Origin of the sequence: Saccharothrix sp. CCNWYY140, assembly GCF_037401995.1 — a bacterium.
Taxonomy (GTDB): domain Bacteria; phylum Actinomycetota; class Actinomycetes; order Mycobacteriales; family Pseudonocardiaceae; genus Actinosynnema.
In genome coordinates this window covers 1-41948 of sequence record NZ_JBBEGC010000064.1, presented here as the reverse complement: position 1 = coordinate 41948, position 41948 = coordinate 1, and the positions used below count along the sequence as shown (strand labels likewise).

General features: G+C 71.5%; 22 protein-coding genes. 9 read left to right on the top strand and 13 right to left on the bottom strand.

Features of this window, described 5'->3' with window-relative positions; translation table 11 throughout:
- Positions 1-129: 129 nt before the first annotated feature.
- The 3 genes from WBN91_RS25070 to WBN91_RS25060 are packed head-to-tail and all read right to left on the bottom strand — an operon-like array spanning position 130 to position 3712.
- Positions 130-1098 (bottom strand): FecCD family ABC transporter permease, encoded by a 969-nt coding sequence (locus tag WBN91_RS25070; protein ID WP_337726834.1) that lies wholly within the window; start codon positions 1096-1098, stop codon positions 130-132.
- Positions 1095-2114 carry a FecCD family ABC transporter permease gene (locus tag WBN91_RS25065; RefSeq protein WP_337726833.1) on the bottom strand — a complete coding sequence of 340 codons (1020 nt, stop codon included), beginning with the start codon at positions 2112-2114 and terminating at the stop codon, positions 1095-1097. Before WBN91_RS25065 ends, WBN91_RS25070 begins: the two co-directional genes overlap by 4 nt.
- The gene (locus WBN91_RS25060; RefSeq protein ID WP_337726832.1) at positions 2111-3712 is read right to left on the bottom strand and encodes a (2,3-dihydroxybenzoyl)adenylate synthase; all 1602 of its coding nucleotides are present in this window, start codon (positions 3710-3712) and stop codon (positions 2111-2113) included. Before WBN91_RS25060 ends, WBN91_RS25065 begins: the two co-directional genes overlap by 4 nt.
- Positions 3713-3779: 67 nt before the next feature.
- Between WBN91_RS25060 and entS the strand changes: the two genes are divergently transcribed.
- From entS to WBN91_RS25025, 7 genes are read left to right on the top strand one after another with little or no spacing between them, the layout of a single operon-like run.
- Positions 3780-5045 (top strand): enterobactin transporter EntS, encoded by a 1266-nt coding sequence (gene entS / locus WBN91_RS25055; protein WP_337726831.1) that lies wholly within the window; start codon positions 3780-3782, stop codon positions 5043-5045.
- Positions 5018-5821 carry an alpha/beta fold hydrolase gene (locus tag WBN91_RS25050; RefSeq protein WP_337726830.1) on the top strand — a complete coding sequence of 268 codons (804 nt, stop codon included), beginning with the start codon at positions 5018-5020 and terminating at the stop codon, positions 5819-5821. The genes entS and WBN91_RS25050 overlap by 28 nt, the downstream gene beginning before the upstream one ends.
- A gap of 52 nt (positions 5822-5873) precedes the next feature.
- Positions 5874-6080 (top strand): MbtH family protein, encoded by a 207-nt coding sequence (locus WBN91_RS25045; protein ID WP_121218549.1) that lies wholly within the window; start codon positions 5874-5876, stop codon positions 6078-6080.
- A 2-nt stretch (positions 6081-6082) separates the two neighbouring features.
- Positions 6083-14251 (top strand): amino acid adenylation domain-containing protein, encoded by an 8169-nt coding sequence (locus tag WBN91_RS25040; RefSeq protein WP_337729404.1) that lies wholly within the window; start codon positions 6083-6085, stop codon positions 14249-14251.
- Positions 14236-18615, top strand: a complete 4380-nt coding sequence (locus WBN91_RS25035; RefSeq protein ID WP_337726827.1) for an amino acid adenylation domain-containing protein — start codon at positions 14236-14238, stop codon at positions 18613-18615. The genes WBN91_RS25040 and WBN91_RS25035 overlap by 16 nt, the downstream gene beginning before the upstream one ends.
- Complete coding sequence (locus WBN91_RS25030) at positions 18608-25912, top strand: amino acid adenylation domain-containing protein (protein WP_337726826.1); 7305 nt, start codon at positions 18608-18610, stop codon at positions 25910-25912. Before WBN91_RS25035 ends, WBN91_RS25030 begins: the two co-directional genes overlap by 8 nt.
- Positions 25906-29286 carry a non-ribosomal peptide synthetase gene (locus tag WBN91_RS25025; RefSeq protein ID WP_337726824.1) on the top strand — a complete coding sequence of 1127 codons (3381 nt, stop codon included), beginning with the start codon at positions 25906-25908 and terminating at the stop codon, positions 29284-29286. The genes WBN91_RS25030 and WBN91_RS25025 overlap by 7 nt, the downstream gene beginning before the upstream one ends.
- Positions 29287-29701: 415 nt before the next feature.
- Here WBN91_RS25025 and WBN91_RS25020 read toward each other — a convergent pair whose 3' ends face one another.
- From WBN91_RS25020 to WBN91_RS24990, 7 genes are all read right to left on the bottom strand, one after another.
- A complete protein-coding gene (locus WBN91_RS25020) occupies positions 29702-30724 on the bottom strand; it encodes an ABC transporter substrate-binding protein (RefSeq protein ID WP_337726823.1) in 1023 nt (340 codons plus the stop codon).
- A gap of 102 nt (positions 30725-30826) precedes the next feature.
- Positions 30827-31519, bottom strand: a complete 693-nt coding sequence (locus tag WBN91_RS25015; protein WP_337726822.1) for a maleylpyruvate isomerase family mycothiol-dependent enzyme — start codon at positions 31517-31519, stop codon at positions 30827-30829.
- 49 nt (positions 31520-31568) lie between these two features.
- Positions 31569-32777: a DUF6239 family natural product biosynthesis protein gene (locus WBN91_RS25010; RefSeq protein ID WP_337726821.1), complete on the bottom strand. Its 1209-nt coding sequence runs from the start codon at positions 32775-32777 to the stop codon at positions 31569-31571.
- Positions 32778-32780: 3 nt separating this feature from the next.
- Positions 32781-33347, bottom strand: a complete 567-nt coding sequence (locus tag WBN91_RS25005) for a hypothetical protein (RefSeq protein ID WP_337726820.1) — start codon at positions 33345-33347, stop codon at positions 32781-32783.
- A 122-nt stretch (positions 33348-33469) separates the two neighbouring features.
- On the bottom strand, positions 33470-34153 hold the full coding sequence (locus tag WBN91_RS25000) for a winged helix-turn-helix transcriptional regulator (protein WP_337726819.1): 684 nt from the start codon (positions 34151-34153) through the stop codon (positions 33470-33472).
- A gap of 104 nt (positions 34154-34257) precedes the next feature.
- A complete protein-coding gene (locus tag WBN91_RS24995; RefSeq protein ID WP_337726818.1) occupies positions 34258-34560 on the bottom strand; it encodes a hypothetical protein in 303 nt (100 codons plus the stop codon).
- An 80-nt stretch (positions 34561-34640) separates the two neighbouring features.
- Complete coding sequence (locus tag WBN91_RS24990; protein ID WP_337726817.1) at positions 34641-36125, bottom strand: MFS transporter; 1485 nt, start codon at positions 36123-36125, stop codon at positions 34641-34643.
- 121 nt (positions 36126-36246) lie between these two features.
- Between WBN91_RS24990 and WBN91_RS24985 the strand changes: the two genes are divergently transcribed.
- On the top strand, positions 36247-36912 hold the full coding sequence (locus WBN91_RS24985) for a winged helix-turn-helix transcriptional regulator (RefSeq protein WP_337726816.1): 666 nt from the start codon (positions 36247-36249) through the stop codon (positions 36910-36912).
- A 26-nt stretch (positions 36913-36938) separates the two neighbouring features.
- Here the strand turns inward: WBN91_RS24985 and WBN91_RS24980 are convergent, their stop codons facing one another.
- The 3 genes from WBN91_RS24980 to WBN91_RS24970 form a co-directional block, all read right to left on the bottom strand.
- A complete protein-coding gene (locus WBN91_RS24980; protein WP_337726815.1) occupies positions 36939-37418 on the bottom strand; it encodes a nitroreductase/quinone reductase family protein in 480 nt (159 codons plus the stop codon).
- Positions 37394-38725, bottom strand: coding sequence for an FAD-dependent oxidoreductase (locus WBN91_RS24975; protein ID WP_443217796.1), 1332 nt, complete (start codon positions 38723-38725; stop codon positions 37394-37396). The genes WBN91_RS24980 and WBN91_RS24975 overlap by 25 nt, the downstream gene beginning before the upstream one ends.
- Before the next feature lie 120 nt (positions 38726-38845).
- A complete protein-coding gene (locus WBN91_RS24970) occupies positions 38846-40426 on the bottom strand; it encodes a GMC family oxidoreductase (protein ID WP_337726813.1) in 1581 nt (526 codons plus the stop codon).
- Between the two features lie 179 nt (positions 40427-40605).
- On the opposite strand from WBN91_RS24970, the gene WBN91_RS24965 reads away from it, so the two are divergent.
- Positions 40606-41772: an epoxide hydrolase family protein gene (locus tag WBN91_RS24965; protein ID WP_337726812.1), complete on the top strand. Its 1167-nt coding sequence runs from the start codon at positions 40606-40608 to the stop codon at positions 41770-41772.
- The last annotated feature ends 176 nt before the right edge of the window (positions 41773-41948 follow it).

Genomic DNA, 41948 nt, shown 5'->3' with positions numbered 1-41948 from the left:
CTTCGGGCAGGCCATACGGTGGGGGAACCGAGGCCCTCCACTTGTAGGTGACACCTACCGCGCGCTCCGCGCGCGAACCACCGCGCTGCGCGCGTTGAGAAGCGGCGTCGGGTCGGACTGGAGGGCGGTTCAGCGCCGCCGCCAGAGCAGCCAACCCAGGTACACCCCGCCCAAAGCCCCAGTCGCCACACCCACCGGCAGATTCCCCGCGAACCGCTGCGCCGTGAAATCCGCCGCCAGCACCAACAACGCCCCAGCCCAAGCCGCAGGCAACAACCCGGCCCCCGCCGACCGAGTCAGCCGCTTGGCCACCTGCGGCGCAACCAACGCCACGAACGCAATCGGCCCAGCCGCCGCCGTGGCCACCGCGCACGCCGCAGTCCCGACGATCAACAAATACACCCGACTGCCCTCAACCGGCACACCCAACGCCCGCGCAGTCTCGTCACCCATCTCCAGCATTTCCAGCCACCGCGCCCCGAACAACAGCGCCGGCACCAGCACCGCCAGAGCCACAACCGGCGGCCACAATTGGGGCCAACCCAAGTTGTTCAGGCTCCCCGTCAGCCACACAGTCGCCCGGGTCACATCCGCAACCCCGGCGTTGACGATCAGGTAGAAGTTGACCGCCTGCAAGATCGCGCTGATCCCGATCCCAACGAGCACCAACCGCAACCCGCGCACCCCCCGCTGCCACGCCAGCACATACACCAGCACAGCAGTCACCAGGCCGCCCAACAGCGCACCCAGGGACACTGAAGTGGCACTACCCCCGAACACCAGGATCACCAACAGGCCACCGGTAGCGGCGCCGTAGTTGAAGCCGATGATGTCCGGGCTGCCCAAAGCGTTGCGCGACAAACTCTGGAACACCGCGCCGCTCATGCCCAAAGCCGCGCCCACCGCCAACGCGATCAGCACACGCGGCAGACGCAGGTCCAGCACAGCAAAATTGGTGATGCGGCTGCCGTTGCCCAGCAAAGTCCGCACCACATCAAGCGGCGCGACGGGGATGGCTCCCGTGCCCAACGCCAGCACGCCGATAACGAAGATCACCGCCACCAGCACCGTGGAAACGGCGAACGAGCGCTGAGTCATGCCCGCGCCCTCCCACGCCGTACCAACCACAAGAACACCGGCGCGCCCAACAACGCCGTCACCACGCCGACGTCGATCTCCTCGCGCGCCATGACCCGCCCGAGCACGTCGGCCAGCAACAGCAGCACCGGGGCCAGCACCGCGCAATACAGCACAACCCACCGCTCATCCGGCCCGGTGAACGTCCGCACCATGTGCGGCACGGCCAACCCGACGAACACCAAAGGCCCCACGGCCGCCGTAGCCGCGCCGGCCAGCAGTGTGATCGACACCAACGTCAGCAACCGTGTCCGCCCCAGGTGCGCGCCCAAAGCCTTCCCGGCCTCGTCACCCAGTGACATCGCGTTCAACGGCCGACCCATAGCCAACGCGATCAGCAAACCGACCGCCAAGAACGGCAAGACCTCGACCAACGTGGTCCACCCGGCCCGCTCCAACGACCCGACGGTCCAAAACCGCATCTGGTCCAAAGCCTGCTGGTCAAGCAGGATCACCGCCTGCGTGATGCCGGTGAGCGCCGCCGAAACGGCCGCGCCGGCCAACGCCAACCGCACCGGCGAAGCGCCACCACGTCCGGCGATGGCGTACAGGGCGACGCCCGCGAGTGCCGCGCCGCCGAACGCGCACCACACGAACGCCCGCAGGTCGGTCAACCCGAACACGCTGATGGCCAGGGCAGCCGCAGTCGAGGCGCCCGCGTTCACGCCGAGCAGACCGGGATCGGCCAATGGGTTGCGCGTCAACGCCTGCATCAACGCCCCGGCCACCCCGAGAGAGGCGCCGACCGCAATGCCGATGAGCGTGCGCGGGACCCGCAGCTCCCACACCACGAATGCGGAGTCCGAGCCGTCCCGCTGGAACAGCACGTCCAGCACCGTCCCCAACGGGATCGACCGAGACCCGACGGCGATGCTCAGCAAAGCCACCGCAACCAGCGCGACCAGCCCGCACACCAGGCCGAAGGCACGGCGGTTCGGTGCGGAGACAAGTGCGGTGACGGGTGCGGTGACGCTCACCCGGCGGACCCGGTGAGCCGGCGCACCAGCTCGACCTTGCTGACCTTGCCGACCTTGGTCAGCGGGAAGGACTCCAGCGCCTCCAACCGGTCGGGCAGCTTGTAGGAGGCGACGCCGCGCTCCCGCAGGAACGCCGTGACCTGGCGCAGCGTCGGAGCTTCACCCTTGGGCACGATGAAAGCGCACGTCCGCTCGCCCATGACCTCGTCGGGCATCCCGACGACCGCCGCGTCGTGGACAGCCGGGTGTGCGAGCAGGTGGTTCTCCAGCTCCTCGGCGGGGATCTTCTCGCCACCCCGGTTGATCTGGTCCTTGCGCCGGCCCTCGACCACCAGGTGCCCGGACGGCAGCTGACGCACGACGTCCCCGCTGCGGTAGAAGCCGTCGTCGGTGAACGCGCGGGCGTTGTGCGCCTCGGCCTTGTAGTAGCCGCGCAGGGTGTACGGACCGCGCGTCAGGAGCTCGCCGCTCTCGCCGGGCGCGACCGGGGAGCCGTCCTCGTCGACGATCAGCACCTCGTCCGCCGGGCACAGGGGAGCGCCCTGGGTGGTGGTCTTCAGCTCGTCGGAGTCGTCCAGGCGGGTGAAGTTCAGCAGTCCCTCGGCCATGCCGAACACCTGCTGGAGGTCGCAGCCCAGGGTCTCCCGGACCCGGGAGGCGGGTTCGGCGTTGAACTTCGCGCCGCCGACCTGGAGCAACTCCAGCGACGACAGGTCGGCGTCCATGAACTCCACGACGTCCATCCACAGCAGCGCGATCGGCGGCACGACCGCCGTGACGGTGACCCGTTCGCGCTCGACCAGCTCGAACACGGTGTCCGCGCTGGGGTCGGGTGCGAGGACGACGGTGCCGCCGGTGGCCATCGCGCCCAGCAGGCCGGGGGAGGCCAGGGCGAAGTTGTGGGCGGCGGGCAGGGCGACCAGGTAGACGGTCCGCTCGCTGAACCCGGACACCTCGGCGCTCGCGCGCGCGTTGTAGAGGTAGTCGTTGTGGCTGCGGGGGATGAGCTTCGGGGTTCCGGTGGTGCCGCCGGAGAGCAGGAACAACGCCGGGGCCACCGGGTCGGGGGCGGGCAGCTCGACGGGCTCGGCCTCGGGCAAAGCATCGAACTCGGCCGGGTCGCCGACGACGAAGACGTGCCGCAAGGTCGGCACCGCCTTGCGCACGGTCCGCGCCAGCTCGCGGTAGTCGAAGTCGCCGTCGGAGTCGGCGATGAAGTACGCGACCGCGTCGCTCAGCTCGCACAGCGGCACGATCTCGCTCTCGCGGTGCGCGGGCAGGGCGAGCACGGGCAGCACGCCGACCCGCAGCAGCGCGAAGAACAGCGCCACGAACTCGGGGACGTTGGGGAGTTGCACCACAACGCGTTCCTGAGCCTCAAGGCCCAGGCCGTGGAGCCCGGAGGCGATGCGGTCGGCCCACGCGTCCAGCTCGGCGTAGGTCCAGCGGGTGCCGTCGGCGGCCACGAGCGCGGTCCGCTCGGGGTGCCGGTGCGCGCCGCCGCGCAGCAGCTCGTCCAGGGGCTGGTCGGTCCAGTACCCCTCCGCCCGGTAGCGCTCCACCAGCTCACTGGGCCAGGGCACACAGCCGTCCAGCATCGTCGACTCCCTAGATCGCCTCGCGAAAGTTAGGTTAGGCTAGCCGACATACTGGAGGGAAGGTGCCGTGCGCCTCGGCGAACTCGTGATCGACATCTCACCCCTGCGCACGGACCCCGCCTACCGGCTGGTCTTCGCCGCGCAGACGGTGACCGTGCTGACCACCGCGTTGACCAACGTCGCGATCAACCTGCACGTCTACCAAATCACCGGCTCCTCGGTCCAGGTGGGCCTGGTCGGCCTGGTGTTCGGCGCGGCGCTGCTGGTGGGGTTGCTCGCCGGGGGCGTGCTGGCCGACCGGGTGGACCGGCGCAAGCTCATCCTGGGCTCGCGCGGGGTCGTGGCGGTGGTGCTGGCCGGGTTGGCGGTGAACGCGGCGAGCCCGTCGCCTTCGCTGTGGTTCGTCTACCTGGCCGCGGCCCTCGCGGGCGCGGTCGCCGGGTTGGGCGGGTCGGCGCTGATGGCCGTGATCCCGACCTTGGTCTCGCCCGCGCACATCACCGCCGCCGGCGCGCTGATCACGTTGACCAGCCAGTTCGGCGCGATGGTCGGGCCGTCGATCGCGGGTGTCATCGCGTCGGGGCCGGGCGTGGCGGCGTGCTTCGCGATCGACGCCGTCGGGTACGTGGCGGCGGTGGCGTTGCTGTGGCGGTTGCCGGCGCTGCGCGCGGAGTCGGCGGACGAGGCGCAGCAGCACCCGTTGCGGTCGTTGGCCGAGGGCTGGAAGTTCGTGCGGGGCAACGCGGTCGTGCGCGGCCTGCTGGTGATCGACCTGTGGGCGATGGTCTTCGCGATGCCGTACGCGCTGTTCCCGCAGATGGCCGACGAGGTGCTGGGCGGCGGCGCGTACACCGTGGGCCTGCTGTTCACCGCGCCGGCCGTGGGCGCGTTCGTCGGCGGGTTGTTCAGCGGGTGGACCGGGCGGTTCCGGCACAGCGGGCGGGCGCTGATCGCGTCCGTCCTGCTGTGGGGCGTGTCGATCACCGCGTTCGGGCTGTCCGGGAACCTGTGGTTGGCGTTGCTGTGCCTGGTGGTCGCCGGTGTCGGTGACACGACCTCGGAGATCCTGCGACGCGCGTTGTTGCAGCACCACACCCCGGACCGCTTGCAGGGCCGGGTGAGCAGCCTGTGGCTGGCGCAGGCGACGTGCGGCCCGGCGGTGGGCAGCGCGGAGGCCGGTCTGGCGGCGCGGCTGCTCGGACCCGGGCTCGGGATCGCCGCCGGCGGTGTCGTGTGCATCCTCGGCGTGTGCCTGGTGGCCCTGACCATGCCCGGTCTGCGCCGGGCCGACCTGCGAGGGGAACCGTGGGCGTCGCAAGCCTCAACGGCCTGACGATCTCCTACGACGACACCGGTTCCGGCGAGCCGGTCGTGCTGGTGATGGGCACCGGCGCCACCGGCCGGGTGTGGCACCTGCACCAGGTGCCCGCGCTGGTCGAGGCCGGGTACCGGGCGATCACCTTCGACAACCGGGGGATCACGCCGTCCCCGCCCGGGTTCACCATCGACGACCTGGTCGCCGACACCGCCGCGTTGATCGAGCACCTGGACCTGGGGCCGTGCCGGCTGGTCGGGACGTCGATGGGCGCGCAGGTGGTCACCGAGCTGGCGCTGGCGCGGCCGGACCTGGTCTCGCAGGCGGTCATGATGGCCACGCGCGGGCGTCCGGACGTCATGCGCGCGGCGATGGGCGCGGCGGAGCGCGAGTTCCGGGACTCCTCGGTGGTGGTGCCGCCCCGGTACGAGGCGGTGAACCGGGCGCTGCGCAACCTGTCCCCGCGCACGCTCAACGACGACGAGGCCGTGCAGCAGTGGCTGGACCTGTTCGAGCTGTCGCCGATCCTGTGGACGCCGGGTCTGCGGGGCCAGCTCGACCTGGACATCACCGGCAACCGCCTGGACGCCTACCGGGAGATCCGCACGCCGTGCCTGGTGATCGGGTTCGCCGACGACGTCCGGCTGCCCGCGCACCTGGGCCGCGAGGTGGCCGACGCGATCCCGACGGCGGAGTTCGTGGTGCTGGAGGGCTGCGGGCACTACGGCTACTTGGAAAGACCCGACGAGGTCAACGCCGCGATTCTCACCTTCTTCGCCGCTGGACACCCTTAGTCTGACCTTACTAAGGTAAGCCTCAGTTAACTTCTCGCACTGGAGGCTTGCCGTGACGAACCCCTTCGACGACGACAGCGGGCGCTTCTACGCGCTGGTCAACGACGAGGGTCAGTACTCCCTGTGGCCCACCTTCGCCGAGGTGCCCGCCGGGTGGCGGGTCGTGTTCGGCGAGGACTCGCGGGAAGCGTGCCTGGCCCACATCGAGGCCAACTGGGTGGACATGCGACCGCGCAGCCTGGTCGAGAGCGAGCGCTGACGGTGTCGAAGAGCGTCGAGGACGTTCTCCCGCTCACCCCGCTCCAGCAGGGCATGGTCTTCCACGCCCTGCTCGGCGACCGGACCGACGTCTACACGGTGCAGACCGTGCTGCGGTTGGCCGGTCCGGTGGACGCCGAACGGCTCCACCGGGCCGTTTCCGCCCTCGTGGCCCGGCACGCGGTGCTGCGCGTCGCGTTCCGCACGCAGGCGTCGGGCCAGTTCGTGCAGGTCGTGCGGCGTGCGGTCGAGGTGCCGTGGCGGGTGGTGGACCAGCCGGCGGACTTCCGGGCCTTCCTGGACGCGGAGCGCGCGGAGCCGTTCGACCTGGGCCGGCCGCCGCTGGTCCGGTTCACCCTGGTCCGGTCGGGTGCCGAGCACGCGCTGGTGATCTCGTCCCACCACCTGCTGTGGGACGGCTGGTCGGCGCCGGTGCTGGTGCGCGAGCTGTTCGCCTTGTACGGCAACGAAGACCTGCCCCCGGTCCGCCCGTTCCGGGACTACTTGGCGTGGCTGTCCAAACAGGACAATGCTGCGGCGGTTGCCGCTTGGTCTTCGGCTTTGGCGGACCTCGACGGTCCGACGTTGGTCGGCTCGTCGGCGTCACCGGGTTCGCCTCGGCGCGCCGAGTACACCCTGTCCCCGGACGTCACCGCGGGCTTGACCCGCGTCGCCCGGGAGCACGGGCTGACCCTGAACTCCGTGGTCCAGTCGGCGTGGGCGCTGGTCCTGGCGTCCCTGACCGGCCGTGACGACGTCGTTTTCGGCGCCACGGTGTCCGGTCGGCACCCGGACGTGCCGGGTGTGGACACGATGGTCGGCCTGCTGATCAACACCGTGCCCACCCGCGTCCGCCTGCGCCCTGAGGAAACCCTTGCGGGCTTGGCCACGCGTGTGCAGGAAGAGCAGTCCCGCCTCCTGGACCACCAGCACCTGGGCCTGGCCGACATCCAGCAGGCCGCCGGCCGGTCGCCGCTGTTCGACACGCTCCTGGTGTTCGAGAGCTACCCCGGCACGGACCTGGCCCCGCCGCTGTCCGGCGTCGAGGTGCGCGACGCGACCCACTACCCGCTGGCGCTCCTCGTCGTGCCCGGCGACGCCCTGGTCCTGCGCCTCGACCACGATCCGTCCCGCTTCGACGGCGAGGCTGTGACCTCGGTGTTCGAGCGCGTACGGGACGTCCTGACCCGTTTCGCCACCGCGCCGACGCTTCCGGTGGCGCACCTGGAACTCCTCACGGCCGCCGAGCGTGAGCAGGTGGTCGTCGACGTCAACGCGACCGCCCACCCCGTCCCGTCGACGACCCTCACGGAGTTGTTGGCAGCACAGGCTTCCCGCACGCCGGACGCCCCCGCTGTCACCTTCGAGGGCGACACTCTGGCCTACTCCGAGCTGCACCGCCGCGCCGACGCTCTCGCCCGTGTCCTCGCGGGTCGGGGTGTGGGTCCCGGGGACGTTGTCGGTGTGCGCCTGGACCGTTCGCTGGACCTCGTCGTGGCCCTGCTGGCCGTGCTCCGGGCCGGGGCGGCTTACCTGCCGCTGGACCCGTCGTACCCGGCCGACCGGTTGGCCATGATGATCGAGGACGCAAGTCCCGCGGTCGTCCTGGAACCGGGACTGCGGTTGTCTGGCGAGCTCGCCGACCCCGTCTTGCCCACCCCGGCCGATGCTGCGTACGTCATCTACACGTCCGGTTCGACGGGTCGCCCCAAGGGTGTCGTCGTGGAACACCGTGCGATCGTCAACCGGCTCCTGTGGATGCAGGCCGAGTACGGCCTTGGCGTTGAGGACCGGGTCCTCCAAAAGACGCCGTCGAGCTTCGACGTGTCCGTGTGGGAGTTCTTCTGGCCCTTGATCACCGGCGCGACTCTCGTGGTCGCGAAGCCCGAGGGCCACAAGGACCCGGCGTACCTGGCCGACCTCATCGACCGCGAACGCGTGACAACCGTCCACTTCGTACCGTCGATGCTGAGGGCTTTCCTGGACTCGGGCGCACGCCCGACCACCCTGCGCCGGGTGATCTGTAGCGGCGAGGCCCTGCCCACGGACATCGCCACAACGCTTCCCCACACCCACAACCTCTACGGCCCCACCGAAGCCGCGGTGGACGTGACCTACTGGCCGGTGTCGGAGTCTGCGGGCCAGGGCACCGTCCCCATCGGCCGCCCGGTGTGGAACACCCAGGTCTACGTCCTGGACCGCCACCTGCGCCCGGTCCCGCCCGGGACTCCTGGTGAGCTGTACCTGGCCGGCGTCCAGCTGGCCCGCGGCTACCTGAACCGCCCGTCCCTGACCGCGAGCCGTTTCGTGGCCAACCCCTTCACCCCAGGCGACCGCCTGTACCGGACCGGCGACATCGTCCGCTGGACGGCCGGGGCGCTGGAGTACCTGGGCCGTTCGGACGACCAGGTGAAGCTGCGGGGCTTCCGGGTGGAACTGGGCGAGGTGGAAGCGGCCCTAGCCGCCCAACCAGGCGTCTCCGCAGCCGCCGCCGCTGTCCTGACCGACCGCCAGCAGCTGATCGGCTACGTCGTTCCCACAGCCCCTCGCGACCCCGAAATTGTCGGTACCCCGTGGGACAATGGAGACGGGGGCCGGAGGCCGGCGCTCGCGCCGGCACTCCCCGCAACTCCGCCGCTGGACCCGACGTCGCTCGATTCGGCAGCGCAGCCGGACCCGGACTCGCCGCTCGACCCGACGTCGCTCGACCCAGCCGCGCGGCAGGCCTCCGCCTCGCCGCTGGACTCAGCTTCGCTGCTGGACCCGCCGCCGCTCGGCCCGGGTGCGCGGCAGGCCTCCGCTTCGCCGCTCGGCCCGGCGTCGCCGCTCGGCCCGGCGTCGCCGCTCGGCCCGGCGTCGCCGCTCGGCCCGGCGTCGCCGCTCGGCCCGCCGCCGCTCGGCCCAGGTGCGCGGCCGGACTCGGCCTCGCGGCCCGGCCTGACCCCGCCGCTGGACCCGGTCGCGTTGCGGCGTGCGGTGGCGGAGTCGTTGCCCGAGCAGTTGGTGCCCTCGGCCATCGTCGTGCTGGACGCCCTGCCCCTCACCCCCAGCGGCAAGCTCGACCGCAAGGCCCTGCCCGTGCCGCAGGCCGCCGAAGCCCCCACCGACTCGGCAGCGCCCCGCGATCCGCGCGAGGAGATCCTGGCCGAGCTGTTCGCCGACGTCCTCGGCCTCGACCGGGTCGGCCGCGACGACGACTTCTTCGCCCACGGCGGCCACTCGCTGCTCGCCACCCGCCTGGTGAGCCGCATCCGCCGCACCCTCGGCGTCGACGTCCGGATCCGCGCGGTGTTCGACGCGCCGACCGTCGCCCGCCTCGCCCGGCACCTCGGCGGCACGACCACCCGACCCCCGCTGCACCCCCGGCAGCGCCCGGCCACCGTGCCGCTCTCGCCGGCCCAACGCAGCCTGTGGTTCCTCTACGAACTCGAGGGCCCGGACCCCGCGTACAACATCCCGCTCGCCGCGCACCTGACCGGTCCGCTCGACACCGACGCCCTCGACGCGGCGCTGACGGACGTCGTCGCCCGCCACGAGTCGCTGCGGACTCTGCTCAGCGCGGAGGGCCAGCACGTCCAGCCGCCGCAGGACGTCCGGTGCGCCCGGCACACCGACCGTGACGTGGACGAGTTCGTCGCGGAGGCCGCGCGGCGACCCTTCCGGCTGGACCGGGAGATCCCGTTCCGGGCGTCGCTGCTCGCCGTCGGTCCCGAGGAGCACGTGCTGGTCTTGGTGGTGCACCACTCTGCGGCCGACGAGTGGTCCGCCCGGCCGTTGTTGCGCGACCTGGCCACCGCTTACGCCGCGCGCCGGGCGAACCGCGTGCCGGAGTGGGCGCCGTTGCCGGTCCAGTATGCGGACTACACCTTGTGGCGGGAGGAGATCCCGGTCGAGGACCAGCGCGAGTTCTGGGTCCGGCGACTGGAGGACGTGCCCGAGGAACTCCCGCTCCCGACCGACCGGCCCCGGCCGCAGCGCCCGACCCGCGCGGCCGGCAGCGTGACCGTCGTGTTCCCGGACGGTCTCGCCGACCGGATGCGGGCGTTGGCGCGCAAGCAGGGCGTGACGGAACTGATGATCGGCCAGGCCGCGACCGCTGTCCTGCTGTCGGCCCTGGGCGCGGGCGAGGACGTCCCGCTGGGCACACCCGTCGCGGGCCGCACCGATGCCGCGCTGGACGACTTGGTGGGGTTCTTCGTCAATACGATCGTTTTGCGTACGATCGTTTCCGGAAACACCACTTTCCGCGAGCTGCTGGCCCGGGTGCGGGACACCGACTTGGACGCGTTCTCGCACCAGGACCTGCCGTTCGAGCGGGTGGTCGAGGTCGTGGCCCCGCCGCGCGCGCCGGGACGGCACCCGTTGTTCCAGGTGATGGTGTCGCACCGGGACGTCACCGCGACCGACCTGAGCCTGGAGGGGTTGACCGTCCGGCCGTTGGACGCGGGCGTGACCGGGGCGAAGTTCGACCTTGCGTTCCACTTCGGACCGGACGACTGCCAGATCACCTACGCGGCAGACCTGTTCGACCGGCCGACCGTCGACAGCTGGGCGCGCAGGCTCTGCCGACTGCTGACCGCACTGGTCGAGGCCCCGGACCGCCCGGTCGGCTTGGTGGACCTGCTCGACGACGAGGAACGCGCACAGCTGGCGTCCTTCAACGACACTGCGGAGGACCGCCCGGTCACCACGCTGCCCGCGATGGTCGAGGAGCAGGTGGCCCGCACGCCCGACGCTCCCGCGGTCGAGTTCCACGACGAGCGGTTGACCTACGCCGAGCTGAACACCCTCGCCGACGCGTTGGCCGATCGGTTGGTCGCGGTCGGGGTGGGGCCGGAGCGGACCGTCGGGATGCACTGGGAGCGGTCGCTGGAGTTGGTCGTCGGGCTGCTGGCGGTGGAGAAGGCGGGCGGCGCGTTCGTGCCGCTGGAGCCGTCGTGGCCGGCGCGGCGGATCGCGGAGGTCGCGGCGAGTGCCGGGCTGACGGCGGTGCTGAGCGGTGCCGGGCACGACGAGGCGGTGCGTGACCTGGGGATTCCGGTGGTGCACGTGGAGTTGGGCGGCCTCCGGCCCCCGTCTCCATTGTCCCACGGGGCACCGACAATTCCGGCGGGTGCTGCGGGTGCTGCGGGTGCTGCGGAAGCGGCGGGTGGCGCGAGTGTTGCGGATGCTGTGGGAGCGGCGGGTAACGCGGGAGCGGCGATCGCGGCGCGTTCCGAAGGGTTGGGGCTGGCGGCTTCTGCGACTGGCGGGGCGGGCGATGGCGAACCCAAGGTGGCGGCTGGCGCGGCGAGTGGTGGCGGGACTGCGGTTGCGGCGGGTGCCAGTGGGGCGGAGCTTGCGGTTGGTGTGGCGGGCGCTGGAGGAAAGCCTGGTGGGGGTGTTGAGCCTGAGGGGTTGGCGTATGTCATTTACACGTCTGGCTCTACCGGGGCGCCCAAGGGGGCGATGATTCGGCATCGGGCCATCACGCACCGGTTGTTGTGGCAGCGCGAGATGTTGGGGTTCGGGGCTGGGGATGCTGCCCTGTTCAAGGCGCCGCTCGGGTTCGACATCTCGATCAACGAGGTGTTCCTCCCGTTGGTCACCGGTGGCAAGGTGGTCATCGCCGAGCCCGGTGGTGAGCGGGACATCGAGTACATGCTCGGGCTGATCGAGCGGCACGGGGTGACGTTCACCTACCTGCCCTCCTCGATCCTCGACCTCCTGATCCAGGTGCCCGGGTTCGCCGAGCGTGCTCGGTCGTTGAAGCACGTCTGGTGTGGTGGCGAAGTCCTTACGCCCGAGTTGTTCCAGCGGTTCCGGGCGTTGAGCGGTGCGGTCATGTACCACGGGTACGGGCCTGCGGAAGCGACTATCGGGGTTAGTCACGTCGTGTACCGGGAACCGGATGCGATGCGGCGGGCGGTGTCGATCGGGCGGCCCAACGGGAACACGCGGCTGTACGTGCTGGACCGCCACCTTCGACAGGTGCCGGTGGACGTGCCGGGGGAGTTGTACGCGGGGGGCGTGTACCTGGGGCGTGGGTACATCAACGACCCCCGGCGCACGGCCGATCACTTTGTCGCCGATCCGTTCGGGCCGCCCGGGGAACGGCTCTACCGGACCGGGGACCTGGCGCGGTGGCGGGCCGATGGGACCTTGGAGTTCCTGGGGCGCGCGGACAACCAGATCAAGATCCGTGGCATGCGGGTCGAGCTGGAGGAGATCGAAGCGGTTCTGGAGCAGCACGGTGGCGTTCGGCGGGCCGTGGTGTTGTTGCGGGACAAGAAGTTGGTCGGGTACTGCCTGGGGACCGAGGTCGAAGGGCTTGGGGGCTGGTTGCGGACGCGGTTGCCTGATCACATGGTGCCGCAGCGGTTCGTGTTCCTGGACGAGTTCCCGTTGTTGCCCTCGGGCAAGGTCAACCGCAAGGCGCTGCCCGAACCCGCCCCCGAACCCGTGGGCGGCGGCCGGGACGCCGAGACCGAGGCCGAGAAGCTCCTGTGCGCGCTGATGGCCGAGGTCTTGCGGGTGCCGAAGGTGTCGCCGGAGGACAACTTCTTCTCGCTCGGCGGCGACAGCATCCAGTCCATCCAGTTCGTGGGCAAGGCGCGGGCGGCGGGGCTGCGGATCTCGCCGCGGCAGGTGTTCGAGTTCCAGAACGCCGCCGCGTTGGCCCGTGCGGTCGGCGAACCGCCGGTCCCGCACGACGAGGACCGTGCGCTGGGCGTGGGCGAGGTGCCGCTGACGCCGATCATGCGGTGGTGGGCCGAGTCCGGTGACCCGCGCATGGCGCAGGCGGCGTTGCTGCGCGTGCCGGCGGCGTCCGGGGCGCAGGTGTTCGAGGAGGCCGTGCAGGCGTTGCTCGACCACCACGACCTGCTGCGTGCCCGCCTGGTGGACGACGCACTCCACGTGCCGCCCGCCGGATCCGTGACCGCCGGCGTCGCCCACGTGCGGGTGAACGGCGATCTCGACGACCTTGTGCGCGCTGAGTACGAGCGGGCCGTCGCGGAACTCGACCCGGTGGGGGGTGTGCTGCTGCGGGCGGTGTGGTTCGACCTGGGGGAGAGCGAGCCCGGACGTCTGCTGCTCGTGCTGCACCACCTGGCGGTCGACGGTGTGTCGTGGCGCGTGCTCGCTGCGGACCTGGAGCAGGCCTTCACCGCGCGGCGGGAGGGGAATCCGGCGAAGCTCGACCCGGTTCCGACCTCTTTCCGCTGGTGGGCGCGCAATCTGCCGACGCCGGGGGAGGATGAGGCCGCCTGGTGGGAGCGCACGTTGCGTCCGGTTCGGCCTGTCGGCCGTGGGCCACGCCCCCCGGTATCCATTGTCCCACAGGGGTACGACAATTCCGCCGGTTCGGGCGAGGGGACGGCCGCGCCGGGAGAGCTGGAGACCGGCGTGGGGGAGCGCGGGGCCGGCACGGCGGTGGAGCGCGGGACCGATGCGCGCGTGGAGCGCGGGAGCGGTGCGAGTGTGGGGCGTCGGCCGGTGCTGACGGTGGGGCGGCGGACGGTTGAGATCGGTGGTGAGCAGGCGAAGGCGTTGTTGCGGGAGGTGCCGGCGGCGTTCCGGACTGGGACGCAAGAGGTGTTGTTGGCTGCCTTGGCGATCGCGTTGGGCACGCCTGAAACGGTTGCGCTTGAAGGGCACGGGCGGGAAGAGCATCTGGTGCCTGGTGCGGATCTGTCCCGGACGGTTGGATGGTTCACCACCGTCTATCCGGTTCGGCTCACACCGGCCACCACGCCGGGCGAAACGCTCAAGCAGGTCAAGGAAAGCCTGCGTGCTGTGCCTAACAACGGCATCGGGTACGGGCTGCTCGACAGCCGACCTGTGCCGGACCCGGAGATCAGTTTCAACTACCTGGGCCGGTTCGACGTCGGCGCTGTGGACGCCTTCTGGGTCCCGGCTCCCGAGAAGCTGCCCGAGCCGACCACCCAGCACCGGCCCCTGGAGCTGGACGTGGTCACCGAGGACCGGTCCGACGGGCCGGTCGTCAAGGCCACCTGGTCCTCCACGGGCCAGGTGCCGCACGACCTGATCACCCGGTGGCACGAGGCGTTGGACGCGCTGGTCGCCGAGGCCAGGACCGGGGTGTCCGGGCTGACGCCGTCGGACGTCCCGCTGGTGTCGCTCCGGCAGAACCAACTCGACAAGATCGCGGCGAAATGGCGGAAGAAGTGACCGACCCGACCGGCGACCACCCGACCGCCGACCACCCCAATGCCGACCCCATCGAGGACGTGCTGCCGCTGTCGCCGTTGCAGCAGGGCATGGTGTTCCACGCGGTGTACGACGAGGCCGCCGACGACGTCTACACGGTCCAGTTCGTGCTGGGCCTCACCGGCGACGTCGACCCGGACCGGCTGCGCGCCGCCGCCCAAGCCCTGCTGGACCGGCACGCCAACCTGCGTGCCGCGTTCGTGCACGAAGAGGTGGACGAGCCGGTCCAGGTGGTGTTGCGGGACGTCGAGTTGCCGTGGGAGTCGGTCGAGCTGACCGAGGACGAGTTCGCCGACTTCCTCGCGCGGGACCGCAACACCAAGTTCCAGCTCGACGACCCGCCGCTGCTGCGCATGACCCTGGTCAAGCTCGCACCCGGCGACTACCGGCTGGTGCTGAGCAACCACCACATCCTGCTCGACGGCTGGTCGCTGCCCCTGCTGGTCGGGGACCTCCTCGCCCTCTACCGGGGCACCCCGCCGCCCGCGCCCCGCCCCTTCCGGGACTACCTGGTGTGGCTGGCCAACCGCGACCGGGACGCCTCGACGGCAGCGTGGCTGGAGGCCCTGGGCGACCTCGAAGGCCCCACCCTGCTCGCCCCCGCGGCACCGAAGTCCCCCACCCGGCCGGACAAACTCCGCCTGGAGCTGCCGCAAGACCTGTCCGAACGCCTCTACGCCCGTGCCCGTGAGCACGGCCTGACCGTGAACACGGTCGTCCAAGGTCTGTGGGGCCTGCTGCTGGCCCGCCTGACCAACCGCGACGACGTCGTGTTCGGCGCGACGGTGTCCGGCCGCCCCGCCGACCTGCCGGGCGTGGAGGGCATGGTCGGCCTGTTCATCAACACGGTCCCGGTCCGCGTCCGCGCCCAGGGGACCCTGCTGGACGCCCTCGCCTCCGTGCAGGACGAGCAGGGCCGGCTGATCGAGCACCAGTACCTGGGCCTGACCGACGTGCAGCGCGCGGTCGGTCACGGTGACCTGTTCGACACGCTCGTGGTCTTCGAGAGCTACCCCGTCGACCGGGACGCCGTCGCGGCGGCCGAGCGGGACGCGGGCATCGCCATCAGCCGGGTCGAGGTCGAGGACTCCACGCACTACCCGCTCACCCTCGCGGTCGCGGCCGAGGAACAGTTGTCGGTGGTGTTCGAGCACCGCCCGGACGTGTTCCCGCGGACGTGGGCGGAGTCGGTGGCGGGCTGGTTCCGCCGGGCCGCCGAGGCTTTCGCCGCCGACCCGGCCACTCGGGTCACCCACCTGGACCTGCTGGGCGACGACGAGACCGCCGACCTGCGCCGCTACGGCACGGGCAAGGTGCTCGACGTGCCCGCCGCGACCCTGCCGGAGGTGCTGGCCGAGCAGGCCCGCCGCACACCCGACGCGCTCGCCATCGTCTCCGGGCCCCGCACCCTGACCTTCGCCGAGTTGAACACCCGGGCCAACCAGGTCGCCCGGGTCTTGGTGGAGCAAGGCGCCGGGCCGGAGCGGATCGTTGCCCTGAAGATGCCCGCCGGACCGGACATGCTGGTCGCGCTGCTGGCCGTGTTCAAGGCCGGCGCCGCCTACCTGCCGGTGGACCCGGAGTGGCCGGCCGAGCGCATCGACTTCATGCTCGCCGACGCCGACCCGGCGATCGTGCTGACCGAACTGCCCGACGTCACCGGCGTCCCGGGCGACGACCTGCCGACCGCCCCGCACCCGGAGCACCCCGCCTACGTCATCTACACCTCCGGCTCGACGGGCACGCCGAAGGCCGTCGTCGTGCCGCACCGGTCGATCCGCAACCTGCTGGTCAGCCACCGCGCCGACCTGTTCGACCCGGCGCAGGCCCGGCTGGGCCGCCCGCTGCGGGTGGCGCACGCGTGGCCGATGGCCTTCGACGCGTCCTGGCAGCCGATGCTGTGGATGTTCGCCGGGCACGAGATGCACCTGGTGCCCGCCGACGTCCGGCGCGATGCCGACCTGCTGCGCGCGTTCCTGGCCGACCACCGCATCGAGTTCGTGGAGCTGTCGCCGTCCCTGCTGGCCCAGGTCGCGTCCGAACCCGGCTGGCGCGGCGGGTTGAAGGTGCTGGGCGTGGGCGGTGAGGCGGTGCCGCCGTCGCTGTGGAAGTCGCTGCGCGAGGAACCCGACCTCGCCGTGTGGAACCTCTACGGGCCGACTGAGTGCACGGTCGACTCGGCCGCGTGCGACTTCGACCGGACCGAGAACCCGTGCATCGGCTCGCCGGTCGGCAACGCGCAGGCCTACGTGCTGGACCGGCACCTGCGGCCGTGCCCGGTGGGCGTCGAGGGCGAGCTGTACCTGGCGGGGGAGGGCCTGGCGCGCGGCTACCTCAAGCGGCCCGGCACCACGGCGGAGCGGTTCGTCGCCGACCCGTTCGGCCCGCCCGGCACCCGCATGTACCGGACCGGGGACGTGGCGCGGTGGAACGCCGAGGGCCTCATCGAGCTGCTGGGCCGGGTGGACGACCAGGTCAAGATCCGCGGGTTCCGCATCGAGCCCGGCGAGATCGAGGCCGTGCTGCTGCGCGACCCCCGCGTGGAGCGGGCGGTCGTGGTGCCGCGCGAGGACGTGCCCGGGGTCAAGCGGCTGGTCGCCTATGTCGTGGCGAGTGGCACGGACGGCCTGCGGGAACGGGTCGCCGCCGCCCTGCCCGAGCACATGGTGCCCGCCGCGGTCGTGGCCGTGGACCGGTTCCCGTTGACCCGCAACGACAAGCTCGACGTCAAGGCACTGCCCGCGCCCGACTACACCGCCACCACCTCCCGACCGCCGGCCACCGACCGCGAACGCCGGATCGCCGCCCTGGTCGCCGAGGTGCTGGGGCTGCCCGAGGTCGGCGCGGACGACAGCTTCTTCGCGCTGGGCGGGGACAGCATCGTGTCCATGCGGCTGGTCAGCAAGGCCCGCGGCGAGGGCTTGTCGTTCAGCCCCAAGGACGTCTTCGAGCACCGCACGGTCGCCGGTCTCGCCCGCGTCGCGCGCGAGGATGTCCAGGTCGGGGACTCCGACGCCGGGATCGGCGAGGTGCCGCTGACCCCGATGCTGCACTGGCTCGACGACAACGCCCCCTACGACCGGCTCAGCCAGGCCCGGCTGCTGTGCACGCCGCCCGAGCTGACCCGGGACCGGCTGGTGGAGCTGGTCGCGGCCCTGCTCGACCGCCACGACGTGCTGCGGGCAACCTTCGACGGCACCTTCACCGTCCGCCCGCGCGGCGCCGTGGACGCGCACGCCTGCGTCCGCCGGATCGACGCCGAGGAGCTGGAGCACGCCGACATCGCCGAGCTGCTCCCGGCCGTGCTGGAGGACGAACTGGCCGGGCTGCGGCCCGCGACCGGCGAGATGGTCCGGTTCGTGTGGTTCGACGCCGGCCCCACCCGCACCGGCCGCCTGCTGGTCCTGCTGCACCACCTGGTCGTGGACGGCGCGTCCTGGGGCGTGCTGGTGCCCGAGCTGGCCGACCTGTGGGCCGGGCGCGAGCTGCCGCCGGTCGGCACGTCGTTCCGCGAGTGGGCGCTGGGCCTGGTCGAGGCGGCGCGCGCGAGGACCGCGGAGCTCCCGCTGTGGCGGGACGTCCTGTCCGGCCCGGACCCCGTGCTCGGCACGCGCCGGCTCGACCCGGCCGTGGACACCCGCGCCACCATGCGCGCCACCCGCACATCCCTCGACGCCGACACCACCGCCGCGCTGCTGACCACCGTCCCCGCGCGGCACGGCGTCACCGTGGACGACGTCCTGCTCGCCGGCCTCGCGCACGCCGTGTCCCGGTGGCGCGGCACGCCCGACACCTCGCTCCTGCTCGCCCTGGAGGGCCACGGGCGGGAGGAGGCGGTCGTGCCCGGCGCGGACCTGTCCGGCACGGTCGGCTGGTTCACCAGCGTGTTCCCGGTCCGCGTGGACCCGGGCGACCTGACCGCGAGCGTCCACAAGGGACTGTTGCGGGTCAACGAGCAGCTCTCCCTGCCCGACAAGGGCATCGGCCACGGCCTGCTGCGCTACCTCAACCCCCGCACGGCCGCCGAGCTGGCCGCGTTGCCCGAGCCGCAGATCGAGTTCAACTACCTCGGCCGGCTCACCCTCGGGGAGAGCGAGGGCGAACCGTGGTCCGGCGCGCCCGAGGTGGGCGCGATGGGCGGCGGCGTGGACGACGCCATGCCCGCCCCGTACTGCCTGGTGCTCAACGTGCTGGTGCGCGGCGGCGTGCTCGAAGCGGACTGGCAGTGGCCGGCCGCCCTGTTCGACGAAGACCGGATCCAGCAGCTGTCGCGCGAGTGGTTCGCCGCGCTGACGCTGATCGCGAAGGAGACCCCTGGTGAGTGACCTGGCCGCCCGCAAGCGCGAACTGCTGCGCCGACGGCTGGCGCAGGCCGGTCTGGCGAGCACGACGCAGATCCCGAAGCGGACCTCCGACGACGACCTGCCGCTGTCCTACGCCCAGTCCCGCATGTGGTTCCTCCAGCAGATCGCGCCGCACAGCCCCGCCTACAACGTGTGCCTGGCGATCGAGCTGCGCGGCGCGCTGGACACCGCCGCCCTGCACCGCTCGTTCCAGCGGCTCGTGGAGCGGCACGAGGTCCTGCGCACCCGCTACACCGCCGGCGACGACGGCGAGCCACGCCAGGTGGTCGACCCGTACGCGGTGGTCACCATGCCCGAGTCCGACCTGCGCGGCCTGGCGCCCGAGGAGCGGGAGGAGACCGTCCGCAAGGTCGCGCGCGCCGAATCCGGGTACGTGTTCGACCTGCGCCGCGACCACCCGCTGCGACTGCGCCTGCTGCGCCGCGCCGACGACGACCACGTGCTGGTGCTCACCGTGCACCACATCGCGTGGGACGGCTTCACCTTCAACACCCTGTCCCGCGACCTGTCCGCGCTCTACCGCGAGGACACCACCGGACAGCCCTCGGGCCTGGAACCGCTGCCGGTGCAGTACGCGGACTTCGCGGTGTGGCAGCGCAAGACGTTCACCGACGAACGCCTGGCCCGCGACCTCGACCACTGGCGGCGCGCGCTGGACCCCATGCCGGAGAACCTGCCGCTGCCCACCGACCTGCCGCGCCCGGCGCTGCGCTCGGACCGGGGCGACCGCCGGTTCCGCACCTTCGACACCGCGGTCACCGACCGGATCGGCGAGTTCGCGCAGGCCCGGGGCGTCACGCCGTTCATGGTCGTGTTCGCCGCCTACGCGGCCCTGCTGGGCCGGTACACCGACGCCACGGACGTGCCGATCGGGTCGGCGTCGATGAACCGCGACGCCGGCGAGGTCGAACGGCTCATCGGCAACTTCGGCAACACGCTCGTGCTGCGCGCCGACCTGTCCGGCGACCCGACCTTCGCCGAGCTGGTGGCCCGCGTGCAGCGGGTGTGCACCGAGGGGTACGCCCACCAGGACCTGCCGTTCGACCTGCTGGTGGAACGCCTGCGCCCGCCGCGCGTGCCGGGCCGGTCGGTGCTGTTCGACGTCATGCTGCTGTTCCTGACCCAGGGCTTGCAGGGCTTCCAGCTGCCCGGGGTGGAGGCGAGCTGGGAGACCGTGCACAACGACACCACCCAGTTCGACCTGGCGCTGGAGGCGTTCCTGACCGACGGCCGGATGCGCGTCGAGGCGACCTACTCGACGGAGCTGTTCACGGCGTCCACCGTGGACCGCTTCCTGGCCCACCTGGAGCGCCTGCTGGCGGCGGGCTTGGCGGGTCCTGAGCTGCGGTTGAGCGACCTGGACTTCCTGGACGAGGGTGAACGCGCCGAGTTGACCGGTGTCGTGGTCGAGGTCCCGGAGACGACTCTGGCGGAGTTGCTGTCCGCGCAGGCCGACCGGACGCCGGATGCGACGGCGGTGGTGTTCGAGGGGTCTTCGCTTAGCTATGCCGAGCTGGATGGCCGTGCCGCGGAGTTGGCTGGTCGTCTGGCTGCTCGTGGTGTGGGTCCGGGGCACGTTGTGGGCGTGCGGATGGACCGTTCGCTCGATCTGATCGTTGCTTTGCTGGGTGTGGTGAAGGCCGGGGCGGCTTACTTGCCGTTGGACCGGTCGTACCCGGCTGATCGTCTGGCGATGATGATCGAGGACGCTCAGCCCACGGTCGTGCTGGAGCCGGGTCTGCTGGATGGTGAGACCGCTGAGGTGCGTCCGCCGACGCCGGGTGATGCGGCGTATGTCATCTACACGTCGGGGTCGACTGGTCGGCCCAAGGGTGTGGTTGTCGAGCACAGGGCGATCGTCAACCGGTTGTTGTGGATGCAGGATGAGTACGGGCTGACTCCTGCTGACCGGGTACTCCAGAAGACGCCGTCGAGTTTTGACGTGTCGGTGTGGGAGTTCTTCTGGCCGTTGATCACGGGCGCGACCTTGGTCGTGGCCAAGCCGGAGGGTCACAAGGACCCCGCGTATCTGGCTGATTTGATCAAGCGTGAGGGCGTGACGACGGTGCATTTCGTGCCGTCGATGTTGAGGGCTTTCGTCGAGTCGGGTGCTCGGCCGGAAGGTCTGCGGCGGGTGATCTGTAGCGGCGAGGCCTTGCCGTCCGATCTGGGGCGCGCCCTGCCGCACACCCACAACCTCTACGGCCCTACGGAAGCGGCCGTGGACGTGACGTACTGGCCGGTGGCGGAAGGCGCGGGCCAGGGCACGGTTCCCATCGGGCGGCCCGTGTGGAACACGGGGACGTACGTGCTGGACCGGTTCCTCAAGCCGGTCGGACCGGGTGTGGCGGGGGAGCTGTACCTGGGTGGTGTCCAGCTCGCGCGGGGCTACCTGAACCGGCCGGGGTTGACGGCGTCGCGGTTCGTGGCGAGTCCCTTCGAGGCTGGCGAGCGCCTCTACCGGACTGGTGACCTGGTGCGGTGGAACGGGGACGCGCTGGAGTACCTGGGGCGCACCGACGACCAGGTCAAGCTGCGCGGTTTCCGCATCGAGCTGGGCGAGGTCGAAGCCGCACTGACGGCACTCCCGGGTGTTCACGCGGCAGCGGCGACCGTCCACACCGGCCGCCAACAGCTCATCGCCTACGTCGTCCCCAGCGACAACGCCGGGAATGTCGGTGGTGCGTGGGATGATGGTGACGGGGGCCGGAGGCCGGCGCTCGATCCGATCGCGCTGCGCACGGCGGTCGCGACCACGCTGCCCGAGCAGCTCGTGCCCTCGACGATCGTGGTGCTCGACGCCCTCCCGCTGACCCCCAGCGGCAAGCTCGACCGCAAGGCGCTACCGGAACCCGAGCTCACCACGACCGCCCACGAAGAACCGCGCACCCGCGCCGAACGCACCCTCGCCGGCCTGTTCGCCGAACTGCTCGGCGTCGACCGCGTCGGCCGGCACGACGACTTCTTCGCCCTCGGCGGCCACTCCCTGCTGGCCACGCGCCTGGTCGGCCGGGTCCGCGCGGACCTCGGCGTCGAACTGGCCATCGGCGAGGTCTTCGACGCGCCCACGGTGGCCGGCCTCGTGACCCTGCTCGACGGCGGCGGTCGCAAGCGCCCCGCGCTCGCCCCGGTGCCCCGCCCGCGCCGCACCCCGCTGTCGTCGGCCCAGCAGCGCCTGTGGTTCCTCTACCGCCTGGAAGGCCCGAGCGCGACCTACAACGTCCCCTTCGCCGTCCGCATCGACGGCCGCCTGGACGTGGACGCCCTCACCCTCGCCCTCGCCGACGTGGTCCGCCGCCACGAGGTGCTGCGCACGGTCTACCCGGAGTTCGAGGGCAAGCCCTACCAGCAGGTCCTGGACGTCCTGCCGACCCTGGCCACCCACACCGGCGACCCGCGCGACGCCGCCGCCCGGAAGTTCGAGCTGGACCGCGAACCCCCGTTCGAGGCCAGGCTGTACCGGGTCGGCGACCACCACGTCCTGTCCCTGCTGACCCACCACATCGCCAGCGACGGCTGGTCCGCCGAACGCCTGGTCGCCGACCTCACCACCGCCTACACCGAACGCGAACGCGGCCGGACCCCCGGCTGGGCCCCGCTGCCGGTGCAGTACGCGGACTACGCGCTGTGGCAGCGGGACCTGCTCGGCACCGGCCCCAGGAGCCTCGCCGCCGAACAGCTCGCCCACTGGACCCGGGCGCTGGCCGGGCTGCCCGACGAGATCACCCTCCCCACCGACCGCCCCCGTCCCGCCGAGGCGACCTACGCCGGTGACGCCGTGCCGTTCCGGATCTCGCCGCGCACCCACCGGGCACTGGCGGACCTGGCGCGCCAGTCCGGCGGCACCGTGTTCATGGCCGTGCAGGCCGCGGTGGCGGCGTTGCTGAACCTGCTGGGCGCGGGCGAGGACGTGCCGATCGGCGCGCCGGTCGCCGGCCGCACGGACACCGCGCTGGACGGCCTGGTCGGGTTCTTCGTCAACAACCTGGTGCTGCGCAACGACCTGACCGGCGACCCGACCTACCGGCAGCTGCTGGACCGGGTGCGCCGCACCGACCTGGACGCCTTCGCCCACCAGGACCTGCCGTTCGAGCGGCTGGTGGAGGCGCTCAACCCGGCGCGTTCGCTGGGCAGGCACCCGCTGTTCCAGGTGATGCTCGCGTTCAACCAGGCCCCGGCGGGTCCGGTGCCCTTCGGCGCGGCGTCGCTGCGCGAGCAGCACGTCGACTTCTACACCGCCCGCCTGGACCTCTCGTTCCACCTGTTCGAGCACGGTGTCGACGGCGGCCTGGACGGCTGGCTGGTCTACGCCGAGGACCTGTTCGACCGGTCCACTGTGGACGGTGTGGTGGCGCGGTTCGTGCGCCTGCTGGACGACCTGGTCGCCGCGCCGGACCGCCCGCTGTCCCGGGTGTCGGCGCTCCTGCCGGGCGAACCCGCCGAGCTGACCGGCGCCGTGGTCGACGTGCCGGAGACGACCCTGGCGGAGCTGCTCACCACCAAGGCCGCACGGACTCCCGATGCGGTGGCGGTGGTGTTCGAGGGCATCTCCTTGACCTATGCCGAGTTGAATGCGCGTGCCGCGGAGTTGGCTGGTCGTCTGGCTGCTCGTGGTGTGGGTCCGGGTCATGTTGTGGGCGTGCGGATGGACCGTTCGCTCGATCTGATCGTGGCTTTGTTGGGTGTGGTGAAGGCCGGGGCGGCTTACTTGCCGTTGGATCCGTCGTACCCGGCTGATCGTCTGGCGATGATGATCGAGGACGCTCAGCCCACGGTCGTGCTGGAGCCGGGCCTGCTGGACGGTGAGACCGCTGAGGTTTGCCCGCCGACGCCGGGTGATGCGGCGTATGTCATCTACACCTCTGGGTCGACGGGTCGGCCCAAGGGTGTGGTGGTGGAGCATCGGGCGATCGTCAACCGGTTGTTGTGGATGCAGGCCGAGTACGGGCTGACGGCGAGTGATCGGGTTCTCCAGAAGACGCCGTCGAGTTTTGACGTGTCGGTGTGGGAGTTCTTCTGGCCGTTGATCACGGGTGCGACCTTGGTCGTGGCCAGGCCGGAGGGTCACAAGGATCCGGCGTATCTGGCTGATTTGATCAAGCGTGAGGGTGTGACGACGGTGCATTTTGTGCCGTCGATGTTGAGGGCTTTCGTCGAGTCGGGTGCTCGGCCGGAGAGTCTGCGGCGGGTGATCTGTAGTGGCGAGGCCTTGTCGTCGGACATCGCGCAAGCCCTCCCGCACACCCACAACCTCTACGGCCCCACGGAAGCCGCCGTCGACGTGACCTACTGGCCGGTGTCCGAAGGTGCCGGCGACACCACGGTGCCGATCGGCCGCCCGGTGTGGAACACGCAGCTCTACGTCTTGGACCGTGCCCTGCGCCCGGTTCCGCCGGGTGTGGCGGGGGAGCTGTACTTGGGTGGTGTCCAGCTCGCGCGGGGCTACCTGAACCGGCCAAGCCTCACGGCGTCCCGGTTCGTGGCGAGTCCCTTCGAGGCTGGCGAGCGGCTTTACCGGACCGGTGACCTCGTGCGTCGGACCGGGGACGCGCTGGAGTACCTGGGCCGCACCGACGACCAGGTCAAGCTCCGCGGTTTCCGCATCGAGCTGGGCGAGGTCGAGGCCGCCGCGAGCAAGCTCGACGGCGTTCGGCAGGTGGCGGTGGCGGTGCGGGACGACCGGCTGGTCGCCTACGTCGTCGGCCGCGCCGACATCCGGGACGAGCTGGCGCGGGAGCTGCCCGAGCACATGGTCCCGGCGGTGGTCGTCGAGCTGGACGCCCTCCCGCTGACCCCGAGCGGCAAGCTGGACCGCAAGGCCCTGCCCGCCCCGGACTTCGCGACGCTGGCCGGTCGAGCGGAGCCGAGCACCGAACGCGAAGCCGTGCTGTGCGCGCTGTTCGCCGACGTCCTCGGGTTGCCGCAGGTCGGCGCGCAGGACAGCTTCTTCGCGCTGGGTGGCGACAGCATCATGTCCGTGCAGCTGGTCAGCCGCGCCCGCAAGGCCGGGGTGGTGATCACGCCGAGGCAGGTGTTCGAGCACCGCACCCCCGCCGCGCTGGCTGCGCTCACCTCGGCCGCCGTGGTCGCGGCCGACGACCCGGTGGGCCGGGTCGAGCCGACGCCGATCATGCGGTGGACCAAGGGCGGCCTGAGCCAGGCGATGCTCCTGGTGGCGCCGGAAGGGCTCACCGAGGACGGCCTGGTCCGCACGGTCCAGGCGGTGCTGGACCGGCACGACGTGCTGCGCGCCCGCTGGGACGGCAGCACGCTGGTCGTGCCCGAGGAGTCCTTCGACGCCAAGGAGGTCGTCCGCCGCGCCGAACGCGGGCTGGACGCCGAGCTGCTCGCCGCCCGCGACCGCCTCACGCCCGACCGGCTGGTCCAGGTGGTGTGGTTCGCGCCGGACCGGGTGCTGGTCGTGGCCGACCACCTGGTCGTGGACGGCGTCTCGTGGCGCGTCATCACCGACGACCTCGCCGACGCCTGGGCGGGCCGGCCGCTGACCCGCACCGGCACGTCTTTCCGCCGCTGGGCCGAGCTGCTCGCCGCCCAGGACCGCGGCGGCGAGACGGGGCTGTGGCGGGACGTCCTCGACGGCGCGGACCCCGTGCTGACCCGCGGCGGCGGGCACGTCACCGCGTTCTCGGTGCCGCTGCCGGACGGCGCGGAGCAGGCCGGGGTGCGGGAGCTGCTGCTGTCGGCGTTCGCGCAGGCGCTGGAGTCGTGGCGCGGGCGCGGCGGTGACGTGGTGGTGGCCGTGGAAGGGCACGGGCGCGAGGAGCACATCGCGCCCGGCGTGGACCTGTCCGCCACGGTCGGCTGGTTCACCACGATCTTCCCGGTCCGGCTGCGGCCCGGGATGCGGCTGCGGGACGTGAAGGACCAGCTGGACTCGCTGCCCGACAACGGCATCGGCTACGGCCTGGTCCGGCCGCTCGCGGGTCTGCGGGAGCCGACGATCGTGGTCAACTACCACGGCCGGCTGCGCCAGGGCGACGGGTCGCCGTGGACGCCCGCGCCCGAGGTGCCGTGGCTGCGGGTCCCGCCGAAGGTCGAGCACTGGGCGTTGGAGGTCAACGCCGTCGTCATCGGCGACGAGCTGCGGGTGGAGGTGGTCGGGGCCGACGAACCCGGCCTGGTCGGGTCGTTCCGCACCGCGCTGGCCGGCAGCGCGCCGACCACGCGCGACACGGCCCTGGTGGACGTTTCCGAAGAAGAGATCGACGAGTTCGAAGTGGAGCTGGGCACGTGGTGAGTCAGCAGCCGACAGCGGGCGAACTTCTGCGCGAGGTCACCGACCTGTTGGGCCCCGAGGCCGAGGGCCTGTCCGAGCAGGACAGCCTGATCGAGTGGGGCCTGGACTCCATCCAGCTCATGCAGGTGGCGAACCAGTGGCGGCGGCGCGGCATCAAGGTGCCCTTCGCGCTGCTGGCCAAGCGCCCGACGCTGGCGGGCTGGCGGGAGATCCTGGCCGAGGCGGCCGGCGTCGCGCCCGAACCCGAGGTCCGGGTCGAGGTGGACGAGGACGCGCCGTTCCCGCTGGCCCTCATGCAGCACGCGTACTGGATCGGCCGCGACGAGGAAGCCGCGCTCGGGTCCGTCGCCGCCCACCTCTACGTCGAGTTCGACGGCCCCGACCTGGACCCCGACCGGCTCGCGGCGGCGGTGCGCAAGCTGGTGGCCCGGCACGGGATGCTGCGCGCGGAGTTCGGCGACGACGGCCGCCAGCGCATCCTCCCCGAACGCCGCCAGGACCCGCTGGTCCTGCACGACCTGCGGGAGGCCGCGGAGGACGTGGTGGCGCGGCGGTTGGAGGAGCTGCGGGACGCCTCCTCGCACGCCCGGCTGGACGTGGCGCGCGGCGAGGTGTTCAAGATCCAGCTCTCCCGCCTGCCGGGTGGCAAGGCGCGGCTGCACGTGGACGTCGACATGCTCGCGGCGGACGCGTTGAGCTACCGGGTGTTGCTGGCCGACCTGGCCCGGTTCTACGACGAGCCCGACTACGAGCCCGCTGCGATTTCCTACAGCTACCCGCGTTACCTGGCCGAACGCGAGGTCACCAAGGCCGCCGAGCGGGCGCAGGCGCGGGAGTGGTGGCAGCACCGCGTCCCCGAACTGCCGACCGCGCCCGACCTGCCGCTGTCGGACGCCGCGTCGTCCCGCGTGACCCGTCGCCACCACTGGCTGGCCCCGGAGGACCGCAAGCGCCTGGCCGCCCGCGCCCACGAGCACGGCGTCACCCCGGCGATGGCGGTGGCCACCGCGTTCGCCGAGACGCTGTCGGCGTGGAGCGCGCAGCCCCGGTTCCTGATGAACCTGCCCATGTTCGACCGGCAGAGCACCCACCCCGAGGTGGACCAGCTGGTCGGCGACTTCACCTCCTCCGTGCTGCTGGAGGTGGACCTGTCGGAGGAGGCGTCGTTCGCCGAGCACGCCAAGGCGTTGCAGGCCCGCATGCACGAGGACGCCGCCCACGCCGCGTACTCCGGTGTCGAGGTGCTGCGCGACCTGTCCCGCCACCACGGTGAGCAGGTGCTGGCGCCGGTGGTGTTCACCAGCGCGCTGAACCTGGGCGAGCTGTTCGACGCGCGGGTGCGGCGGTGCTTCGGCGAGGCGGTGTGGATCATCTCGCAGGGGCCGCAGGTGTTGCTCGACGCGCAGGTCACGGAGGTCGACGAGGGTCTGCTGATCAACTGGGACGTGCGGGAGGGCTCGTTCCCGCCTGGTGTCGTGGACGCGATGTTCGCCGCGTTCCGGGACCTGGTCACCGGGTTGGGGCAGCGGGACGAGGTGTGGTCGCGGTCGGTGGGGAACGTGCTGCCGGCTGGTCAGCTGGAGGTTCGGGCTCGGGTCAACGCGACTGACGGGCCGCGGAGTTCGGGCTTGTTGCAGGACGGGTTCTTCGCGCGGGCCGCGGAGACGCCGGACGCGCCTGCGGTGTTGTGGGGGCGCGATGGGGTGCAGACGTACGGCGAATTGGCGGACCGGGCTTTGCGGATCGCGGCTTCCTTGCGGGACAAGGGGGTTGGGGTCGGGGACCTGGTGGGGGTGAGTCTGCCCAAGGGGCCGGACCAGGTCGCGGCTGTGCTGGGTGTGTTGGCGGCTGGGGCGGGGTATGTGCCGATCGGGGTGGACCAGCCTGCCGCGCGGGCCGAGCGGATTCGGCGTATTGCTGGGCTTTCGGTGGTGCTGACGGATTTGTCCGCTGAGGTTGAGCCGCTGGTTGAGCCTGTGCGTTGTGGTGAAGAGGATGTTGCGTATGTGCTGTTCACGTCCGGCTCGACTGGGGAGCCGAAGGGCGTGGAGGTGCCGCATCGGGCGGCGGTGAACACTGTTGAGGATTTGAACGAGCGGTTTGGGGTTGGGCCCGGGGATCGGTGCCTTGCGGTGTCGGCGCTGGAGTTCGATCTGTCGGTGTACGACATCTTCGGGGTGTTGGCGGCTGGTGGCGCGGTCGTGCTGGTGGAGGAGGGCGAGCGGAAGGACGCTCGGCAGTGGGTCGAGTTGGTGGTCGGTCGTGGGGTGACGCTGGTCAACTGTGTGCCGGCGTTGCTGGACATGTTGCTTGCTGCGGCCCGGCCTGGTGAGTTGTCCGGCTTGCGCACGGTGTTGTTGGGTGGTGACTGGGTCGGCACGGACTTGCCGGGGCGGGTGCACGAGCAGTCGCCGTCGTGCCGGTTCGTGGGGCTGGGTGGCACTACCGAGACCGCGATTCACTCGACGGTGTGCGAGGTGACGGAGGTGCCGCCGCACTGGCGGTCCGTTCCTTATGGGACGCCGTTGCGGAACGTCGCGCTGCGGGTGGTGGACGTGCGGGGTCGGGACTGTCCGGACTGGGTCACCGGTGAGCTGTGGATCGGTGGCGCGGGGGTGGCGCACGGGTACCGCGCCGATCCGGAGCGGACGGCGGACCGGTTCGTCGGGTTCGAGGGGCGGCGGTGGTACCGGACCGGGGATCTGGCGCGGTACTGGCCGGATGGGACGGTCGAGTTCCTGGGGCGTCGGGATCACCAGGTGAAGGTGCGTGGGATGCGCATCGAGTTGGGTGAGGTCGAGGCGGCGTTGGCCGAGTTCCCCGGGGTGCGGCGGGGTGTGGCAGGGGTTGCCGGGGTTGCTGGGGCGCAACTGGTGGCGGCTGTTGCGGGGGCGGTGGACGGGGAGGAGGTGCGTGAGTTTGTGCGCAGCTTGTTGCCGCCTCACATGGTGCCGGTGCGGGTTGTTGTGCTGGACGAGATGCCGTTGACCGCTAATGGCAAGGTTGATCGCAAGGCTGTGGCTGGGCAGTGGCAGGCTGAGGTTGATTCTTATGTGGCCCCGGGTTCGGCTGTCGAGCAGGTGTTGGCGAAGGTGTGGGCTGAGGTGTTGGGGGTTGAGCGGGTCGGGGTGGATGACCCGTTCTTTGGGCTGGGTGGGGATTCCGTGCTGGCGACGATGATTGTCGGGCGGGTGCGGGAGGCGTTGGACACGGCCGAGGTGACTGTGCGGACGTTGTTCGGGGCGTTGACTGTGGGGGGTATGGCGGCTCGGATGGTGGCTGAGGAGTCTGTGCCGGGGCGGTTGGAGCAGGTGGCGGAGATCTTCCTGGAGGTTGACGCTTTGTCGGCGGAAGATCTGGAAGCCCAGTTGTAGCTTCGCTCCTTTGGGACGCGCTGCGCGCTGTTGGGACGCGCTGGCGCGCTCTCAAGATTAAAAGCGGCGCTCGCCGCGCGGCAGGCCCCCGGGGGTGGAAGGGCGTCGGTTCCTTCCCCCCCGTACGGCCTGCCGGAGGCAACCACCCTTTGGCCCTCTTTGCAACCGGTGAAGCGTGGTTGCAAAGAGGGCCAAAGCGCGGTTGGGCTTCGCCCAGGCCGTACGGGGGGGAAGGAACCGAGGCCCTTCCTGTGGCTGGCAGCCACTCCGAGCGCCTTCGGCGCGGAAAGCCTGCGCCTGCGGCGCGTAGGGCGGCGGGTGCGGCGGGTGCGGGGCGGGGGTAGTGGGGACGGCGAAGGGGCGCACTTCCGGTGGAAGTGCGCCCTTTCTTGGCTTGGCTGCTGCTGCTTGCTTGTTAGGCGAGCTTGTCGATGCCGGGGGTCAGCTTCTCCAGGACCCACGGGATGTCCAGGGCGGTCGGGTAGCGGAGGGCTGAGATGGTTTCCATGTCGACTGCCAGGTAGTTGCCGGACTTGACCTGGGTGACCAGCTGGTTGGACTCGAAGGCCTGCTTCAGGTCCGGGGTGGTGAAGGCGACGATCACCAGGTCTGCGGACAGCTTGTCGTACTGTTCCGGGTTCAGGGTGCCGGTCGGGCTGCCGGACTCGTTCTTCGTCGCGTCGGCCACGGTGGGGCTCAGGGTCAGGCCCGTCTGCTCGATGAGGCGGACGGCGAAGTCTTCCTTGGACACCAACGTGAACATCTTGCCGGGGGTGTTGCCGACCGAGGCGGTGAAGGTCTTGCCGGCGGTCTTCGGGTGTTCGGCCTTGAACTTGTCGATCGCCGCCTGGGTCAGGCCCACGAGCTTTTCGCCCTCGCCGATCTTGCCCAGGGCCTTCGCGACCACCTGGACGTGTTCCTGCCAGGTCTGCTTGCCCCAGTCGCTGGCGTAGCCGACGGTCGGCGCGAGCTTGGCCAGGTTCGGGTACTCCTGCTCCAGGCCGTAGGACGAGGTGGCCAGGATCAGGTCCGGCGCGTACTTGCCCACCTGCTCCGGGTCCACGCCGGCGGCGGCGTCGACGATCTTGGTCTTGGTCGGGTCGAGCTTGCCCTTGAGCCAGCTCGGGACCGCGTCGCCGCCGGACTTGTTGAAGAACGCCACCGGGGTCACGCCCAGGGCGATGGCGGCGTCCAGGTCGTCGGTGGCGGTGCCGACGACGACGACCTTGGTCGGCTCCTTGGGGATCTCGGCCTTGCCGAACTTGTGCTCGATGGTCACCGGGAAGGCCGTGGAACCCGCGCTCGACGGGGACGTCGTCTGCGTGGAGGCGTCCTGCACGTCGCCGCACGCGATCAGGCCGAACCCGAGCACCGTCGCGAGCGAACCCGCGGAGAAGGCCCGGAACGCTCTGCCGGACAGACGGACCCTGCGAGACATGGCAACACCCTTTCGGTGGACGGACACGAGGCGCCGCAAGTGAAGCAAGGCTTACCTAAGAAAGCAATGCGCGACACTGCGACGCGGATCACGTCCACCGGGTCAGTGCAGGTTGAGGGCTTGGCGCACCACCGCCTTCATCCGCTCACCGGCGCCCCGGGGCGGCGCCTCGGTCACGCGTTCGCGGAGCACGTCCAGGCCCTCGCCTTCCAAGCGGTCGAAGCCCTCCGGGCGTCCGCTCATCGCCAGCACCAGTGGTTCGGCCTCGCCGCGCACCGTCGGGCCGGTGCCGTGCGACCAGCCCGTGTCCACCGCTTCCAGGTGCAGGCCGTGCAGCCGTGATCCCATCGAGAAGCCCGGCGACGGTCGTTCGGCGAGGTGTTGGAACACCACGTGCAGCCGGTCCTCGGGGATGGTGCGCTCGATGCCCAGCGGCATCCGGACGTCCAGGTCGTGCAGGACGATGTCGGCGAGGACCGGCTCGAAACCGGCCCGGGGGATGGTCGTCCTGGACCCGGCCCACTTGCGCAGGCGGGCGGCGACCTCGGCGGTGGACAAGCGGGCCTCGCGGGCGGTGAGCTTGCGGTTGTACTCGTCGAAGTTCGCCGCTGTCGTGACGATCGCCCAGTACAGCTTGGCCTGCCCGAACCTCAGGTAGGTCACCAGGTGCGCGCCCACGTCGTGGATGGTCCACCCGGCGCACAGGCTCGGTGTTCGCGCCTGTTCGGGGGTCAGGCCTTCCAGCAGGTCAGCCATCCGGAGTCGCTCGTCGACGAGCATGTCGTAGACCGGCACCGGTCCACGCTAGGGCGGGGCGCGGGTGCTGCGCTTCTCGTGGATTGCCTCATTGCGCGCGGCCGGTGGTCCACGCGGCCAGGCCGGCTGCCGTGGGGGCCTCGCCGGGGAACGCGTCGGCCAAGGCGCGGACGTAGCTCTGGGCCTCGGGCGTGGTCAGGTCCGGTGGGCGTGACCACGGGGCGTGGTGGCCCTGGGTGAGGACGATCTTTGTGGAGGCCGCAGGATCGATGGGGATGTTGAGGCGGGCGGCTTCTGCGTGGATGACCTCTTCCGCTTTCAGGGAGCGGGCCGAGCGGTCGCTGACGATGGCGATCGGGCCTTGGGCCTTGGCGACCATCGTGCGGAGGGTGGCGGCGTCGGAGTCGGTCAGGGTGGGCCAGGGCTGGTCGGTCGGGTTGCCGGTGAGGAGGGAAGCCAGGACGGCGCTGACGTGTTCGGGGGCCTCGGAGCCGCGCACGTCGGGGCCGGTCCACGGGTCCTTGCCGGGGTCGACCGGCATGGTGGCGCGGACGCCGTCGCGTTCCAGCCACAGGGAACCGCGGACTTCACCCAGCCACACCAGTGCCCACCGGCCACTCGCGCCGGGGCGTTCCTCGGTGTCGACTAACGCGGTGGGGGAGTTGCCGACCTTGAGCGGACCGGCGGTGTGCACGAGGTTCCAGCCCGGTCGGTGCGGGACCACCAGGACGTCCACGGGACCGCCTCCGACCACGACCCGGGACAGCACGGGACGTCCGGACGGCGGGGTCACCAGGTGCCCGGCCACGGTGATCTGCGCCAGGCTCACCAGGAGCGCCACGCCCAAGCCGATGCCGACCGCCCGGACCATCACCGTGGGCGGGCACACCGCCAGCCACGCGACACCCGCGAATCCGGCCATCAGCACGACGTGCGCCCCGGCCAGCGGAGGACCGGCGAACCACAGCACGGCGGCGGTCGCGGTCATCACCACGGCCGCCACCACGCACCGGGCCACGCCGGGGAACCGGTCGCGCAGCAGCGGCGGCGTGCACAGGCACAGGAGCACGGCCGCCGCGGCGGGCGCGGGCAGCCACCGGGCGTCGGCGACGAGCAGCGAGACCACGCCGCCCGCCGCCGCCGCGCCGGTGACGACCTGCCGGGTGCGCGGACCGGTCGTGGAGAACGGGCGGGTCAGCGCCCAGCCCGCCGCGATGGTCACGGCGGCGAGCAGGACCAGCCGCAGCAGGGTGAAACCCAGGGGCAGGCCCACCGCCCCGCCGCCGTGACCGTGCACGGCTCAGACCGTCGCCGGCACCGCGCACGTGCACTGCATCTGCGCGCGTTCCTCAGGCGTCGGTCGCATGTGGAGCACCATCGCGACCACCATCGGCACGAACACGATGAAGTTGTAGAACAGGTGCAGTTCCACGCGCGGCACGATCAGCTGCACGATGCTCGTCGGCACCGGGCGGCCCAGCAGGTTCACGCCGGTGGACGACTGCGTGATCAGCAGCAGGTGCTCGATGTGGTGCCAGAACTGGAGCACCAGGGCGACGGTCCACCACGTGCGGGCGCGGCCGACGAAACCCTTCCGCAGCGCGAACAGCGCCACGATCATGATCAGCGCGAACCCGTAGTGCAGCACCTCGGACGAGATCAGCCACGGGAACCAGAGGCCCAGCACGCCCTTGGACTTCGGGATGGGCCAGCCCATCGCGTAGATCTGGAAGGCCTGGGCGAGGTGCTCGGCCCAGTGCGCCAGGACGACGAACAGGAACCCGTACAGGGCGAGCTTGTGGTGGCGGGTGTTGAGCGCCCCCGGCGCACCACCCGCGGTGTGCGAATGGACATGGGTGTCGGCCACAGATCCTCCCGGCTATTACCGGTCCACGGTCGGAACTTCCCGGTACGGGAACGCTACCTGCGCAGGTCAGCGGGGGAAACGCGGCGATGCGGAAACCGCAATCCGGAATAAGTGGGCGTTTTCTACGCGATGTTCAGCTCGGCGTCGGCGGCGGCCGGTTCGGGTGGCGCGAGGGTGCTCAGCAGGCACGCGAACCGCTCCCGGTCGCCCTGCACGGCGACCTCGCCGGCGGCTTCCGCCTCGGCCGGCGAGCGGGTGCCCCACACGATGCCGTGCAGGGTCGCCGGATCGGTGACCACGACCGCCTCCGCGCCGGCGGCCTCGCCCCGGCGGACCTCGATCGCGTTGTCGGCCAACAGGACCCGGAACCCGTCGCCGCCGACCCGCACGAACACGTCGGCGGCGCACCCGGCGGACAGGCGCGGGTCGAACAGGGTCTTGAACGCGAGCATCACGGCGTCCGCGCCGATGGCGGCGCGCCGGTCCAGCTCCGGTGACCGGCCGCCCCACCGGCCGAACCCGACGATCACCGGTTCCAGCTCGCGACCCCACTCGGTGAGGTCGTAGACGCGGGTGCGCGCGGGCGCCGGCAGCTTGCGGCGCCGGACCACGCCGACCCGCTCCAACTGGCGCAGCCGTTGGGACAGCACGTCCGGGCTCGCGCCCGGGACGCCGGCCCGCAGGTCGGTGAACCGCTTGGGACCGAACAGCAGTTCGCGGACCACCAGCAGCGCCCACCGCTCGCCCACCAGGTCGAGCGCGTGGGCGGCGGCACAGCTCTCCTCGTACTTGCGCTTGCTCGCCACGGGTACACCTGCCCAGGGTGGGGGGCCGTCTCGGGTGCCCGGCGGACCGGGCGGGCGAACCGGCCCGCCGCCCCAGGCGCGTGGGGCGGCGGGCGGTCTGCGGGCTACCGGGCGAACCGGTAGGAGCCGACGAGGGTGGCGTCGCTGAACGACGGCGGGCCGCCGACGCGGTCGCCGAAACCCTTCTGGAAGTCGGCGAAGGCGGCGACGTGGTCCAGCGGGTTCTCCTCGGTCTCGTGGATCACCACGTGCACGAAGGTCACCCCGTCGGCCAACCGGAAGGTCGCGTAGCGCATGCCGCCCGGGTCGTCGGCGTTGAGTTCGGCGAAGATGCGCTCCACCAACTCCTGGTTCTCGTCGGCGGCCTCGGTGTTCTTGGCCGTGTACTGGATCACGTGGGTGCTCATCGGGTTCCTCTCGGTGGTGTTTCGACGGGGAGCCGCGCGGGCCGGACCGCGCCGGCCCGCGCGACTCCGCGTGGCGGGCGTCAGTCCTTGGTGGACAGCGACGCCGCCTTCGCGTCCGCTCCGGCCGGCTCGGGGGATTTGCCGGGGAGCAGGAAGGAGGCGAGCAGGCCCAGCACCGCGAACACCGTCGCGACGAGGAACGCGGACTGGAGGCCTTCGGTCAGTGCGACCTTCGGGTCGTCGGTGGTCACGCGGCCCGCGACGGACAGGGCCACGGAGGTGACGATGGCGATGCCCAGGGCGCTGCCGATGTTGAACGAGGTGTCGACCAGGCCCGCGGCCAGACCGGACTCCTCCTCGGCGACGCCGTCCAGCGCCGCGATCTGCGAGGTGACGAACGCCGCGCCCATGCCGGGACCGAACACCAGCAGGCCCCAGAACAGGTCGCCCCAGAACGTGCCGCCGACCGACACCGTGATCAGCAGCGCGGTGCCGACGGCGATCAGCAGCAGCGCGGGGACGGCGATGGGCCGCAGGCCCAGCTTGGTGACCGCCGCCTGGCCCGCCATCGCGCCGACGATGGACATCACCGTCATGACCGCGCTGGTGAGGCCGAACTGGAGGGCCGAGTAGTCCAGCACCTCCTGCACGTAGATGGTCAGCGGGAACAGCATGCCGTCGACGGTGAGGCCGACCGCGAAGATCGTCAGGTTGCCCGCGGTGAGGTTGCGCAGCTTGAAGATCCGCAGCGGCACCAGCGGGGCCGACGACTTGGACTCGATCACCAGGAACAGCGCGACCAGCACGACCGCGGCGACGAGCTCCACGATGGTGGAGGTGGCGGCCCAGCCGACGTCGGGGGCGTTGACGATCGCGTGGATCAGCAGCACGAGCGCGGCGGTGATGGTGATCGCGCCGGCGGTGTCGAACCGGCGGACCGCGACCCGCTCCCGGGTCTCGCTGACCAGGGCGGGCACCAGCAGGAAGATCGCGATGCCGACCGGGATGTTGATGTAGAAGATCCACTCCCAGCTGATGCCGGAGGTGATCACGCCGCCCAGCAGCAGGCCGGCGGTGGCGCCGATGCCGCCCAGGGCGCCCCACACGCCCAGCGCCTGGTTGCGCTCGGCCGGGTCGCGGAAGGTGGACACCACGATGGACAGCGCGGTCGGCGCCATGATCGCGGCCGACACGCCCTGGATCGCGCGGCCGGCCAGCAGCACCCAGGCGTCCCAGGCCAGGCCGCACAGCAGTGACGACAGGACGAACAGGGCGACACCGGCGAGGAAGACGCTGCGTCGGCCCATCAGGTCGGCGACGCGGCCGAAGAACAGCATCAGGCCGCCGAAAGTGATGACGTACCCGGTGAGCACCCACTGCACGCCGGCGACGTCGAAGTTCAGGTCTTCCTGGATGGACGGGATCGCCGTGAGCACGATCGTCGCGTCGAGGATGACCATGAAGAACGCCGTGCCGAGCAGCGCCAGCGCCTTCCAGCGGCGCGGGTCCGGCGGCTCGACCGAGTCGGGCGTCGGTGGTGGCTGGTCGCTCCGTTGAGTGGACATCCGCTCTCCTAGGACTGGACGGTCCTTGCTGACAACTGTCGAGGTGGAACCCTACTAGCATCTAGTCCTAAAAGACAACTACTCGCGGAGGCGGGAGGACTTCCGCTGGTAGAGTGGGGTCATGGCGACCAAGCGCAAGTACGACGACGGGTGCGCGACCGCCCACGCGCTGGACCTGGTGGGGGAGCGCTGGGCGTTGTTGATCGCTCGTGAGCTGCTGTTCGGGCCGAAGCGGTTCACCGACCTGCGCACCGGCATGCCCGGCGCGAGCCCGAACGTGCTGTCCCACCGGCTGCGCGAGCTGGAGGACGTCGGCGTGGTCCGGCGCCGCAAGCTGCCGCCGCCCGCCGCCGCGTGGGTGTACGAGTTGACCGAGTGGGGCCAGGAGCTGGAGCCTGTCATCACCGCGCTCGGGCGGTGGGGTGGCCGGTCGCCGTCACTGCGCCACGACGCGACGATCAGCGTGGACTCCCTGATGCTCGCCCTGAAGACGCTGTTCGCCCCGGACCGGGCCGCTGGCTTCACCGCGGACCTCGTGCTGCGGCTGGGCGAGGACTCGTTCCGGGTGCAGCTGTCCGCGGACCGGATCTGGATCCTGCGCGGCGAGCTGGACCACCCGCACGCGGTCATCGAGACCGACCCGTCGACGCTGAACGCGCTGATCTGGAGCGGGCGCGGGCTGTCGGAGGCGATCGCCTCCGGCGACCTGAGGCTGACCGGCAGCCGCGAGCGCGTGGAACGCTTCCTGGGTCTGTTCCCGCTGCCCGAGCCCGCCGTGGTGGCCTGACCACCCCGGCGGGGCTCGGCGCGGGGTCACACCGGCGTGAGCCGGAACAGCCGGGCGGTGCGGCCCGAGCGGGCCGCGTACCGGTCGTAGACGGGAGCGGCGCCGCTGCGCACCAGTTCGGCGCGCGCGGCGGCCACCTCGTCCTCATCTTGCAGCAGGTGCGCGACCACCGGCACCACCCGGCCCCGGAAGACGACCTCGGCGCGCGGTTCGCGCAGCAGGTTCGTGCTCCACGCCGGGTGGTGCGGCCGTCCCCAGTTGCTCGCGACCACGTACCAGGAACCGCCGTGCGGGAAGCACAGCAGCGGCACCTCGCGGGGCAGGCCGGTGCGACTGCCCCGCGTGGTCAGCACCAGGGACGTGAACATCAGCTGGCTCGGGATCACCCGTCCGGCGGTCAGCCGCGCCACCGCCAGGTCCACCCGGGGCAGCACGCGCGGGCCCCAGCGGGCGAACGGCCGGCTGCGGGCGACCGCCCGGATCAGGGGGTGGACCGTGCGGGCCACCGGTCGCTCCCCGTCGTCACCGGGGCGGGCGGTTTGCCCGCCCGCAGCACGCGCAGCAGCGTGCCGGGCTTCATCATCGTCGGCGGCGCGTCGATCAGGCCCGCCACCCGCAGGAACGCGTTGGACAGGTGCGGGTCGCGCGGCGCGCCCGCGTGCAGCCGCGCCAGGTAGGCGTTGACGAACCGCACCTTCGGCGTCCGCTTGCCCTCCACGCCCGGGAACGCCAGGTCGCCGGTCGCCGCGATCTCCCACGGGTTGTCGATGACCTTCGCGATGTCGGCGAACCACCGGCGGAAGTGCGGCACCGAGCCGCGCCGCAGGTTCTCCCGCAGCTTGAGCACCTCCAGCGCGGCCACCGTCATGCCCTGCGCGTACACCGGGTTGAAGCTGGTCGCCCCGTCGCCCAGCACCAGCATCCCGGCTGGGAACCGGGTCAGCTTCTCGTAGTGGCGGCGCACGCTCGCCGGGTACCGGATGGCCGTCGGCGTGTCGATGCGCTCGGCGTCGCGGACCCACTCGTGGATCTCCGGGACCGGCAGCGTCTTGGCGTAGGCCAGGAAGCCCTCCTGGTCGGTCGGCGGCTGGTCGCCCAGGATGCCGGTCAGCGACAGCTGCCAGCGCCCGCAGGCCCGGGAGAACACCGCGCCGCGCGGGTGGCCGGGCGTGGCGACCGGGATGCTCGCCAGGTCCTCGCCCAGCAGGTCCTCGGGCAGCCGGAAGTGCTGGGTCACGTAGCTCAACCCGATCTTGATCTTCTCCTCGGGCGCGCGCTCGTACCCCAGCTCCTCCAGCCACGCCGGCGTCCGCGACCCGCGGCCGGTGGCGTCGAGCACCAGGTCGGCCTCCAGCACCTCGGTGCTGTCGTCGGCCTGGTCGCGCACCCGCACGCCGGTGACCCGCTCGCGGTCGTCGGTGGTGACCAGGCCCAGGATGTCGGTGCGGTCCCGGAAGACGACGCCGGGCAGCGCCGCCGTCCGGGTCCGCACGTGGCCCTCCAGCAGGGGCCGCACCAGCGACACGACCACCAGTCCGGTGTGGACCTTCGCGATCTGCCTGCCGTTGAAGATCCAGCGCAGGTTGTCGCCGAGGTCGCCGACCGGCATGCCCAGCGCGACCAGCTCGTCGGTCAGCCCGGGGTACAGCTCCTCCAGCACGCGCAGGCCGCGCGCCAGCAGGGCGTGCGCGTGCCCGCCCTGCCGCACGCTGTTGCGCGGTGACCCGCTGACCTCGGACAGGTCGTCGCGGTCGACCACCACGACCTCGCTGTAGAACTCGGCGAGCACCCTCGCCGCCATCAGACCCGCCATGCTCGCGCCCAGCACCACGGCGCGCTGACCCACGTCGGCCACGACACCACTCCTCACCCGGCAGAACGTTCGAAGGTCACGGCGCCGGGCATAAGACCCGTTGCGCGCCAGGGGTTCTCGTCAGGCGGACACGGCCGCCGCCGCGGCCCGCGTCAGCGCGGGGCGGCCCAGGAGCAGGTCGGCGGCCTTCTCGGCGATCGCGATGGTCGGCGCGTTGGTGTTGCCGCGCACCACGGTCGGCATGACCGAGGCGTCCACCACGCGCAGGCCCTGGACGCCCTGCACGCGCAGCTCCGCGTCCACGACAGTGCCCATCGCGCACGTGCCCGCCGGGTGGTACATGGTCTGGGTCGCCCGGCGGACGTGCTCGCGCAGGTCGGCGTCGGACTCGGACGCCGGCGCGCCGACGTGCCGCTCGGTGTAGGGGGAGAGCGCCTTCTGCCGCCCGATCTCCAGGCCCCGCCGCACGCCCTCGACCATCGCGCGCATGTCCGCGTCGTCCTCGTAGTAGTTGTGCTGGACCTTCGCCTTGGCCGTCGGGTCGCCGGACGCGATCGTCACGCTGCCCCGGCTGCCCGGCGTCAGCAGGCACGCGCCGTAGGAGATGGCGTGGTCGGTCGGCGCGCCCAGCCCGCCGTCGGCGAACATCACCGGACCGGCCAGGAACTGCATGTCCGGCGCGGCCAAGCCGTCGGTCGAGCGGAAGAAGCCGCCCGCCTCGCCGATGTTGGAGGTCAGCGGACCGGTGCCGTGCTCGACGAACTCCTGCGCGTAGCGCGGGTCGCCCGCGATGAGCAGGCTCACCGGCTGGGAGTGCGCGAACACCAGCATCACGTGCGGGTGGTCCTGGAGGTTCTGCCCGACCAGCGGCTGGTCCAGCACCACCGGGACGTCCAGCGCGCGCAGCAGGTCCGCCGGGCCGATGCCGGACAGCTGGAGCAGGTGCGGCGAGTTGTAGGCGCCGGCGGCGAGGACGACCTCGCGCTCGGCCCGCAGCACGATCTCCTCGTCCAGCCGGGCGCCGACGATGCCGGTCGCGCGGTCGCCGTCGAAGGTCACCCGGTGCACGTCGACGTTGGTCATCACGGTCAGGTTCGGCCGCGACATCGCCGGGTGCAGGTAGGCCACGGCGGCGCTGCACCGCTTCCCGTCCCGCTGGGTCACCTGGTAGAGGCCGAACCCGTCCTGCTCGGCGCCGTTGAAGTCGTCGTTGGCGTGGTAGCCGGCCTGGAGCGCGGCCTCGACGAAAGCGGTGGACATGACGTTGCGGGACCGGCTGTCCGACACGCCCAGCGGCCCGCCGACGCCGTGGTACTCCGACGCGCCGCGCTCGTTGTCCTCGGCGCGGATGAAGTAGGGCAGCAGCTCGTCGTAGGACCAGCCCGGCTGCCCCCAGGCGTCGAAGTCCGCGCGGTTGCCGCGGATGTAGATCATCGCGTTGATCGAGCTGGTGCCGCCCAGCACCCGGCCGCGCGGCAGGTAGATCCGCCGGCCGCCCAGGTGCGGCTCGTCGTGGGTGTCGAGGTCCCAGTCCAGCCGGGTGCGGAAGAGCTTGCCGAACGCGGCGGGCACGTGCACGTTCTCGGAGGTGTCCGCCGGACCGGCCTCCACCAGGCAGACCGAGACGTCCGGGTCTTCGGTCAACCGCGCCGCCAGCACGCAGCCCGCGGAACCGGCACCGACGATCACGTAGTCGTACATCCGCTTCTCCTCTTCGGCGTGGGACTGCCGCAAAGAATGGCGAAAGCGGCGGATCGGAACATCTTCGAAAATGCGCGGGAGCCCCATTTCTTCGAGAATGCGCAGTTGTTGCCGATTGCTGTCGGGCGGGCTGCGCCGCTCGCTAGGTTGGGTCATCCCGACCGAAAGGCAGCACGCGCATGCAACCTTTCCGCATCGAAATCCCACAAGCCGACCTGGACGACCTGAACCGCCGGCTGGACAACACCCGGTGGCCGGACGAGGTGCCTGGCGCGGGCTGGGCGCGGGGCGTGCCCGTCGGCTACCTCAAGGACCTCGTCGAGCACTGGCGCACCCGCTTCGACTGGCGCGCGTGGGAGACCACGCTCAACGAGCTGCCCCAGTTCACCACCGAGATCGACGGGGCGAACATCCACTTCGTGCACGTCCGCTCACCCGAGTCGAACGCCACCCCGCTGGTGATCACGCACGGTTGGCCGGGCTCGTTCGTGGAGTTCCTGGACGTCATCGGCCCGCTCACCGACCCCGCCGCACACGGCGGCGACCCGGCCGACGCCTTCCACCTGGTCATCCCGACCCTGCCCGGCTTCGGCTTCTCCGGCCCCACCGGCGAGGCGGGCTGGGACGTCGACCGCGTGGCGAGGGCGTGGCAGACCCTGATGGCGGAGCTGGGCTACGACCGCTACGTCGCCCAGGGCGCCGACTGGGGCAAGCTGGTGACCCTGGAACTGGCCCGCATCGACCCCGAACACGTGGCCGGCATACACCTGAACATGCTGGTCACCTTCCCGCCGCCGGACCCGTCCGAGATGGCGGGCCTGGCGGAGGCCGACATGGGCCGGCTGGGCAAGCTCCTGTACTTCGACCTGGAGGGGTCGGGGTACATGAAGATCCAGGCCACTCGGCCGCAGACGCTGGCGTACGGCCTGACCGACTCGCCGGTCGGGCAGCTGGCGTGGATCGCGGAGAAGTTCCTGGAGTGGACGGACTCCCACCTGGCCCCGGAGGACGCGGTCGACCGGGACAGGCTGCTGGCCATCGTCTCGATCTTCTGGCTGACAGCGACAGCGGGCTCCTCGGCACAGCTGTACTACGAGTCGACGGACCGCACCAACCAGAACGTGGCGGCCCGATGGGCGGGGCCGTGGCCGATCACGGTGCCGGCGGGCGTGGCCGTCTTCCCGCACGACCCGGCACCTCCGGTGCGGCGCTTCGCGGAGAAGATCCTGCCGACGATCACGCACTGGACCGAGTTCGACCGGGGCGGGCACTTCGCGGCGTTCGAGGAGCCGGACCTGTATGTGGAGGACGTCCGGGCCTTCTCGCGGTCCTTGAAGCAGGGCTGAGAAGAAGTTCGGATTTCGGGAACGCCGCCGGCGGCCACGCCTCCGGCGGCGTTCTCACGCGCGCACAGCGCCGTTTTCCGCGCCCAACGCCGCGTTCTCCCGCGCGCAGCGCGGTTGTTCGCGCGCGGAGCGCGCGGTAGGTGTTACCTACAAGTGGAGGGCCTCGGTTCCCCCAC

What these genes read in the sequence shown, in the direction of transcription:
- WBN91_RS24990 (WP_337726817.1), bottom strand. Translation starts at nt 36,125, where the DNA reads ATGTCCACTCAACGGAGCGACCAGCCACCACCGACGCCCGACTCGGTC.
- WBN91_RS25070 (WP_337726834.1), bottom strand. Translation starts at nt 1,098, where the DNA reads ATGACTCAGCGCTCGTTCGCCGTTTCCACGGTGCTGGTGGCGGTGATC.
- WBN91_RS24985 (WP_337726816.1), top strand. Translation starts at nt 36,247, where the DNA reads ATGGCGACCAAGCGCAAGTACGACGACGGGTGCGCGACCGCCCACGCG.
- WBN91_RS25020 (WP_337726823.1), bottom strand. Translation starts at nt 30,724, where the DNA reads ATGTCTCGCAGGGTCCGTCTGTCCGGCAGAGCGTTCCGGGCCTTCTCC.
- WBN91_RS25060 (WP_337726832.1), bottom strand. Translation starts at nt 3,712, where the DNA reads ATGCTGGACGGCTGTGTGCCCTGGCCCAGTGAGCTGGTGGAGCGCTAC.
- WBN91_RS25035 (WP_337726827.1), top strand. Translation starts at nt 14,236, where the DNA reads ATGGCGGAAGAAGTGACCGACCCGACCGGCGACCACCCGACCGCCGAC.
- WBN91_RS24995 (WP_337726818.1), bottom strand. Translation starts at nt 34,560, where the DNA reads ATGAGCACCCACGTGATCCAGTACACGGCCAAGAACACCGAGGCCGCC.
- WBN91_RS24970 (WP_337726813.1), bottom strand. Translation starts at nt 40,426, where the DNA reads ATGTACGACTACGTGATCGTCGGTGCCGGTTCCGCGGGCTGCGTGCTG.
- WBN91_RS24975 (WP_443217796.1), bottom strand. Translation starts at nt 38,725, where the DNA reads ATGGCGGGTCTGATGGCGGCGAGGGTGCTCGCCGAGTTCTACAGCGAG.
- WBN91_RS24965 (WP_337726812.1), top strand. Translation starts at nt 40,606, where the DNA reads ATGCAACCTTTCCGCATCGAAATCCCACAAGCCGACCTGGACGACCTG.